At 54.1% G+C, this 57,671-nt stretch carries 47 protein-coding genes and 2 pseudogenes (1 of these 49 cut by a window edge); 10 read left to right on the top strand and 39 right to left on the bottom strand.

What is annotated here, in order from left to right:
• The 4 genes from BLO51_RS07220 to BLO51_RS07205 all read right to left on the bottom strand — a co-directional run.
• A protein-coding gene (locus BLO51_RS07220) for an ABC transporter ATP-binding protein (protein WP_090669022.1) crosses the window boundary here: on the bottom strand, nt 1-664 show its 5' end (the start). Its footprint begins 869 nt before the window's first position; the window shows 664 of its 1,533 coding nt (coding positions 1-664); it begins with the start codon at nt 662-664; its stop codon lies beyond the left edge, outside the window.
• 90 nt (nt 665-754) lie between these two features.
• On the bottom strand, nt 755-1,813 hold the full coding sequence (locus BLO51_RS07215; protein ID WP_090669019.1) for a BMP family lipoprotein: 1,059 nt from the start codon (nt 1,811-1,813) through the stop codon (nt 755-757).
• A 280-nt stretch (nt 1,814-2,093) separates the two neighbouring features.
• Entirely contained in the window at nt 2,094-3,113 is a 1,020-nt protein-coding gene (locus tag BLO51_RS07210; RefSeq protein WP_090669016.1) for a Gfo/Idh/MocA family protein, read from the bottom strand.
• A 29-nt stretch (nt 3,114-3,142) separates the two neighbouring features.
• Complete coding sequence (locus BLO51_RS07205) at nt 3,143-3,916, bottom strand: sugar phosphate isomerase/epimerase family protein (protein ID WP_090669013.1); 774 nt, start codon at nt 3,914-3,916, stop codon at nt 3,143-3,145.
• 137 nt (nt 3,917-4,053) lie between these two features.
• Between BLO51_RS07205 and BLO51_RS07200 the strand changes: the two genes are divergently transcribed.
• Complete coding sequence (locus tag BLO51_RS07200; protein ID WP_090669010.1) at nt 4,054-4,860, top strand: AraC family transcriptional regulator; 807 nt, start codon at nt 4,054-4,056, stop codon at nt 4,858-4,860.
• Nucleotides 4,861-4,900: 40 nt separating this feature from the next.
• On the opposite strand, the gene BLO51_RS07195 is transcribed toward BLO51_RS07200, so the two are convergent.
• Complete coding sequence (locus BLO51_RS07195) at nt 4,901-5,128, bottom strand: 3-dehydroquinate dehydratase (RefSeq protein ID WP_090669007.1); 228 nt, start codon at nt 5,126-5,128, stop codon at nt 4,901-4,903.
• 242 nt (nt 5,129-5,370) lie between these two features.
• Here BLO51_RS07195 and BLO51_RS07190 point away from each other — a divergent pair, with 242 nt between their 5' ends.
• Together BLO51_RS07190 and BLO51_RS07185 are read left to right on the top strand one after the other, a co-directional pair.
• Complete coding sequence (locus BLO51_RS07190) at nt 5,371-6,477, top strand: amidase domain-containing protein (RefSeq protein ID WP_245719562.1); 1,107 nt, start codon at nt 5,371-5,373, stop codon at nt 6,475-6,477.
• Between the two features lie 78 nt (nt 6,478-6,555).
• Complete coding sequence (locus tag BLO51_RS07185) at nt 6,556-8,055, top strand: oligosaccharide flippase family protein (protein WP_167670125.1); 1,500 nt, start codon at nt 6,556-6,558, stop codon at nt 8,053-8,055.
• Nucleotides 8,056-8,125: 70 nt separating this feature from the next.
• Here the strand turns inward: BLO51_RS07185 and BLO51_RS07180 are convergent, their stop codons facing one another.
• The 8 genes from BLO51_RS07180 to BLO51_RS07145 all read right to left on the bottom strand — a co-directional run bounded on the left by BLO51_RS07180 (nt 8,126) and on the right by BLO51_RS07145 (nt 22,598).
• Entirely contained in the window at nt 8,126-10,927 is a 2,802-nt protein-coding gene (locus tag BLO51_RS07180; RefSeq protein ID WP_090669001.1) for a GAP1-N2 domain-containing protein, read from the bottom strand.
• A complete protein-coding gene (locus BLO51_RS07175; RefSeq protein WP_090668998.1) occupies nt 10,924-12,189 on the bottom strand; it encodes a TRAFAC clade GTPase domain-containing protein in 1,266 nt (421 codons plus the stop codon). Before BLO51_RS07175 ends, BLO51_RS07180 begins: the two co-directional genes overlap by 4 nt.
• A 14-nt stretch (nt 12,190-12,203) precedes the next feature.
• Nucleotides 12,204-12,842, bottom strand: a complete 639-nt coding sequence (locus BLO51_RS07170) for a hypothetical protein (RefSeq protein ID WP_245719561.1) — start codon at nt 12,840-12,842, stop codon at nt 12,204-12,206.
• 18 nt (nt 12,843-12,860) lie between these two features.
• Nucleotides 12,861-14,159, bottom strand: a complete 1,299-nt coding sequence (locus tag BLO51_RS07165; protein WP_090668995.1) for a vWA domain-containing protein — start codon at nt 14,157-14,159, stop codon at nt 12,861-12,863.
• A 16-nt stretch (nt 14,160-14,175) separates the two neighbouring features.
• Nucleotides 14,176-14,724 (bottom strand): GNAT family N-acetyltransferase, encoded by a 549-nt coding sequence (locus BLO51_RS07160; protein WP_342672342.1) that lies wholly within the window; start codon nt 14,722-14,724, stop codon nt 14,176-14,178.
• A gap of 9 nt (nt 14,725-14,733) precedes the next feature.
• On the bottom strand, nt 14,734-17,127 hold the full coding sequence (locus BLO51_RS07155; protein ID WP_090668990.1) for a hypothetical protein: 2,394 nt from the start codon (nt 17,125-17,127) through the stop codon (nt 14,734-14,736).
• A 261-nt stretch (nt 17,128-17,388) separates the two neighbouring features.
• Nucleotides 17,389-20,778: a tubulin-like doman-containing protein gene (locus BLO51_RS07150; protein WP_090668987.1), complete on the bottom strand. Its 3,390-nt coding sequence runs from the start codon at nt 20,776-20,778 to the stop codon at nt 17,389-17,391.
• A 38-nt stretch (nt 20,779-20,816) separates the two neighbouring features.
• Nucleotides 20,817-22,598: a vWA domain-containing protein gene (locus tag BLO51_RS07145; protein ID WP_090668981.1), complete on the bottom strand. Its 1,782-nt coding sequence runs from the start codon at nt 22,596-22,598 to the stop codon at nt 20,817-20,819.
• Nucleotides 22,599-22,807: 209 nt separating this feature from the next.
• Here BLO51_RS07145 and BLO51_RS29140 point away from each other — a divergent pair, with 209 nt between their 5' ends.
• From BLO51_RS29140 to BLO51_RS07135, 3 genes are read left to right on the top strand one after another with little or no spacing between them, the layout of a single operon-like run.
• Nucleotides 22,808-22,960: a hypothetical protein gene (locus BLO51_RS29140; RefSeq protein WP_167670124.1), complete on the top strand. Its 153-nt coding sequence runs from the start codon at nt 22,808-22,810 to the stop codon at nt 22,958-22,960.
• The gene (locus BLO51_RS07140) at nt 22,950-23,888 is read left to right on the top strand and encodes a MerC domain-containing protein (RefSeq protein WP_090668978.1); all 939 of its coding nucleotides are present in this window, start codon (nt 22,950-22,952) and stop codon (nt 23,886-23,888) included. Before BLO51_RS29140 ends, BLO51_RS07140 begins: the two co-directional genes overlap by 11 nt.
• A 19-nt stretch (nt 23,889-23,907) precedes the next feature.
• Nucleotides 23,908-25,833, top strand: coding sequence for a hypothetical protein (locus BLO51_RS07135; protein ID WP_090668974.1), 1,926 nt, complete (start codon nt 23,908-23,910; stop codon nt 25,831-25,833).
• A 453-nt stretch (nt 25,834-26,286) separates the two neighbouring features.
• Here the strand turns inward: BLO51_RS07135 and BLO51_RS07130 are convergent, their stop codons facing one another.
• From BLO51_RS07130 to BLO51_RS07115, 5 genes are all read right to left on the bottom strand, one after another.
• A complete protein-coding gene (locus tag BLO51_RS07130; RefSeq protein ID WP_090668972.1) occupies nt 26,287-26,850 on the bottom strand; it encodes an HNH endonuclease in 564 nt (187 codons plus the stop codon).
• A gap of 413 nt (nt 26,851-27,263) precedes the next feature.
• A complete protein-coding gene (locus BLO51_RS07125) occupies nt 27,264-28,493 on the bottom strand; it encodes an MFS transporter (protein WP_167670123.1) in 1,230 nt (409 codons plus the stop codon).
• Nucleotides 28,494-28,518: 25 nt separating this feature from the next.
• Nucleotides 28,519-29,811, bottom strand: coding sequence for a radical SAM/SPASM domain-containing protein (locus BLO51_RS07120; protein ID WP_090668967.1), 1,293 nt, complete (start codon nt 29,809-29,811; stop codon nt 28,519-28,521).
• 168 nt (nt 29,812-29,979) lie between these two features.
• Nucleotides 29,980-30,108, bottom strand: a complete 129-nt coding sequence (locus BLO51_RS30740; protein WP_281180330.1) for a hypothetical protein — start codon at nt 30,106-30,108, stop codon at nt 29,980-29,982.
• Between the two features lie 38 nt (nt 30,109-30,146).
• Complete coding sequence (locus BLO51_RS07115; protein ID WP_090668964.1) at nt 30,147-30,707, bottom strand: flavoprotein; 561 nt, start codon at nt 30,705-30,707, stop codon at nt 30,147-30,149.
• A 487-nt stretch (nt 30,708-31,194) separates the two neighbouring features.
• Between BLO51_RS07115 and BLO51_RS07110 the strand changes: the two genes are divergently transcribed.
• Together BLO51_RS07110 and BLO51_RS07105 are read left to right on the top strand one after the other, a co-directional pair.
• Entirely contained in the window at nt 31,195-31,653 is a 459-nt protein-coding gene (locus BLO51_RS07110; RefSeq protein WP_090668961.1) for a MarR family winged helix-turn-helix transcriptional regulator, read from the top strand.
• 35 nt (nt 31,654-31,688) lie between these two features.
• Nucleotides 31,689-32,948, top strand: a complete 1,260-nt coding sequence (locus tag BLO51_RS07105) for an MFS transporter (protein ID WP_245719560.1) — start codon at nt 31,689-31,691, stop codon at nt 32,946-32,948.
• 28 nt (nt 32,949-32,976) lie between these two features.
• Here the strand turns inward: BLO51_RS07105 and BLO51_RS07100 are convergent, their stop codons facing one another.
• Both BLO51_RS07100 and BLO51_RS07095 read right to left on the bottom strand, forming a co-directional pair.
• Nucleotides 32,977-34,320, bottom strand: a complete 1,344-nt coding sequence (locus BLO51_RS07100) for an APC family permease (RefSeq protein ID WP_090668955.1) — start codon at nt 34,318-34,320, stop codon at nt 32,977-32,979.
• Between the two features lie 41 nt (nt 34,321-34,361).
• Nucleotides 34,362-35,729 carry an MATE family efflux transporter gene (locus tag BLO51_RS07095; protein ID WP_090668951.1) on the bottom strand — a complete coding sequence of 456 codons (1,368 nt, stop codon included), beginning with the start codon at nt 35,727-35,729 and terminating at the stop codon, nt 34,362-34,364.
• 200 nt (nt 35,730-35,929) lie between these two features.
• Between BLO51_RS07095 and BLO51_RS07090 the strand changes: the two genes are divergently transcribed.
• A complete protein-coding gene (locus tag BLO51_RS07090; RefSeq protein WP_090668948.1) occupies nt 35,930-36,862 on the top strand; it encodes a DMT family transporter in 933 nt (310 codons plus the stop codon).
• A gap of 94 nt (nt 36,863-36,956) precedes the next feature.
• On the opposite strand, the gene BLO51_RS07085 is transcribed toward BLO51_RS07090, so the two are convergent.
• The 19 genes and pseudogenes from BLO51_RS07085 to BLO51_RS06995 all read right to left on the bottom strand — a co-directional run bounded on the left by BLO51_RS07085 (nt 36,957) and on the right by BLO51_RS06995 (nt 55,745).
• Nucleotides 36,957-37,922 (bottom strand): ABC transporter ATP-binding protein, encoded by a 966-nt coding sequence (locus BLO51_RS07085; RefSeq protein ID WP_090668945.1) that lies wholly within the window; start codon nt 37,920-37,922, stop codon nt 36,957-36,959.
• The gene (locus BLO51_RS07080) at nt 37,919-38,896 is read right to left on the bottom strand and encodes an ABC transporter ATP-binding protein (protein WP_090669207.1); all 978 of its coding nucleotides are present in this window, start codon (nt 38,894-38,896) and stop codon (nt 37,919-37,921) included. Before BLO51_RS07080 ends, BLO51_RS07085 begins: the two co-directional genes overlap by 4 nt.
• A 6-nt stretch (nt 38,897-38,902) precedes the next feature.
• Nucleotides 38,903-39,847, bottom strand: a complete 945-nt coding sequence (gene opp4C / locus BLO51_RS07075; protein WP_425415800.1) for an oligopeptide ABC transporter permease — start codon at nt 39,845-39,847, stop codon at nt 38,903-38,905.
• A 9-nt stretch (nt 39,848-39,856) separates the two neighbouring features.
• A complete protein-coding gene (locus BLO51_RS07070) occupies nt 39,857-40,813 on the bottom strand; it encodes an ABC transporter permease (protein ID WP_090668939.1) in 957 nt (318 codons plus the stop codon).
• Between the two features lie 56 nt (nt 40,814-40,869).
• On the bottom strand, nt 40,870-42,633 hold the full coding sequence (locus BLO51_RS07065; protein WP_090668936.1) for an ABC transporter substrate-binding protein: 1,764 nt from the start codon (nt 42,631-42,633) through the stop codon (nt 40,870-40,872).
• Between the two features lie 657 nt (nt 42,634-43,290).
• A complete protein-coding gene (locus BLO51_RS07060) occupies nt 43,291-44,346 on the bottom strand; it encodes an RNA-guided endonuclease InsQ/TnpB family protein (RefSeq protein WP_090668933.1) in 1,056 nt (351 codons plus the stop codon).
• Between the two features lie 37 nt (nt 44,347-44,383).
• Nucleotides 44,384-44,509: pseudogene (locus BLO51_RS07055) on the bottom strand (transposase); the annotation flags it as partial.
• A gap of 172 nt (nt 44,510-44,681) precedes the next feature.
• Nucleotides 44,682-45,074, bottom strand: coding sequence for a winged helix-turn-helix domain-containing protein (locus BLO51_RS07050; protein ID WP_245719559.1), 393 nt, complete (start codon nt 45,072-45,074; stop codon nt 44,682-44,684).
• Between the two features lie 45 nt (nt 45,075-45,119).
• On the bottom strand, nt 45,120-47,165 hold the full coding sequence (locus BLO51_RS07045) for a methyl-accepting chemotaxis protein (protein WP_090668927.1): 2,046 nt from the start codon (nt 47,163-47,165) through the stop codon (nt 45,120-45,122).
• A gap of 195 nt (nt 47,166-47,360) precedes the next feature.
• A complete protein-coding gene (locus BLO51_RS30975; protein ID WP_217266698.1) occupies nt 47,361-50,264 on the bottom strand; it encodes an XkdQ/YqbQ family protein in 2,904 nt (967 codons plus the stop codon).
• A gap of 69 nt (nt 50,265-50,333) precedes the next feature.
• On the bottom strand, nt 50,334-51,035 hold the full coding sequence (locus tag BLO51_RS07035; RefSeq protein WP_090668924.1) for a peptidoglycan recognition protein family protein: 702 nt from the start codon (nt 51,033-51,035) through the stop codon (nt 50,334-50,336).
• A complete protein-coding gene (locus BLO51_RS07030) occupies nt 50,983-51,246 on the bottom strand; it encodes a hypothetical protein (RefSeq protein WP_167670120.1) in 264 nt (87 codons plus the stop codon). The genes BLO51_RS07035 and BLO51_RS07030 overlap by 53 nt, the downstream gene beginning before the upstream one ends.
• Before the next feature lie 28 nt (nt 51,247-51,274).
• The gene (locus BLO51_RS07025) at nt 51,275-51,592 is read right to left on the bottom strand and encodes a hypothetical protein (protein ID WP_090668921.1); all 318 of its coding nucleotides are present in this window, start codon (nt 51,590-51,592) and stop codon (nt 51,275-51,277) included.
• Nucleotides 51,593-51,663: 71 nt separating this feature from the next.
• Nucleotides 51,664-52,044, bottom strand: a complete 381-nt coding sequence (locus tag BLO51_RS07020) for a DUF4376 domain-containing protein (RefSeq protein WP_090668918.1) — start codon at nt 52,042-52,044, stop codon at nt 51,664-51,666.
• A gap of 30 nt (nt 52,045-52,074) precedes the next feature.
• Nucleotides 52,075-52,647 carry a putative phage tail protein gene (locus BLO51_RS07015; protein ID WP_090668915.1) on the bottom strand — a complete coding sequence of 191 codons (573 nt, stop codon included), beginning with the start codon at nt 52,645-52,647 and terminating at the stop codon, nt 52,075-52,077.
• A complete protein-coding gene (locus BLO51_RS07010) occupies nt 52,644-54,272 on the bottom strand; it encodes a baseplate J/gp47 family protein (protein WP_090668912.1) in 1,629 nt (542 codons plus the stop codon). Before BLO51_RS07010 ends, BLO51_RS07015 begins: the two co-directional genes overlap by 4 nt.
• Nucleotides 54,273-54,722 (bottom strand): DUF2634 domain-containing protein, encoded by a 450-nt coding sequence (locus tag BLO51_RS07005; protein WP_090668909.1) that lies wholly within the window; start codon nt 54,720-54,722, stop codon nt 54,273-54,275.
• On the bottom strand, nt 54,723-55,091 hold the full coding sequence (locus BLO51_RS07000) for a DUF2577 family protein (RefSeq protein ID WP_090668905.1): 369 nt from the start codon (nt 55,089-55,091) through the stop codon (nt 54,723-54,725).
• Nucleotides 55,092-55,124: 33 nt separating this feature from the next.
• Nucleotides 55,125-55,745 (bottom strand): LysM peptidoglycan-binding domain-containing protein, encoded by a 621-nt coding sequence (locus tag BLO51_RS06995; RefSeq protein ID WP_090668900.1) that lies wholly within the window; start codon nt 55,743-55,745, stop codon nt 55,125-55,127.
• A 1,535-nt stretch (nt 55,746-57,280) separates the two neighbouring features.
• On the opposite strand from BLO51_RS06995, the pseudogene BLO51_RS31140 reads away from it, so the two are divergent.
• Nucleotides 57,281-57,671: pseudogene (locus BLO51_RS31140) on the top strand (leucine-rich repeat protein); the annotation flags it as partial.

Below are 57,671 nucleotides of genomic sequence, written 5' to 3'. Positions count from 1 at the left end.
TAACCTTCCCGCGCCGGATAATCGTGCAGGTGTCGGCTATCGCCATAATTTCCTTCAGCTTATGCGTGATCAGAATGATCGATTTCCCTTCGGCGGCAAGCCGTCGCATAATATCCATCAATTCTTGAATTTCTTGCGGCGTCAGCACGGCGGTCGGCTCGTCAAAAATCAGGATGTCCGCCCCGCGATACAGCGTTTTCAAAATCTCGGCGCGCTGCTGCATGCCGACGGAAATATCTTCGATCTTCGCTTTCGGATCGACTTTGAGGCCGTACTGCTCCGAGATTCTTCTAACCTTCTCGTCCGCTTCTTTATAGTTGATGGAAGAGCCCTTACGGGGTTCGCTGCCGAGAATAATATTTTCCGTTACGGTGAACGGCTGTACGAGCTTGAAGTGCTGATGCACCATACCAATTCCCAGCTCGATCGCCTTCATCGGACTGTCGATCGCGGCTTTGCTGCCTTTAACCCAGATCTCGCCCTCATCCGGCTGGTATAGGCCGAACAAAATGTTCATCAACGTCGATTTACCTGCTCCGTTCTCGCCCAGCAGCGCATGGATCTCTCCCTTGCGCAGCTTCAAGCTGATGGAGTCGTTGGCCGTAATGCCGGGAAAACGCTTCGTAATCCCTCGCAGCTCGACCATCATGTCGGGTGAACTCATGAGCTTCCCTCCCCGCAAAATGTACACGTACGTTCCAGATGCAAATCAAACGACAAGGCCGGTGGGTCACCAGCCTTGTCGAATTGGAATTTATTTTTCCGGAATTTTGATTTCGCCTTTGACGATCTTTTCTTTATATTCGTCCACTTTCTTCAGCACGTCGGCCGGTACGTTCTTCTTGGACGTTTCCGGCAAGCCTACGCCGTCGTCTTTGAGACCGAGAACAATGTTTTTGCCGCCTTGGAATTTGCCGTCGATCACTTCCATGGACACGCGCTTCACCGCTTTGTCGACCCGTTTCACCATCGAGGTCAACGTTACATCGTCGCCGAATTCAAGCGACTGGTCCTTGTCCACGCCGATGACCCATACTTTTTTGCCTGCTTTGACACGGTCTTTTGCTTCGTTGAACACGCCGTTGCCCGTTGCGCCCGCCGCATGGAAAATGATGTCTGCACCGTCGTTGTAGATCGTTGCCGCCGCCGCTTTTCCAAGGTCCGGCTTGTCGAAAGATGCCGTATAGTTGATCGTAACCTTCGCATTCGGGTTAACCGCAGCGACGCCGGCCTTGAAGCCGACTTCGAAGCGCTCGATGACCGGAATCTTTAGACCGCCGACGAAGCCGATTTTATTCGTTTTCGTCATCAGACCGGCAACGACGCCTGTCAGGTACGCTCCTTCCTGTTCCGCAAACGTGACGGATTCGACGTTTGGCCCTTCCACAACATTATCGATAATCGCAAAGTTCGATTTCGGGTTTTGCGCCGCAACCGTCTTGATGGCGTCGCCCATCAGGAACCCGATCCCCCATACCAGATTGTATTTATCTTTAACGTATGAATTGAGATGAGGAATGAAGTCCGCGTCGCTTTTGCTTTGCAGGTACTTCACATTGGCGCCGGTTTCTTTCTTAAGCTCGTTCAAGCCTTCCCACGCGCTTTGGTTAAACGATTTGTCGTTTACGCCGCCGATGTCGGTAACCATGCCGATGTTAAATTTTTCCCCTTTTTTACTGGCTCCCGCTGTGCTCTCCGTAGGCTTGGAGCCGCCGTTAGCCGCTTCTTGCGGCGCCGGCTTCGTTCCGCATCCGCTCAGGACGAGCGTAGCCGCGAGCATGAGGCCTGCCGTCGATTTGAACCATGTTTTCATTTTTGTTTACCCCTTCCATGTATCTGTATGTAAGCGTTAAAATAAACTCTATAGCCATTTCCATTATAAAGGTTTTATTTAACCATCGTCCATATCTTTCTGAACAAAATTTCAAAAAAAACGCAGATTTTGTTACAATTCTGCGCCTTGTGTCTTATTTCCTCATTACCGCAGGCCTGCACCAGCTTACCAGATCTCTGCGCGGCGGCGAAGTGTATGTCAATCGATCCACGAGAAAAGGCAGTCCTTCGAAATGTGAAGAACTGCCTTGTTTCGTCATTTACAACCTGACGACCTGGCCTGTAGCCTGCGATTCGAACGCCGCCAAAATCACTTTCAGCGAGCGCATGCCTTCTTCCCCGGAAATGCTCGGTGGGGTTTTCGTCACGATCGATTCCACGAACGCGTCGATCACGCCGCTGACCGTCTGCTTCTCGTTGGTGGCGATGGAGCCCACCTTATGCCGTTCGACCGAACCGTTGCAGAGCTCCACGATAATTTGATCGTCCGGATGCGTATCGATTTTCATGACGCCGTTCTCGCACCACAGCATCGTGCTGTTGTCTCCGCCTTGGTAATAAGTCCAGCTTGCGGCAAGCGTGCCGATGACGCCGCTCTTCATGCGAAGCACGCAGGCCGCGTTATCGTCTACGTCCGTTCCCGCTTTGTCTAGCGTGCCGATAAAGCCGGCGACATCCGCCACTTCATCGTCGAGCAGCCAGCGGATCAAGTCGGATTTATGTACGCCCAGATCGCCCATGGCGCCCATAATCGCTTCATCCTTGCGGAAAAACCAGCTGTCCCGTCTGTCGACGCTCCAGCTTTCCGGTCCCGGATGTCCGAAAGAGGTACGGAACGTCAGCACTTTGCCGAGAGCGCCTGTGTTCAAAATCTGCTTGGCCTTCAGATGGTGAGGCATCAGCCGCTGGTTGTGACCGACCATCAAGTAAACGCCGTTTTCCTTGGCCGCTTCGATCATCGCCAGCGCTTCTTCTTCCGTCGCAGCCATCGGCTTTTCGACCAAGACATGCGCTCCGGCCTTCGCTGCGGCAATCGATACCGGAGCATGCAGGGCATTCGGAGTGCAGACGCTTACCGCATCGGGTTTAACCTCGCGCAGCAGCGCTTCATAATCGGTGTAAGCCTTTGCTCCGTGCTGTCCGGCGTAATGCTCGGCTCTTTCCTTAACCGAATCGCAAAAAGCGACCATCTCCACATGGGGATTTGCGGCGTACTCGGGAATATGACGGTGCTTGGAAATGGCGCCGCAGCCGATCACGGCCACTCTCAATTTGCTCATGGATTTCAATGCTCCTTCGGTTTGTTAAATTAAATATTTTGCAGATAGTTCGTTTTCACCCATTGCAAGCTGTTTGCCACGCTTTGCAGCGGAGGCTTCTGACATACGTCCTGCTCTACGACGAGCCACTCTACCCCTGCCTCGGATGCGGCGGCGATGACCTTAGGCAAGTCGACGACCCCTAAGCCGAGCTCCAGCGTTTTCATTTGCCCGCTATCGTCTTTGCCGAAATCTTTCAAGTGCAGCAGCGGCAGCCGGCTGGCGTATTTCGGAATATAGGCCAGCGGGTCCTGTCCGGCGAACTGCACCCAGCAGACGTCCATCTCCACTTGCACCGCTTCGGGAGAAGTCGTTTCGTACATCGCATCGAACACATAAGAGCTGCCGACGTTCATCTCGAATTCGAAAGCATGGTTGTGATAAGCGAAAATAAGCCCCTGCTTGCGCACTTCCGTTCCCTTTTGTTGCAGGAAAGCAAACAACGATTTCCAATCCTCTTCGGTACGGCGGTCTTCTTCGGCCACATAAGGACAAATCAAATATTGTCCGCCGATTGTTTTTAAATAATCGATTTGGCCCTGCAGATCGTCCCGCAGCTGCTGCAGTCCGACATGGCTGCCAATCGCTTTAAGTCCCAGCTCCTGAAGCAAATCTCTCAGCTCTTCCTTCGCCAAACCGCCGTATCCGGCAAATTCGACGCCCTCGTAGCCAAGCTCTGCCACTTTCCTCAACGTGCCGCGAAAATCGGCGACGGTTTCATCCCGCAATGTGTACAACTGAAGCCCGATGCCCATTCTTCTCATCGTGAACACTCCCTGATTTAGGAATAGCTTGCTTATTTGCTCTCATCATACACGAGAATAGCCTAAAATGAACATAAACGATATAATCGTAACATCAACAATTTTGCTATTACTTTTTGCGAATCGGAGAGACGGCCATGGAAGCGGAAGTGTTCACATGCGGTTATTCGTATCACGCGCAGCGGTTTCATACCCATTATAAAACCGGGCTGCCGCTCTATTTGTTCCGGCTGCAGACGGAAGGGGCCAGCGAAGCGGTGATCGACGGCAAAACGCACCGGCTCGGACAAGGGGACCTGCTGCTGCTGAATCCCGGAACAACGTACGAGCTGTTCATCGACGAATACGAAACGACGTCCAAGGGAAGAACGATTTCCAGCGGGGATTACTACTTGATCTGCGGCGGCCGTTGGATGGACCAATGGTGGAAACGCGGAGACAAGCCGACGCTCTCGCGAATCGATCCGGGAGAGCAGCTGCTGGCGCTTTGGCGGCACTTGATCATTGAAAAGCAGCGCCCGGCGGACAAACAGACCGGCGAGCTCATCGGCTGCTTGCTGCAGGCCCTTTGCCTGTCGTTGGAGCGCGCGGCCACGGAAAGCGCCCCCTCCTATGGCCGGTCCTTTACGGCGCTTCGGATGAAAAGGTTCGTGGAGGAGCATGCCACTTCGACGTTCAAGGTAGAGGATGCCGCGCGTCAGGCAGGGCTCAGCGTATCCCGGGCGGTTCATCTTTTCAAGGAATGCTATGGCAAGACGATGCTGGAATACGCGCTCGAAATCCGGCTGGCCGCCGCTCTGGAACGGATGAAATATACCGCCATGACGCTCGAACAAATTGCCGAGAGCTGCGGATTCGGAGGATATTCGTACTTTCACCGGGTATTCAAGGACAAGTTCGGCATTTCCCCAGGCGCCTACCGAAGCGGCGAACGCCGGGAATAACGAAGAACGAAGCCGGGCACAAAAAAGTCTCTACTAAATTTTAGTAGAGAGACAAAGCAAGCGAATCTTTTTCGTTAAACGAATGCAAAATGGCCTCGCAGCCGATCACTTCGATGCTGATTAATGTTTGAAGACATTTCTTCAGCGTCATTCTTCCGTCTTCCACCTTTTTATCCAGCGCCATCTTTAGGAGCTTCAATGTCTTTTTATTCAAGTTGTCGGCGAAAACGGGGATCTCTTTGTTTTGAATGGTTACAAAAACTTTCATCCTCACACCGTCCCTATGTCATAGTTTACTAGTTACTAATAGGATAAATTACGATCATTAAAATAAGCTTAAAATAATATTACAATTTGTCAACAAGTTTCTTAACCATTTCGTTAAAATCCCGATCGTTCGGAAGCGCGGGTTCCCGGAAATCGGCAAGCCAAGTCAAAGGAAGTATGTTTTCCCCGATTTGTCTCATACTAATGCGGGATTGAATGTGTGATGGGATGGAGGGAACCGGCATGCGCCGTATCGCTTGGATCATTGTCTTATCGCTAATGTTGGGCCCGTTTCAAGCCAACGCCGAGCCCTCGTCGGAAACCGAGGAAATCCGCAATTTTCTAACGGAATTATACCGGGCTCGGTCGGAATTTTTAATTCGGGACATGCCGATCGATACCTTTTATTTCGAAAAGGTGCCTACAAGCCAACAGGCCTTGTTTCTTGAAAAAAAGCGGAAAGCGTATTTTCAGGCCTGGGCCAACAAAAGAGGCATCATCGTCCATGGAACCGAAGGGACACTGAAGATCTTTCGTATAAGACCAACCGATTCGCTGGTCAAAGTATCGCTCGTGCACAGGATGAAAGTCACTTATTCGTATGCCCAAGGCAGCGAAACGCCTATCGCATTCGGGCTCGGAACACGGCACGTTCTTACCTTAAAAAAAGAAAACGGGAAGCTGCGGGTGCTTAAAGAATGGTATCTTGACCCGCTTGACATTGATTCGGACGATGCATGGCTTCACCAGCCTTCTTTCGCATCGGAGCCGGAAACCGATAACCTGAAGTCCGATACGATGTCTAAGTCGCCGCAAAAGAAGCGGTACAACCGCGAGAAAGCCGTGGCGTATGCCAATAAATACGCCGGCTCGGCTTGGGGAGCCGGAAACGATAACCGTTACAATCCGAAATACCGCGATTATACCGGCATCGGCGGGGACTGTACGAACTTCGTTTCTCAAGTCATCGGCGACCCGGCCGAAGGCGGAGGACTGCCGATGACGAACGCGTGGAGGTATAGCGCCGGCAACGGAAGCCGGGCTTGGGTAAGCACCGACGCTTTAAAGTCGTTTCTCCTTTATTCCGGTTACGGGAAAGTGATCGCCAGCGGCACCTTCGATCAGATCATGCGGAACCCTTCGGCGTCCGACATCAGGTCCAAGCTGCAGCCCGGCGACCTGATTGCTTATATGTACAATAACGACGTGGACCACTTTGCCGTCGTCGTGGGCAAGGATGAGCAGGGACTGCCCTTGATCAACTGCCATACGACAGACCGTTACCACGTTCCGTTTGATCTGGGCTGGGAAAATTACACCCACTTTGTATTGATTCATATCGCCAATTAGAGAAATCATACGGCCGCCGCCTCGGACATAAGATGAGAGTGGACAACACTTTTCCGTCCGGCCGAGGTGGTGATGCGGATGATTCTGCCCCCGATGTTCAAGCAGATGGCGCTTCGGACAAGCGCAATGTTCATTGTGAAATTGCTCGGGCTGCTCCTCCGCATTCCGTTATTTCGTTATTTGGGTCCGGAAGGAGTCGGCTTGTATCAGATTGCCTACTCGTTTTACGGCCTCGCCCTGACCTTGCTCACCGGCGGCATGCCTATGGCGCTGACTTTGTTCACCGCCAAAAACGCCGGAAACGGCTGGCGGATTTACCGCAACATGTCCGTGCTCTACATCGGGGTATGTACGCTGCTGTGCACAGGCTTTTTCCTGTTCACAAACGAAATTGCGCTTCGGCTCGGCAACGAGAAGCTCGAGCTGGCGATTCGCATGTTTTTGCCGGCACTCTGGCTCGTGCCGCTGCTAAGCCTGCTTCGCGGGTATCTTCAAGGCCTGGAAGCGTTCGGGGCTATCGCCGTCTCCGAACTCGTCGAGCAATCGGTCCGGGTCGGGACCATCCTGCTGCTCCTCTCGATCGGCGCGAGCATCAGCATGCCGCAAGCCTTGGGCACGGCTGCGCTGGGCGCATCGACGGGGGCCGGCTGCGCCTTGGCTTTCCTGCTTGTGATGTTGCTTCGCCATTCACCGTCTTCTTCCGCGAGCGCCACCTCAAGCGAAGCATTGCCGGAGCGCAATCTCCGCTTGTTCGCGCATACGGCGCTTGCCTTGACGGCCACCCGGCTTATCATTCCGTTGTCGGATTTCCTGGAAGCGTCTATCGTTCCTATGCAGCTCCAAGCCTCCGGACTCTCGTCAGGACAAGCACTTGCCATATTCGGCGAAATGACGGGCATGGCGATGACGATCGTCTATATCCCGACCCTGATCACGTTTTCGCTCACTCATACGCTGTCTCCCAAAATCGCCGCCGATTGGCAGGCCCGGCAGTTCGACCGCGCCTTTCGGAGAATCGGCAAGGCTCTAAACTTAAGTATGCTATGGGGAATCAGCGCGTCGCTCTTCCTGTTTACCTTCGCCGAAGAACTGGCGCGCCTGCTGTTCGATCAAGAGAAGCTTGCGACAGCCATTCGCTTGCTTTCGCTCTGTCCGCTGCTTGCGGGACTGCGAGAATTGACGACAAGCGTTCTGTGGGCCGTCGGCCGAAAAAAAGAACCGATGCGCGGCATTCTCGTCGGCATTGCCTGCTCGACGACGATGCTTTACATATTGACGGGGATTCCCGGATGGGGCTATACCGGGATCGCAGCGGGGGTGCTGCTGCTTGAAACGATTCCGGTACTGTGGAATCTTAACGTACTCCGCCGCGATCTGCAGCTTTCCTTCTCCGGGAGGACGCTTGCTATGAACGCCGTCGTCCTGCTGCTGCTAACCAGCGTTGTCACGCTTTGGGGAGGCCGGCTGCTGCCCGCCGCGGGCTTCACCGGAATGCCTCTGCAACTGACGCTCATGCTCCTGACGTTCGCTTGCTCCGCCGGTTATGTTGCGCTCGTCGCCCTAACGCGTCAAAAGTAACGAGCCGCAGCGTCGGAAACGACGACAGCCTGAACCCTTTCGGTCGTGAAAGGATTCAGGCTGCTTTGATTTAGCGTCCGCCGGAATTCGTTTGCTGATCCGGCTTTCCCTTGGCGTTTGGCGGCGTAAACTTCGGGCCGGCGACCGGTTCGGTGGATGTCTGAGCGCCGGAAGCCCCGCCTGGCGTTCCCCCGCTGGCTTTGGATGCGCCGCTTGCCGGAAGCGACGGGCCTTGCATCGGAAGGTCGAGCCGCACTTTTTTGACGACCGGCTCGCTGGCTTTGCCGTATTTGTTCTCCGCCTTAATCTCGATCGTATTATCGCCGATCATCAGGACGACAGGAGCAGATACTTGTCCGCTGCCGACGCGTTGCCCATTCACGAATATGTTCGGGCTCTGATCGTAGCCGCCGTCTGTCGCGCTTGCCTTCACGGTGATAACCGGCTGGGCCGTTTTTTCCGGCAGCGTCTCGACCGTGAGCGTAGGCGCCGGGCGAAGAATCGCTCCCATCATGGGCGTCCAGAACGTGGACAACAGCATAATGATGAGCACAAGCGGAAGCGCCAGAAGGCCTAGCCGAAACAGTTTTCTTTTACGTCGCTGCATAAACTGCACAACGCCCGGAGCCTGCTTCATCTTGATTTCTTTAAACACGTCGGCGAACGCTTCGTTCGGCACGCTAAGCAGCATTTCCTTGATCGGCTTATTCTTGAACGCTGTGGAATCGTGCCGGTCAAAATACCGCGTCACCGCTGCGCGGTAGTGAATATCGATCCCCGAGCCGCCGGAAAATCGCGAGTCTCCCGCGCTCCATAGCATAAATTCGTAGATCGTATCCGTCCCCCGGGTCCGGACGGCTACGTACTCAAGCATCCGGTCAAAGTCATACCCGGCTTCGTATCCGCCCCCGCCCCGGATTCCGGCATCCGGACGGCTGAAGGCGTAGGCGATTTTGCCGAACGTTTCCGGTCCTACCTTATCGCTGAGCGTCTTCTTCAGCAGCTCCTGCGCCCGCTCCAAGTCCAGCGGACCAAGCCGTTCGATGGCTGCTACGACATCGGACGGCTTGCGCTGCTCGAGCGTCAGCACCCGGTACACGGCGGTCAGCAGGTCCAGCGTCATGCGTTCGCCGCTGTTCAGGTTGTGCAAAAGCTCCGGCTGCGGCGGGTCCAGCATAAACTCAAGCTGCAGCAGGTCTTCGTAGCTCAATCCAGTCGGGGTCAGGTCCTCCAGCAATTCGAGCTGGATTTCCAGCTTGATCTGCATGCAGAAGTCTTCGAACTGCGGCTTTCCTTCGCGCTCCGGCAGACGGTCGAAGTAGATGTATGTATTTTTGGCCACTTCCATCCGTCTTGATTTCTCCGCCTTGAGCAGCCGCTTCGTTTTTTTCAATACTTCGTTGCGGAAGAAGTGCTGCAGCAGCAGATCATCCGTGGAGACCAGCCAGAACTTGATTTCTTCCAAAAACTCCTTCATCGATCCGCTCGCCGCGATGCGATAGGCCGCATACTGCTCCGCCGTCTGGGGATGCTGCTCGTGCAGCTGCTTCAGAACGGAGAGAAAGACCGCATTCTGCTTCCGCAGCGGATCGATCAGCGGAACCGCCGCGCGGATATCGCCCGAGGCCGCAGACGCCGCTCGCCGGATATAAAGCGCAAAGCTGGCAATCAGCAGCGTCTTCGTCCCCTCGTCAGCAAAAGCGAAATAATCCAGCAGCGGCGCAACGAATTCCGCCGTAGGCACGCTGTCCCCATCCATCAGTTCCTTGCGGATCAGCTTGCCGAGCAGATCGTTCAGCCGCTTTTTCCTTTCTGCGGTTTCTGCGGTTAGGTACTGAAGGATGCCCTTCACGGTGCCTGCCCGATTTTGCTCGTACAAGCCGTCCTGTCCCTGCTCGATCCGGAACAGCTCGCTCAGCTGGGAGTAGGTCGAAACAGCGAGCGCAGCGGGACCAGCGTCCTGCAACGCTTCCTCGCAAAAATCGTAGAACCGCTCCAGACCTGCCTTCCCCCGGTGCTCCCAAACGTAGTCCAGATACGAATGTTCGGCGCCGGATAACTCCACACCGTGAATCCGCTCATTCGGCAGATCGAACAAATAATCTTTTTCAAGCTGACGGTCGGGAAGACGAATGCTGCCTTTTTCCACAAACATGACATGGTAATGCTGCTTGCCTTCCGGCTCGTTCTGGTACGTGACGAATCCGAGCTGCCGGCGCATCGCATACGGCAGGCAGCGGTAAACGAGCTCCATCAGCCGTTTCGCATCGGCGCTCGCAGCAGACACGTCCGCGTCCAACGCGACGTACACTTTCTTCTTGTTGGTGAGCGACGACATCACGGCGCAAAGCAGCTGCAGAAACCGGGTATGGTCCAGCTTCAATCTACCGAGCAGCCGGTCCGGGTTCTCCGCTTTGCCCGCGGCGTCGCACTCCAGCTCGTCCAGTTCCGGAATCGTCTTCCCCTCTTGAATATCGTAGCCGCTTCGGAAGCCATGAAGGGCAAACAAACGCTGCGGCTCACGCACAAAGGCCTCTTGACGCTCCTTGGGCACAACGTAATGATGCGTGAAAAAAGCGCTCCGCTGTCCGGTAAAGTCGGCGCTGACGTAAACGGTGCGTCCGACCACAAGCTCCCCGTTGTCGGCATGGAAGACGCCGAACGCTTCCGGATAGCGGCTCTCGTCCGCTTCTCCGCGTCCGAGCAGCTCCTGCGGCGCCTTGTACACGCAGTACGGATGTAGCGCCGCTTTAATAAAACCGTTATCGAGCCCGGCGGATTTCGCTACCGTATCGAACCCTTCGTTCGTGCGGAAAATTCCTTCCCGGTCCCGGGTAAAATAGTGCTGCTGAATGTTTCGATCCCGGCTCACGGCGCATCTCTCCTATCGATGTAGTCGAGCTGGTGAAGCAGCCAGATGAACGGTTCGTCCACCCGGGTCGGGCTAATGACACCGGTCACCTGCCGGTTTACCGGATTCGAGCCGAGCGCGGATACGGCGAAGTAGGCGGTATTCTGGAAATACACGTCGACCGCATCCTTGAACGGCCGGTCCACCTTCTCGATAAAACGGCGGATTTCGCCGTTAATGTTCTCAAACTCGGTCTCGTCCAAATAGCCCTTGTGAATGACGTTGCGGAACACGTTGCTGTTGGACTGAATATATTCGCTGTCTTCCTCTTTCAAATATTGCAGCATATCGCTCTTGGTCAGAACGATGGCCGTTGGAATTTTCGTCTTGCTGCCCTGCTGATGGGCGATGAAGTTTTCGAACAAGCTGATGACGACCTCGCGCGGCTCGTCGTAGCGGCTCGCGAACTCGCCTTCCTCCTGGCCGACGTTCAGGCGGATTTTGTCGCGGATCGTGCGGATTTGCAGAGGGTCGACGAGAAATAAAATGCCAGACGAATTTTTAATATGCGACGCGTAAATTTCCAGATAATCGCGCTCCACCATGCCTTCGCCCGCAACATCGAAGAAGACGAGTGTGAGTGGCGCGCGCCGGTCGTCCTTGAACACGAACTGGAAAATAAATGGTTCCTGCTGCTCGTTCGGGTTCGTCGACTCCAGCATCATCCCGCGGTCGAAGATTGGCTCCAGGTAATTCTGGCGGAACTTCCGGCTGATTTCGGCGCTCAGCGGTATGCAGGCCGCGTCGAAATTCGAAGCCGTCGAGGATTGCAGCGTATGGATCAGCGACGTCATATAGACCGATTTGCCGACCTGCGACGCCCCGACGATGGAAATGATGTTGCTCGGCGTTTTGCCGGCCGAAATCGGCAGCTCGTTGTGGCAGCTCGGACACAGCCGCCGCCGCGTCGCCACTCCGTAACGGTCGCTGACCGCCACCAGCACGTTTTCCGAGTAGACGCGGCTCTCTTCCGGGATCGTATGCGGCTCGATCACCGCCTCCATGTCCTGCTGCGACAGGTTGAACTTGCGACGCCATTCGTTCAGCCGCTCGTCTTCCTGCAGCGTAAATTCGTCGTCGTTCTCCTTCGTATGCGCGGCGCGGAACACGACCTCGTCCGGCTCGAATTTATGGAAGCAGTACGGACAAACGATGCTGTAATAAGGCGGACGTTCTTTTTCTATAGGCTTTTTTTCGAAAAACTGCTTGAAAAACCCCAACATGCCAGATCCCTCCTTTATTCTGGAATGAGTTCAAACCGCTCGCCATAGACCGGTCCTTCGGTAAAAAACAACCGGATATAGTCATTTTTGCCGATCTCGATGGGCGGCAGCTCCGTGCGCCCCGGCAGAAAATCGTTCATGAACGGATAAAAGGTCCCGTCTTCCTTATTTCGCGGGGCCGCTCCTTCTTTTTTCACATAGCACAGGGTTTCCCGGGGGACCGAAATTTCGCAGAACAGCCGGATCTGCACGGTTTTGTATTTGCTGAACCAGCCGCCGCCGTATTTGATGCCGTAGCGGATTTTCGCCCGGCCTCCGCTGACGCGGGTCAGATTGTCTCCGTCCCGCTGCAGTAGCGGGGTCAGCCGTCCTTCCAGCATCACGCAAGGATAGATCCGGTAAAAATGCGGCCCCGTAAAGTCGACACGCGCTCGGTAGCCGGCTTTCGCCTTGTATTCCTCGCGGGTAAACAGCTTGAGCCGCTTCGGGTCCAACCCGTCCGGGGGCTGCTCGCCCCCGTCTTCGAAGCTGTCGATGTAGACGTAATTGATTTCCTTCGGCCAATGCCAGGTCAGAAGACATTCGCCTTCCCTGACCTCAGAGGCCGCCTTCGCAATCCGGTACCGCTCGTCAGGTTCACTCCATTGCATCATTTTGCCAGCCCCCCGTCGTTACCGGAACCGCTTGCCGGTCCGGCTGCCGTCTCTTCCGCCATAGCGGCTGCTCTCGCCATCCGGACCGGCATACAGCTCACGCGTTCTGCCGCGGCGAAGACCTGTGTTCGCGCCGGTGCTTTCATGAACGGCGAACAGCAAGGTGGACAGCGACAGCACGACCGCCAAAATCAAGTCCGCCATGGCGCGCACGGTGCCCGGATGCTCCGAGGGCAGGCCGTATTCCAGCGTCAGGCCTGCGAGCAGGCCGGCTACCGCGCCGCCGAGAACGAAGCTGCGCGCCAGGAAGCGATTATCGAACACGATGCCGAGCGACAGCCCGAGCAGCGCGCCGATGAACAGAATCAGCACGACCCGCAGCGCCGCGTGCCAACCGCTGACATGCATCTGTCCCTGCCGTTCGTTCATGAGATGGAAATGATGGTCTTTCACATAGATGTTGCGGAAAGCGTCCGTCACCAGTTCGGCCTGCTTCACTTCTTGGAACGTTCCGCCTGTCGCTTCGGCGATCCGCTGCAGCAGGCGGCTTCCTTCCTCGTTCGGCTGCTTCATCCCGATCGTGTGTATGGTTATGTTTTCCAGATTGTAAGGCTGCACCACCCGGTCGACGTCCACATCGCTGTAGCCGTCCGAGATGAGAATGACGGCTCCTTTGCGCTGCGATTCCTTCTGCATATGGTCGATCGCCTGAGTAAGCGCCAGCGCGATATTCGTTCCATCGATCGGGGCGGGAATCGCGTCGATTTGCGCCAGCACTTGGCTTTTGACGGCTTCGCTGCTGAGCTGCGTCAGCTTCTGCACCCACGTCACCGTATCGTTGAACGTCAGTACGCCGACCCGTTTGTTGCTGTCCATCTGCCCGATCAGCGACTTGACCGCCTGCAAGCTCTGCTTATTCGGGTCGTTCTGCTTCATACTTTCGGACGTATCCAAAATGAGTACGTAATCTTGCGGCCGGCCCGATTTCGCAGAATCGAAATACAGCCCATAGGCCCATTGAAACAGCGCCCCCGCCGCAAACAGAAGAAGAAGCGTGCCGGGAACGAGCAGCTTCCATCCGTCAGAGGCATAGCGGAGACGCCAGTTTCTTCCGTTCAATTGCGGCGACAGGATCTCCGCCAGCAGGCAGCACAGCCCGACGATCAGGGCAAACACCCCGAAATATAGCCCCATCAGCACCGTTTCGTGCAGCGTTCCTTCCCACCAGCTGAGCATCATTTCCCCTGCAATAAATCCAAGAAAGCCACCCACGATGCTGAGCCCGGTCAACAGCGGATTCCATTTCCGACGTTTCATCAGCCTTCCTCACTTTCTACTTCAAAACGTCCTCGTCCAAAAGCGAATACATTTGATGATCTTCCCAAATCCCATTGATTTTCACGTTTTTGCGCGCCAAGCCTTCCGAGCGAAAGCCCGCCTTCTCAAGAACGCGCAGCGAGCCTGCGTTGCGAGGACTCGCGCCCGCTTCGATCCGGTGCAAGCCGGCCTCTTTAAACGCAAACTCCACGACTAGCCGGACCGCCTCGGACATGTAGCCTTTTCCATTATGCCGCTGATCCAGGGAGTAGCCCAGCATACATTTTTGCAGCGGACCGCGCTTCACTTCAAACAACGAGATGTCCCCGATCAGCTCGCCCGTCTCCTTCAGGAAAATACCGAAAGGGTATCGTTTGTCCTGATTCCACTCGTCTTTTCCATTGCCGATATTCGCGAGCTGGGTTTCCAGCGTATAGAAGGCTTCGTCGCGAGCGGGGTTATACGTTTGAAAAAACTCCCGGTTATTCAGATGCAAAGCGAGCAGCGCCTCCGCATCCGAAGGTTCGTAAGCGCGAATATAAATAGTTGAGTTCTTATCGTTCATGCATTCCATTCATCCTTCCGCCGCCGGTTCTTCCGGCATCTCACGTCCGTGAAACTCGTATCCGCTGCGCACATATGTATCGTAGTACCGCCTGCCGTTACGGTAGTACATCAGGTCGGCCATGCGGAACCCGCCCATCAGATTCAGCTTCTCGACGCCGCTTTGCTTCTTCTCATGGATGCAGCCGAGCTTGTAGGTACGGCTTCCGTGATCGACGCTGTACGCATACTGTATCAATTCGCTTTGAAAATCGCCGAAAAAATATTTTTCCTCGTACCGATGCTTATGCGTATAGTTGTAGACGTCCAGCCGGATCGCCGCCTCGCTCTCTAGCGTCACGTACAGATCGCGGTACAGCTCTTCCTTCGTCAGCACCTCACGGTTGTCGTAGCTGACTGCCACGTTCGCCCGCGCCAGCAGCTCCTGCTCGAATGGCTGGTGGAACAGCGGATGGACGAACCATTCCCGCTTCGCCGCCGCAATCAACCTATCGACCAGCGCTTCGTCGCTTTGCGCAAGCAGCGCGGTCACGTTACCGACCCACCGTTCGTCAAAATAAAACTGCGGCCCCCGGCGGTTTTCCGTTTCGGCGGCGATCACTTCGACAACATGGCCGTAGTATTCGTTAATGTTGCGTCCCAGCTCGTCGTTCGTCTCCGAGATGCTGCGGCGGCTCGCGTCGAGCAGTGCCGCTTCGATGTCGTGAAGCTGCTGGACATACCGCTTCATTCGGTCGTGGATCTCTTCCAGCTTCCGCTCGTAGCTCCGAAGCTCGCGGATGGTCAGCTCCAGCAGCAGCAGCTCGTATTTCAAGCCGTAGATTTGCTCAAGCATTCCCCGGGCCAGCGGCTTGACCTGACTCTTGGGCGAAAGAAAACCGAGCAGAGAGCCTTTGGCATACCGCTGATCTTCCACCCGCTCCTCGTACAGCGCTTCGAGGTCCAGCTTGCCGTCTTCGAGCTGCCGCTCGGCCTCCTTGCGCCACTCCCGGACCATGGCGACAAGACTGGGCGTCTCCGCTCCGCGTTCCTGCTCCGAGGTCCACAAGTACATGCAATAGCACCCGTATGACGGATGATCGATCGCTTTGCGCTGCAGCGTTTGACCGAGCCTTCCGGCCCCGTCCCGAGCCTCAAGCGCCGCTTCCATGACCCGGACGGCATTCGTCTCGAAGAAGGTTCGGGCGTTCGCCCCGAACAAAGCCGCCTCCGCCTGCCGCAGAGACATCGACCGCAGCTCGTGGTGCGGCACGTTCTCATAAAGCAAGCCGTACATGGCGTCGACCGGATTCGCCCGCTCGCCTGCTACGGTCCGGACGCTCGCCTCCGCCTTCCTCGGGTCCAGCTCGGCCAGCTCCAGCAGCTCCGTCGGCTGGATAAGCGCGTTATCGCGCATCCGCTGCAGCATCCCCCGGTACAGATGATACAGCACCGTCAGGGCGATCGCCTGATTGGGCCGCGTCACCTTGGCGAATCCCGCGGAGGCGTAAATGCCGCCCGCTTCGCCTGGCGGCATCATGTTTTGCTTGAACTGCTGGTGGTTGTAAGCGCTGTGCCTCGGATCGACCTCGTCAGCGGCTTTGCGGTTCTTGAGCAGGTTTACATGGCACACGATCTCGTAGCACCGCTGCATGCCACCGGCTGCAAATAGTCCGCGTTCGTCCTTGTCTCCGATCATATACACCGTGTCGAACAATGCCGCGTCCCGGTGCTCGACCGGCAGCCGGATGCCGTCGCCCGTCACTTGCAGTTCCGCGGCCAAGCGGAACTCCCGCCGCTGGACCTCGTCCAGCTCGCGCATAAAGCTGACGCCGAGCGATGCCGCATACGCGAAATCGTCGCCCGGACGCTGCTCCTGCAGCAGTCCGTACAAGTCGACGACCACGGAGCGGAAGCTCTCGCCGAAGATCGATTTCATCAACACCGTCAGCTCGGGCACAAGCGCGTTGAGCGGATCGTCCACCCGCGTGACCACGGCGATATTGACCCGCTGCAGCGAGGCGTACAGCCGTCCGAACTCCGAGATGCGGCTGTTCATCTGCCGCAGGAGGACGTTCAATTCAAGCAGCTTCGCCTCGTCCCGGTAAAACTGCCTGTATGCTTCGGCGCGCTGCGTCTTCTTGTCTCCGCCGCCTCCGCCGAAACGGCAGCTGTAGACGTTGTCCCGCGCGGCGGCCTCCTGTGTGCCGGCCTCCGTGCCGATATGTAAATAAACGACGCCGGCGCTGTTGTTCCACTTCTTCCGGTTCAGGTCGTACACCTGTTCCAGCGCCTCTGCCGACCGGTCGCCGACGAACAGGAACACGAGGGGATGGTTGATGCTGCGAAGCTCATCCCCGCCTGTTCCCATGCTGTTTGTTTCCGCGGCGTATGCGCTCGCGAATTGCATCAATTTCTCCCGCATGATCCTGACCTCCAATCGGGGACGTGAAATTAAGCGGGGAGAACGGCAAGATATCCCCCCTCCAGCCGCTCTTGAAACCTGTGAAAGTTGAATTGAAGTTTAATGGTATTTTCACAGATTTCAAAGGCGGACAGCGCAAGCGCTTCTTCCAGGGCATATCTTGCCTAATCTCACTAAATTTCACGAAGTTAACTAAAAAACCGCCGCAGCCTTGGATTCGGCTGCGTATTTATATCGCTATCGCTATGACTTACGAAGCTGTTACTTTAAGCCGCGGAGGATATCGCTCACCTTGCTGGCGATTTGCTTGTAGAATTGGTACATGTCTTCGCCGTCAACGTATTCGCCGCGGTCGTAGTCGAGCGCGGACTTGGCGTCCTGGTAGGCGCCGGCCATGTCCTGCAGCTTCGTCAGCAGGCCGCTGATGTCTTCTTGAGCGGTAAGCTGCTGGCTGAGCTTCGACGATTTGCGCTGGAGCAAACCGAGGCGCTTTGCGTCAAGGGCGCGGATTTTGCGGTAAATTTCGTATTCCGGGAATTTACCCGCCTGCATCAAATTGACGAACGGCTCCCATGGGTCCTCTTCCGCGTCATGGTCGTACACGTACAGCGCGCCCTTTTTGACGATCGCGCCGGTATACATCGCCTCGATGAACTGCTGGATGAATTTCTCCTCGTCCTGATGAGCGGCGAGTACCTGCTCCAGCTCGGCAATTTTCGCCTCGATCCGGCGGTACTTGCCCAACTCATCGCGGACGCGTCGCAGCAGCTCTGGCGAGCGGATCAGGTTCTCCTTCGCCATCTCCTCGTTTACGCTGCCGAAGATGTCTTTCAGGCTGTCTTGCTCCAAGCCGCCTGCCACAAGCGCCTTCAAGTCGGCGACGCAGCGCTTGATCTCGCCGAGGTTCGGCTTCGCCGCGTCAAGCTGCATCGAGTACGACGCCAGCTTTTGCTCCAGATCGAACGGCTTCGTGAATACGCACTCGTAGCGGCCCGTCGTGCCTTGATCCACCGACTTCTCGCGGATGATGCGCAAGGACAGCGATTGGTCGAACACGCTGCGGACGTCGGCGTTGTAATGTTTTACGCGCGTGTTTTCGTACGTGTCGCCCCACGATTTTTCCGGAATCGGCGACGGCAGGTACGTCCAGTTCGTCTTCTCATTCTGGACAAGATGACGTCCGACGCCTTCCGGCTCCAGAATCGAGCGCTCGTAGCTTTCCTCGTATACTTTCAACGGCGTATACAGGAACAGCGGAATGCCGTTCTGGGTGTTTAGCCAGAAGACGCGGTTTTTTACTTCGCTCTCCTTGATCGTGAAGCGCGAGTTCGCGATGGCGTTGTCCTGGAAGTTGCGGATGCCCTTGAAAATATTTGGCGCCTTCACCGGCACGGAGACGAAGCCCCACGACGGGAAATTGAAATGGCCCGAGCTGTTGGTCAAATGGAACACCGGCTTCGCTTCCTCGTACAATCGCCCGGCGATCTTTTGCTCCACCAGCTTCTCCAGCGAATCCTCGTGGCCGTACTTGATGATCAGGAAATCCTCCATCGACTTCGTGATCAGGTCGCTGAACTGCTCGGTCAAAAACTCGGAAATCGAGGAGACGACGTCCACTTCCTGCTCCTTGATCCACTGGTTCGATTTCTCCAGCAGCTCCTGCGTAAAGTCGCGGATCAGCTCGGTGACGTTCTTCTCGTCGGTCACGTCGCCGATCAGCTTCGCCATATCCGGCACACTGACGATATTCCAATAGTACGTGCGGTTGCCCTTGTGATCGACTTCCTCCTGCCCTTTGGTCAGGATATCGCCGTTCTTTTGGAATATTTTGTTCAGCTCGTTCAAGATTTCCGTAAACACCTGATAAATACGCGAGTTGTCGTTGTTGATGAGCGTGTAGAGATCCTCATAGAACTCGATCATCTGCTCCATCCGCTCGCGATCGGAGTGCAGCAGATATTCCTGGATTTTCGCTTCAATATAGGCGTCCTTCTTCTTGTCCTTCGAGATGAACGCGCTCTTCGCTTCGGTCAGCTTCTGTATGGCGGTATCGCCCGCCGCCTCGATATCCCGCGGAATGCGGTACACGTTTTCCTTCAGTGATTCGATATACGACGAGATCAGCTTCAGCAGGCAGAAGCCTTTGTCCTGCAAAACGATCCGCGACACGTAAAATGGCCCCTGCTCGGGATGGCGGAACATTTTGCCCATCTGCTCGGCGAACACTTCCCGGATTTGACCCGGCAGCTGTTTGCGGCTCTTGATGTACTCCTCCCGGGCCCGGGACAGGTAGCTCTGCTCCAGCTCCGTGTCGATATGGACGATCTGCTGCTTGACGACGTTGTTGTAGCTGAGCCGCTCGCTGTTCTGGTAGCCGGGCAGCGGCTCCGGCACGCTTTTGTCGAATTCGCGGTGGATCGAATCCGGGTCAAGGCCCAGCTTGTGCGCCAGCTTCTCGACGTCCTCTTGACTCGGACCCGCCTCGAACATTGTCGACATACGCTGAAATACTTTATAAGCCAAAAACGTCGTCATTTCCTCGATCGGCAGGACCGCGGACGACGCGCCCAAAATATTGTATTGATAGTTCGCCGCATACGTCTTCGGCATCTGATTGATGTTCGTGCGGATGTTGCTGATATAGTCGTGAATGGCGAATTCCTCGCCGGACTGCTTTTGCTCGCTTGCCATAAAGTTCGTAATGTTCTCCGCCGTCACGTTCATGCAGTAGTCGTACGCATTTTCGAGCTGCTTGCCTTCGAGGTTCGTTGCCGAAATGAGGTGCGCGAGGTTAAAAGGCGGCATCGGCGAGTTGACCGTCAAAATGTTCGCGTACTGCTGCTTGAAACGGTCGCCTCGTTCGTCGACGTTCATCCAGTAGTCAAGCTCCTTGAGCGCCGCATAACCGTTCTTCTTGATATATTCGCGCGAATGCTCGGTCAATGCCTTGTTCGCTAAATTGACGTCCGGCGTGAACAGGTAGCCGAGAATGCCGACTTTGTCGACGCCAGCCGAGCCGTAATCCCGCTCCAAAATGCCGCGCACGATATACGCGATATCGAGGAAGCAGCCGCTTCCCGTGCCGCCGGAGATGCCCGTCAGCAAGAACACCATCAGCTTCTTGTTCGTGCCGACCGACAGTGTCTTGATTTTGCGCTCGATCGTCTGTACGACCTGCACGATCTTCGTGAACAGCAGCAGCCGACCGGCTTGCCGGACGCCCGAAGCGCCGTTGATGCCGTCCGTAATCGTCAGCTCCGGCGACAGCCATTCTTTCATATACGGCTCCAAAATGCTGCGGTTTTGCAGCACGCTGCCGATCTCGGCGTTCGACAGCAGCACGAATTCGGTCATCGGATCGAGGCCGATGCCCTTGTACCGCTTGTTGCGGTCGTACTCGTTCGTCTCGAACGCGAGAAACTCGATGTTGTCGGGCTTCTCGCGCTTTTTCTTCGTGAACGGGTCCTCCGGCAGCTTGAACCGCCGGTTCACCTGATACTTGAGCCGCAGCAGCGCATCGATACCCGTTCCGCCGAGACCGATGACCAGCATCGGGTTGTCGATCGTGTCGACGCGGATTTTCTCGCTGACAATGCCACCGCCCAAGGATACGTCCAACTGCTGTATATGCTCTCTGACTACTGCTTTCATGTCCGGACTCCTCCTGTTACCAAGGCCAAATGGGATATTTATTTCAAGTATTCGACGCTTATCGACTTATTGACGTTTTGAAGCGCGATTTTGATGCGGTCATTTGCACGAATTTCTTTTCCTTTGGCGGCATCGAACATCCGTCCGCCTTTTTCGACGACGCAGGGCGTCGCATTGTGCAGCAGTACCGTGTCGTTCGGGCCGGGCCGGAAGACGATGTCCTTCGTTTCCGCAAACTCCGGCGCGAGCTGGAGCAGCTGATGCAGCGTCACCTTGCCCTTGAACGCGTTCAGCTTGCGGTACTGCGGATTCGTCCGCTCGCCCGTGTCCTCGTCCTTGACCTCGATTACGAGCTGCCCGACGAAGCCCTTGTTCGCTTTGCGGTAAGCCGCCAGCGCGTACAGGACGGCTCCCGCAAGCACAAGCGCCCCGGCGATGATCGCCGCCCATATGGTCGGGCTGAGCGCAGCGGCCGCCGGCTCCTTCGCCTGCTCGGTCGCAGGCTTGGCCGCCGCTCCGCCGGATTTGGCTGTGAGCTTCGCGGACGTCGTCTCGCGCAGGAAGTTCGCGCCCTCCGCCTTGATCTTAAGCTCGTAATCGTGCGCGTCCGGTACCTTGAAGCTGCCCGCAATGCCTTGCGCGCCGATCGTGAGCGGCTTCTCCTCGGTCTTCTTCGTATCCAGGTCCGTCAAGACCGCCGACGCCTTCAAGCCCTTGTACAAATCCGCATCGGCCGTCTTTTGCCCGGCGGTCTGCAAATACGCTTTGACCTGCACTTCATCGCCCGGCTTTAACTTCGTCGATGCTAGGGGCTCCATGACGAGCTGGAGATCGTAATTGTACACGAGGTTGATGTTAATTTTCTCCTTCTGTACACCTTTGACCTGCAGCTTCCAATCGCCTTGCGCCGGGGTCAATATTTTCAATAAAGAGTAGGCGCTCGAAGCCGTATACACGACGCGGTCCGACGGAGTTTTCTGCTCTTTGCCGGACGGGTCGAACAGCTTGACTTCCACCGGCTTCGAGGACATGATCGAGATGTTCGCTTCCTGCACGCTGGCGTTCGGAATTGTCACCGTCACATCCTGAAACTGTCCATTCGCCACAAAGCCGTTCAGCGGCACGACCTTCAGCTTGAAGTGGCTCGCGTAAATTTCGCTCAAAATTTGCGGCAGGTTGTCCGCCGTGCTCGTGATGAACGATTTGCCCTTCGTTTCGTGGGAAATGCGCTCCAGCACCGCCTTGTTCAACTTTCCGTCGGCATTGAGCCCGATCGTATAAATCGGGATGCCTTTGTCCTGCGCTTTCTTGATCGCATCGGCGAGCTCTTGATCGGACTGCTGCTGCGTGCGGCCGGCGTTCAGCCAGTTGTTGCCGTCGGTCATCAGCACGATGAGCGGCACGTGCCCCTGTTTCGTACCGGATTCGAGCACCTTCACCGCTTCGCTCACGCCAACGGCGATGTCGGTGTAAGGCCCCTTCGCCAGCTTGTCGATGAACGATTTCAAGTCCTGCTTATCCGCGGCGGAATTGATGGTGAGCAGCGCCTTCTCGCGCATTACTTGATCGGTATAGGCGACGATGCCGATTTTGTCGCCCTGTACGGACGCCATGTCGACGAACATTTTCATCGCTTCGTTACTGACTTTGTTGACGTCGCTCTCGTTCATGGACGTGCTGACGTCCACCGACAGAACGGCGTCCATCTTCATATCGACTGCGCCTGCCGGAGCGGCCGCGGCCTGAAGCGGCATCAGGAAGGCGAGCAGCAGAGCGGCGGCCGGTCGGAGCAGCGCTTTGATGATTTTCACGGGGTTCATTCCTCCAAACCTATGGACGGCCCGATGTCGAACCATTCCGAACCAATATGGTATAGTGTAGTAAATTGCAGTAGAGGGTAGTACAATGGAACTGCATGTCGTCTACTAATCTACATATTAACTGGTCACAAAGTAAAATTCCACTAACGAAACCTTACAGAATTCTTAAGTTATTGCCTTTCAAATTCGAAAATACCGGGGAGAGAATCATGCTGACCGTAGCTGTGTTGGCTCTTGGAGCCCTGTTTCTTCTAGCATTTTTTATGTATTGCTCTCATAGACAGAAGCAAGATGTTCCGCTTGCGGACATTGATGCTGCATTCGCGGCAAGTTTAAATCAGGGTGAACGCCATGACGACTAAGACCGCCGTTCAATTCCGCAAAACGCAGGCAACCTCGCATTTGTTTGACCGTTTGAAGCAGTGCCGCCGCTGCAGCCGGTATTCTTGCCTGTGGGACGACCGCTGCCTCTCGTGCGAAGCCGAGCAAAGCCGCAGCGCTGTCCCCGAGCAGGCCGGAGCGGTTTTGAAGCACCACAGGCAGACCGGCATGCTGGCCGTCGGCGCGATCGGCGCCCTCGCCTTCCTGCTCGCCCGCAACGCAGAGCAAGTGATTTTATCCGTCGTCGGCGCCGCTCTGCTGCTCGCGCTGTACGTTTTTTTGCATAAGCGCTACGAGCCTATTTTATATAGACGTACGCTAAGCCGTTTACTCCTGCAAGATCAGCAAAAAATTCGCGAAGGCCTGCTGCTCGACATCGACGATGCGGAAACGGACCTCCGGGCGGAAGACTTTAAGACCGCCTATGAAAAGTTCCGCGAAATCGGGTATTTCATTCGCGACGACTCGATCAAAATCTTAAAGGTTTACTGCCTGAACAAATTTATTTTGCGCAGTGACATGGATCTGGAGCTCAGCTCTCTTCTGCCGAACCGTTTCGACAAAGACGTGATCGAATACATGCATGAAATCGGCAAAGTGCGTCCTCAGCTGATTACCCGCGAAGCGCTCGACTACGTCATGAAATACCGGGGCATGATCGAGAGACTTCCCGAGGGAAGAGATGTTCTGACGGCGGCGGCCGGAGCCGCGTTGCGCGTAAAATCCAATCTGCACGCGTACCGCAGCCTGCTGATGGACCATGCCCAGGAGCTGCCGAAGGACCGGCTGCTGCGGCTGTGCCGGCTGCTTGCCGAGCAGCCGGACGCCGACCCCGAGCTGACCCAGAAGGCGCGCGATGCCGTGAAGCTGAAATACGACTTCGACCCGGAATTCCAAGGCATCCTGTAGAAAGGAAAGGAGGCTGCCTATGTCAATCTCTACGTATAAACAGTCCGTCCGTTACAGAAACGCCGCGATTGCCGTCCTCGTCCTCCTGCTTTTGACGGCGGGCTTCAAAATGTACGCTTGGTGGAAAAAAGCGGAGCTTTACCAGCAGGCTGCGGCGCAGCTTGCCGCAGGCAACGCGGTCGAAGCCGAGGAGCTGTTCCTCAAGGCGCAAAACATCGGCTTCATCGATTATAAAGAAGCGGAAATGGAGCAGGCGCTCAGCGCTCTTCAGCCGGTTACGCAAGCAAAGCGGCTGTTCTCGTCTCTGACCGACCAGATCGCGTCGGCGGTTGCCGTAAACGATGCTGGCAGCTTGGTGAAAGCGTACGAATCGTACCAGGCCAGCAAGTCGCAGGTCACTAAGCTGGACGAAGGCTCGCAGAAGCGGTTCGCGGAAACCGCGGCGTCCTACAATATCGACGCACGCTTCGCGGAAGCGTTCGGCTCGGTCAAGACGGCGCTGATCCAAAACGTCGAGGGCGCCGTCGCCAAGAAAAAATTCGACACCGACACCGCGGTCGGCTTCCTGCTGCAAATTCCTGCAGTCTACTATAAGGACGAAGCGGCGAAGCGAAAAGCTCTGAACCCGCTGCTGCAAAAATACGACCAAGGCCGACTGGACGCAATTGTCAAATCCAAATCGCTGGATGAAATGTTGAAGGAAGGCGGAGAACTGCAAAAATTTTATAAGGATCGGGGCTGGGAAGCCCCCTGGGTCGCTGCAAGACTTGAGAAGGCGGCTCAGGACACACTGGTCAAGCTGGAGAAAAACGATCTGGGCGGCTTTCTGGCCGCTGCCAAAACCGTGCAGTCCAACAAGGAGCTCTTCAGTAACAGCAGCAAGCTGAACGGGTATATTCAAACGGTGGTAAACGGTCGGCTGGCCCGGGCGGAGCAGCTGATTGCCGCGAAAAAGTACGCGGAGGCCGACGAGCTGTACAAAACACTCGACGCGTTCCGCGACACGTCCAAAGAACTGCAGGCGCTCGATCAGCGCCGATTGGAAAGCGATCCGGCCGTGCTGTTTCAAAAGGCCGGCATCGAAGGCGCCCTTACCGCCGCCACAAGTCTGAAAGGGTCGAACGGCGCGCAAACGGCAGCTGCGGCGGTTACGGACAAGAAAAAGCTCGTGCTCGTCCGCTTGTTCCCGGACCAACGCATTGAGGTCGTGGAAGGAGCCGTCCCAGGCGACTTGGCCGCCGTCAAATCGCTTCGCCCGGCCGACGAGCTCAGCCCGGAAGGACAGCCCGTGCTGCTGCTCGAAGCGGCCTCCAAAAAGCGGAAAGCCCGCTATGTCGCGTTCGAAGCGCACGGGTCCGAGCTTAAGCCCATTCTTGATCTGGAGGCCGACAAGCTGGAGACGGTGCGTAAGGGCGTCGTAAGCGCCGATAATCCGGTGCCCGAGCGGACGGAAAAGACCAGCGCGGACAAGAACAGTATGGATAAGAACAGTCAGGACAAGAACGGTACGGAAGTTTCGGGACCTCAAGCCGGAGCGAAAGCGGTCTACGAATACCGCAGCGGGCGGTATGTCTTCGTCAAGTTCGACAAGGACTTCACGACGGACAACGCCGCAGACACGGACAAAAAAGAAACGAAGGACGGCGCGGCTAAGGATGCCAAAGAAGGCGCGAAGGAAGTCAAAAGCATCGTGGCCAACGAACTGCCAAAGCACAAAAACGCGAAGGTCGTGTTCCAATGCGACATCCAATCGGTCACGGACAATCGGGCCATCGTCAAGTTCGACGACCTGTACATTGTGCTGACCGGCAAATTCAAATTCAGCGCCGGTCCGGCGGTCGTAACGGGTACGTACACTTCCACCGAGGATCTGAAGCAAGGAAATAAGACGGTTAAAGCTTACATCGTGCAAGTATCATCGCTTGTTCAGGACGAAGAAGCGTAAGCAGAGCGTCCATGAAAGCAAAGAGGAAGACTTCTACCTGAGGGAACGGTAGTCTTCCTCTTTTTATGTCTACATTTCAACATACAGACGTTCTAACCTCCATTGCTGCACTTCCCTGAACATGGACCAGGAATTCGGCGTGAAGCGGTACAGCAGGACGAATACGACAGCAATAGTCACAGCGGAATGGCATATTGCGCAAGCTTCTACAACAAATCGAAATTTCCCGGGAAATGTACAATATTGTAAAGCGCTAACCCGATAATCCTGCCGAAGATTAGCAGCACGAAGATGAACAAGATGACAACGGCCAGGACTACGGTAAAGAGTCGAGCCATGCTGTCAATAACCACTGCTCGTAATATTCGACAGCACGCTTGGATAACTGTGTGCTTGCGTAGTTTCTTAACCGTAGAAGCCTATCAAGAGCAGACAGGCAGGCGCTGCTCCAGTTCAGACGGGAGAACGCTGCTTTTCTATAAATCCTGTGGCATCTTGATCGGCCTTGCTCTGGTTGCACACATAACAGGAACATACGCAATTCACCGGCGTCGTATGACCTCCCTTGGATTTCGGGACGATATGGTCGATCGTATCGCCGTATCCGCCGCAGTAGCGGCACGTATGACGGTCCCGGGTCATAATCATGCTGCGGAAATCGTCGTTGCTGTACAACCGGCGAATCATGTATGGCGTGACAACAACGGCCGCCCGTTCCTCTACCAACAGCACTGCGAGGCTCCATTCGATCTCTTGAATCCACGGCCTGCCGTTGTTGCTTTTCCCCTTCATGCGAATCATGCCCTTCCGGTCTTGTCTCAGCAGCTTCGCCCTACGCGGCACTGGGGGCGCTTGCGGAGCTGGCGCGGCCGGCTTTTTCCGCTCGCATTTGCGGCATACGTTTTTGCGGGAGGACCCGCTTGACTTTCGGTTGCCCCGGGTCGGGAACTGGCGGTAATATTTGCTTTGTCCGCAGCATTTGCACAATTTATACAAGCTGCAGTAGGTTCCGATCATGTTGTTCCTCTTCTTTTCGTTTGACATCGCTAAAGTTTAGTATAACAGGTTTGACACGATTTCCGCATGTTCCATTCTTTAACTCCCATCATAGTTAACCCTGTGGATCATTAACAATATCAGAACCGGCAAAAAGAAAAACCGGAGATTGTTCTCCGGGCAGTGGATTAAGCATATTCACGGATTTCCACTCATCACCGAATACAGTGACGAAAGCGCTATGTAAATGTTGTACATGTTTTAAGGCTGTACATAGCTATGGAAATTTATGGATGTAACAAGCTACGAACAAGGCGATATCCTGCCGACCGCAAAGCGTGCAGAGACATGCCCGGGACCACTCCGACAGTTTGCCGAGTGGTCGTAAATAGGAATTAGACAAGCTGTCGGACCGGGCAAGCCGCCGTCCAGTCTTACCCGCTAACCTCCGTTTGCGATTTCACGCCGGGCTGCGCCGTAATTTGCTTATAAAGCATGAAAAAAACAACGACGACCACGACTTCAAATGCGCCCGCCCAAAAGTACATCTGTCTTACCCCGAGACGGTCGCTTAGAAAGCCTGTAAAAAAACGGGACAACGGCGTCGAAGTCATGCTAATCGCGGCAAACAGACTGCCGACCCGCGCCATGTAGCGGTTGGGCACTTCTTTCTGCATCATCGTGCGGATAAAAATGTTGACCAACGCCGTACATACGCTCAACCAGGCGAAATTTAAACATAAAAAAACAAGGGTCGAAGAAAAGTTCACCGTTAAAATCGCCAATCCCTGACCCAAAAATCCAAGGAGCACATAAAGAAAGGTCGGCTGCTTCACGCTTTTCACTGACAATAGACTGCCGCAGACGATCCCCGCAGCGGCTTGCCACGTAAAGACGTACGACATGTGCTGCGCATCCCAGTTCATGCTTTTCATTAAAAACGGAAGCAGCAAGCCGTGGCTGTTCGCTCCGATATTTACGCAAAAAATAAGCGACAGGAGCGTGATCATGATCCGGCTGTTCCGAATAAAAATCCAGCCTTCCTTAAGGCTTTGCGTATAGTGCTTCCATTTGCCCGCCTCCGGTTTAGGCTCGGTTTGCACCTTTTGAATACGAACGAATAGAAGAAGCGCCGCCGATGCGATATAGCACCCGGCCATACAAAGAAAGGAGGCTTGAACGCCAAGCTGATTCATGCACAGCGCACTAATGGAAGGGGCGATTAAGGACAAGATGCGGGCCAGGGTGTACCATACGCTGTTCATTCGGCTTAAATGATCCTCGGACACAAGCTGAGGCTTGATCGTCTCTACCGCAGGATAAAAGCTGGCATCCGTAATGGCAAATACGATGGCGATCGGCAGAAGCACATACAGGGACGGAGCCTGGGTCATGCTCACCAGCATCAATCCAATCATCAGCAGCGCGCGTATGGCATTGGAGATGGCGATGATCGTTTTGGCTCCCCATACATCGACCCAAGCCCCGCAAAAAATGCTGGCCGCAAATTGGGTGATTCCGCTGACCAGCATGATCGTCCCCATATATTGAACGGATTGCGTCGCTGATGCGATATACCAGGAAAATACAAAAAAATAGAGCAAGTCCCCGATGCTGCTTACCATTCCGCTCGCGACAAATGTCAAGAAATTTTTGTTGAGCATGGGTTGCTTCCCCTTCTCGCGCATCCTACGCGTTTGCGGAAGTGGCCTGCCTTTGTATCGCCATTTTACGTTTTTCCTTGCCGACGATGCGGATGACTTCTTTAATTTTGGACTTTAACGGGGGACAGGGGGCTACCCCTTTCTCGATCCGGACAAGCGGACACGACGCGCCTTGACAGGATGGTCGCAGGAAGCAGGATTTACAGCCCGAATCCTCCGACTCGTCGTTCATAATCCATAGCGCGTGCTTATCGGCATCGAGTCGCATTTGTCCGTCCGGCGTGATGCGTCCGATTTGATTGTTTTCGTTGTACAGGGCTACGGTGCATTTGTAGACGATGCCGTCCGAACCAATCACGAAGGAGTTGGATTTGGCCGCATAGCAAACGTACCCTCCAGGCTTCAAAATGTCTTCGATGTCATTGCTAAGCCCTTCTTCCAGGCCCATCGTGCATAGATTTAATTGATGCTTGACCGATTCCCTGATCGAAATGACCTCCAGATTCTCGTCGTTCTCTCCCCCCCATTTGCCGATAGGGAAATAATCGATGCGGAACCGCGGGTCCTCTCCGAAATGCGCACGGAGCTTTTGGATAAAGCTTGGAATCTGATGCACGTTCGTCTGGTCAAAGTTAATGCGGATTTTACAGCGGAACGGTTCGGGGCGTTCCTTGAGGTGCAGCAGGTTTTGAAAAATCGTTTCGAACGTGGGAGCGCCGTTCTGCAAATATCGGTTAGCGTTATGCTGCTCGGCGTCGCCGTCCAACGTAATTTGGAAAGCGAATACGCGACAGGCAAACAGCCGCTCGATATTTTTTTTCGTTAACAGGTACGCATTCGTGGTTATGTTTGACCGGTATGTCACGCCGTACTCGTCGCACAAGGGGATAACATGCCGCGAGATCTCTTCTATAGCGTCAAGCGCAAGGAGGGGTTCGCCTCCAAACCAGCTCATTTGCAAATGGTTAAGAAAACGGACCTTGTGCTGGAGGAACGTTTTCACTCCTTGAATGACCTCCGGCTGCAGCTTGCCTTTTTCAAATTTTTCATAACAGTATTTGCATCGGAAGTTGCACTGCTCGGTCGTTAAAAAAATAAGTCTGAGCTTCTGCTCGCTTCTTCCGATCATTTCATGCAGCATACGGGCGCGGAAAAACTCGTTGATATCCTCACGAACGATAAAGCCTTGCTTCTTGAGGAGGGCGGCCAACTCGTCCAGCGGTTCGTCCGCTCCATGCTTAAGCAATTGATCGACAAAGGGAACCTGTTCCGACGTGATATGCATAAAGGCGCCCGACATCGTATTCGTGATGTACATGCTTCCATCCGGCTCTACTGCCTTAATATTGTAACGAGAGGCGCGATACCGTTTTTTTTCGTTTGAACTTTTGCTTTGTGGCAGTACTGTAAATGGCTCCACTTCATTCACCGCCTTATTTATGAGATTAGAAGAGCTGGAAACGAATGTTCCCAGCTCGGTCGTTGCCTAGCAACCATTACAGTTGTCATTCGCATCACTTTCATTGTCATCAATAATCGAAGACAATTCCGCCAAATCCACAGCTTCATCCAATACGTCTACGCCACGAAAAGTTACAGCGTTTTCCATTTTCATATGATATCACCTCCTTTCATGAAGAAAGAAATGGATGATCAGGTGGACATACAATATCGTTCGTACTTGTTCTGAATGTATTTGGCACACGTATAAGGATTGGGGGGATGGCCTCCCGACATTTTTTCTCCCGTAGCGGTAACGGTTACATTTCCATCCGGAATGGCGATATGGTGGCCCAAATCGAGCAGCTTTTGCACATTGGCTTGGACGACCGCCGTGTTGTACATATTCAGATTCATCGCGGGGAAGAACAAGACGGGTCTGGGAAAACAAAGGATGAGCATGGTAAGCAGGTTATCCGTAAATCCATTGGCGGCTTTGGCCAACGTGTTGGCGGTGCAGGGCAGTACGATGAACATGTCCGCCCAAGAGGCAAGGAAAGAGTGAGGCACGGCGACGTCATACGCTGGGTCGAGCATTTTTTGATACACTTTCCCTTCGATATGAGCGCCAAGGAACTGCGGGTTGATGAAGTTGGATACGTTGTCCGAAACAACAACCCTTACTTCAGCTTGCAGCTTTTCCTGAAAAATCCTTATATAATACGGCAACTCGATGATTGCCGAAGAGGCGCTTGCTCCGATCAGCAGCTTCATAGATTCCCCTCCTTGGTAAAATCCAAATCCATTCGGCGCGTCGTTGCGAACAAAAATGTAATCGCTTCCATTTAAGATTTAAAAAAAGAAGCGCCGAGGGGAGTTCAACGAAATTCATCTGAATATTGTCGAGTCTCTTCATTAACAAATTCGATTGTGGAGTTCTTGAAACATAATATACACCATAAAAATTTGGTTGTAAATTACTTTTTAATAATATTATTACTTTTTTAGTATTTTTGTAGATTGATTCAAATATATCCCTACGTCTCATGGCGCTTGGTCCACGGACCTGCCCCGGTCATTCCAGCAGCTTGTGGTGCCGAGCCAGACGGCCCTAAGGGAAACGGCAAAATTGTTCGATAATTCAGGGCCTGTTCGCTGAAAAGGGGTAAATTCGGCGAATGCCCGGTTTGTCAACGCAGCAAGTTATTTCTATACTGCAATTAGTGGCATATGCAACTATTTTGAGAGCGGAGGAAGCCGGATGATCGATCAGCGCAATTCGATTACCAGATGGGTATCGCTCCTGTACCGTTACGGACAAACGTACATCGGCGAGCGGCTCAAAGCGCATGGCATCGGCAAAGGCCAGCATATTTTCCTGAACGCGTTGTATAAAGAAGACGGCCTCAGTCAAGAGGAGCTGTCGAGCTATTTGAAAATCGATAAGGGAACGACGGCCAAGGCGCTGAAAAAGCTGGAGGCGCACGGCTATGTGCTGCGGCAGGTACGAGAGGAGGACAAGCGTTCTTACCGCGTCTTTTTGACGGAGAAGGCTTGGCGGATCAAGGACGAGGTGCGCGGGGTGCTCACCGACTGGAGACACATCCTGTCCGACGGCTTGACGGAGGAGGAGCAGCGGCTTGCCTTGGAGCTGTTGGAAAAGATGGGCGGCAATGCGGCCCGGTTTATCGAGGAAAGCGACAAGACGCCGAAAGCTTAAGCAGCGAACTTACATTGGGAGGCAGGTGAACGCTTGTGAATCTAAGGCATGCGGGGATGAGGGTCATCAACAACAACTTTCACGCCCTGACCCATAAAAACTACCGTTACTTTTGGCTTGGACAATGCGTTTCCCTGATCGGCACTTGGATGCAAAATATCGGCCAATCCTGGCTTGTGCTGACGCTGACGGGCTCACCCCTGCTGCTCGGACTGGTAGGGACGATCCAATTTTTGCCCATTACCTGCTTTTCGCTATTTGCGGGGGCACTCATCGACAAGTTTCCGAAACGGAACATTCTGATAGCGACCCAGACGGTGTCGATGCTGCTGGCGTTGATCCTGTCCGCTCTTGTTTTTACGGGTACGGTCAAGTTCGGCTACATTCTGGTCCTCGCCTTCCTACTCGGGCTGACGAACACGTTCGACATGCCGACGCGGCAGGCGTTCAATATCGAGATCGTCGGCAAGGAAGACTTAATGAATGCGATCGCGCTCAACTCGACGACCTTCAATCTCGCCCGCATCGTAGGACCGGCGATCGGCGCCGGCATGATGGCTTACCTCGGGGCCGGGTGGTGCTTTCTGCTGAACGGACTCAGCTTCGTGGCCGTCATCTACGGGCTGCTGCAAATCCGTACGACGCCTTACGTCCGCGAGAAGAAAAAAGACATCGGACTGCTCAAGGAGATCAAGGACGGCATTGTGTACATTTCCAAGGACCGGCTGCTGGCGCGCACGCTGCTGCTCGTTGCCGTCGTTGGGACGATGGCCTATAACTTCAGCGTGCTCATTCCCGTCTTCACGAAAGACGTGCTGCATATGCAGGAGAAGACGTACGGGCTGATGATGTCCTGCCTCGGCGTCGGGTCGCTGATCGGGGCGCTGACAATGTCGTTCCGCAGCAAAATGGGCCCCCGGCTGTCCATGATCATCGCTTGCTGCATTCTCATCTCGGTCTTCCTGCTGTTGAACGGGATGACCGGCTCGGTGTACATGTTCGGGCTGCTGCTCACGCTGCAGGGCTTCTGCAACATTCTGTTCGCAACCAACTGCAACTCGTCCCTGCAAATTCACTCCAAGGACGAGTACCGGGCCCGGGTCATGAGCGTCTATTCGCTCGTCTTCGCCGGCTCGACGCCGGTCGGCAACCTGTTCGCCGGCTACGCGGCCGATCATTACGGGGCCAACGGCGCGTTCTTCCTGTGCGGCTTGTTCTGCCTGATTCCGTGTCTGATCATTATCCTGGCGTATCGGAAAAAAGCGAACGAACCCGAAGAGTCCGCCGCGGCGTGAGCTTGACGAAAAGCCCCGCTACAAAGCATCAGCCGCTGCCCTCGGCCGCTTCATAACGAATTGTTCCCGGCTCCCTGCGGAAGCCGCGCGTCATCCAGAGCAGGTACAGCACGCCGAGCAGCGTCCAAGCGCCGCCGAGCAGCAGCGAATTACGCTCTAGATGCGTCCAGAAAAACAAGACGAAGCCGATCCCGGCCAGCGGAAACAGCAAGTAGCGCAGGAGCGCCTGCCAGGACCGCTGCTTTTCCCGAAAAATATAGTGTATGATGACGGATAAATTTACAAAAGTAAATGCCGTCAGCGCGCCGAAGTTGACGAACGACGTGGCGACGAGCAAATCCAGCGCGAGCGCCGTCAGCGAAATGAGGCCGATCAGCAGGATGTTGAACACCGGCGTGCCGAGCGACCGATGGATATAGCCGAACACCGGACGCGGCAGCGTCCGGTCCCGTCCCATAGCGAACAGAAGTCGTGATCCGCTGAGCTGCGACACGAGCCCCGAGGCCAGCGTGGAAGTGAGCGCGGCGGCCAAGAACACGGCCTGAAACAGGACGCCGCCGAGCGCCAGCGCGATTTCGGCGGATGCGCCCTGCGGGTTGCTCAATACGGATACGTCCGGGAACAGCCTTTGCGCGAAATACGATGCGGTGAAGAACAGTCCACCGCCCAGCATCGTAATCCAAAGAATGCCTCTTGGAATCGTCTTACGGGGCTCTACCGTTTCTTCGGACAAGGTCGTCACCGCATCGAATCCGAGGAAGGAAAAGCATAAGATCGACGCCCCGGTGAGCAGCGCTCCCCAGTTCGCATCCGCAGACAGCAGCGGCTGCGCCGATACGATTGCCTCTCCGCCTGCGCTGAGCCGGTACACGGCAAGCACGACAAACAGCACCACAACAACAAATTGAAACGCCACGAACAGCGCGTTCACCGAGACGGAGACATTGACGTTAAACAAGCACAGCGTCGTAATGAGCGCTACAAACCCGGCGACCCATACCCACTGCGGCACCCCTGGGAACGCCGACGACAAATAAATCCCGGTGAGCAGCGCGTTCATCATCGGCAGAAACAAATAGTCGAGCAGCGAAACCCAGCCGACCAGAAAGCCTGCGTGCGCGCCGATCGTCTGCCGGGTATACGTATAGGCGCTTCCTGCGGACGGGTACACCTTCACCATGTGGCCGTAGCTCATCGCGGTGAACAGCACCGCCGCAATCGTGAGCAGATACGCGGCCGGAACATGCCCCGACGTGACTTCGGATACGATGCCGAACGTATCGAATACGGCCATCGGGGCCATATAGCCGACCCCCATCGCCACAATATGCCAAAGCTTCAGTTGACGCTGCAATACCGGTTTCCGTTCCATGCGATCATCCACCTATTCTAAGATACACGTTCTTAATGATGCTACTTGGCGAAAGCCGCAAGGCCGAGCCGAGCCTTCCGCTGGACGCTCGCCAGTCGGGCAAACAAACCGACCGCGCCCAGAGCCAGGCCGGATATCAGACCGATCCAATAGCCATAGGCGCCCAAATCGGTATAATTCGCCAGCCCATAGCCGACCGGCAGACCGACAATCCAATATGAAACGAGGGCGACGATCAAGGTCACATTCACGTCCTTGTAGCCGCGCAGCGCTCCCTGAATCGGGGCGGCGATAGCATCCGACAGCTGGAAGAAAATTGCGTATACCAGAAAATGCTGGGTCAAAGCGAGCACGTCCGGCTCCCTTGTGTAAATCCCGGCCACCTGCTCGTTAAACAGCCATAATACGACCGCACAGAGCAGCGACATCCCGATGGCGAGGCCGATGCCGAGGTAGCCGTACTGCCTGGCGTCCTTGTACCGTCCCGCCCCGGCTTCGAAGCCGACCAGAATCGTGAGCGACAAGGCGATGCTCATCGGAATCATATACAAAAACGAGGCGAAGTTGATCGCCGCTTGATGTGCCGCGATCGTTACCGTGTTGAAGTTGCTCATCAGCAGCGTGACCGCAGCGAAAATACTCGTTTCGAACAAAATGGCGAAGCCGATCGGCACGCCCATCTTCAGCAGCTCCTTCCAGACGGACAGCGAGACGCGGTACAGCTTGCGGAAGATGCCGAAAGCGGCGAACGGCTGCATACGGGCGGCCACAGCCAAAGCCACGAGAAAAATGACCCAGTACGAAATCGCCGATGCGACGCCGGTTCCTGCGCCGCCCAACGCGGGCAGCCCCATTTTGCCGTAGATCAGCACATAGTTCAGCACCCCGTTGACCGGCAGCGACAGCAGCGAGATGAACATCGTCACCTTCGTATGGCCCAGTGCATCGATAAAGCAGCGCAGCACCGTATATAAGAACATCGGCAAAATGCCGAACGCAATCGAAATCAGGAACAAGCGGGCGATCCGGCGCACCGGCTCCTCCAAATTCATGTTCTCCAAAATCGGATTCAGCGCGAACGCTCCGGCCAACAGCACCACAGCCGCTACTCCGACGGCCAAATAGAGCGCCTGCACGACCTTAAAAGGAATCTCTTCCTTGCGGCCTGCCCCTGCGAGCTGGGCGACCATCGGCGTCACGGATAACAAGATGCCGCTGAGTCCGGTCTGTACCGGAATCCAGATGCTGGTGCCTATAGCCACTCCCGCCAAATCCTTGGCGCTCACATGCCCCGACATGAACGTATCGAAGAAGTTCATTGCAAACATCGCAAGCTGCGTCACCAGGATGGGAAGCAAAATAACGATTAATTGTCTTATTTTTTGAGATAGCTTGTGTGTCGATTTCATGAATAAAACTTCGAACCTCCTTTACCTTTCTTGCAGCCGCATCATTTCAGTTTATGCGATGAAAGAGATTACAGGCAAGAATTTTTTGAAAGGAGGCCGACATGGATTCGCTGTGACGAACGACTCTGCTTCTTTACAAGGCTCACTTCAAGATACATAATACAATAAAGCACTCATTTATGGAGGAGTATCGAGAACGTATGAAATCGGCTGTTCCTTATTTGCAAGTCACAGCGGCGATGCTGATCGTCGGAAGCTTCGTCATCGTCAATAAAATTCTCGTCCGCACGTTTCCTGTGTTTCTGGCTTCCGAGCTCCGGCTTCTCATCGGCGCCATCATTATGACGCTGCTTCTGCTCGCCCGCGAAGGACGTTTTCCGGCCCTGACGAAGAAGGATTGGGTCGTTTTATTTTTGCAATCGTTTATCGGCGTATTTTTGTTCAGCTTCTTTATGCTGTACGGCTTAACCTACACGACGGCGCTGGAGAGCGGCATCATTACAAGCGTGACCCCGGTGATGGTCGGTCTGATTTCGCTGTTGTTTTTCAGGGAACGGCTGCGGTGGAATCAAACCGCAGGTATCGTATGCGCCGTCCTCGGAGCGCTCGCCATCAATATTTTCGGCGGGTTGTTTAATGCGTCCTGGAGCTTGCATACATTGTGGGGAAACCTGCTTGTGCTGCTGGCCGTTGCCGGAGAAGGCGTGTTCTTGACGTTCGGTAAGCTTGTCTCCAAGCAGGTCAGCCCGATCGCCATCACAACGATGACGAGCTTGCTCGGCTCGGCGCTTTTTATGCCGTTTGCGGCATACAACGCGGCAAGCTTCGATTTTGCCGCGGTGAGCACGACGGAATGGCTGCTCGTGCTGTACACGGGAGTCGTCATTACGGTCATCGCTACGATTTTGCTGAATCAGGGGATGAAGAAAATTTCGGCGGGCTCGTCGGCCGCTTTTACCGCATTGATGCCCATCAGCACCATCATCATGTCGGCGTTGTTTTTGCATGAGCCGATTTACTGGTACCACTTCTTGGGGATCGCCTTCGTCTTTGTCGGCATTGCGTTTGCGACATTGCCCTCCTCCCGGACGAAGCGGGGAGCCTCCGTGGCGGCGCAGACTAAAGGCTCGTGATGGCTCTAGGTGTTCCTCTATTTCGGATTGCAGAGGCTTACCTGCAGCAACAACGCATCTGCAGTGCTTTATTCCCCCAGCTCCGCTCTCTCACTCACACAAGATGGCAGGCCACGTAATGGCCGCCCCCGACATCCCGGTAATCCGGCGCCTGCTCGCGGCAAACCGGCTGCGCCAGCGGGCAGCGCGTATGGAACTTGCAGCCCAAAGGCGGATTCGCCGGGCTCGGAATGTCGCCCTTCAGCACGATCCGCTCGCGCCGTATGGTCGGATCGGGCACCGGCACGGCCGACAGCAGCGCCTGCGTGTAAGGATGCAGCGGGCGGGCGAACAGCTCATCCCGCGGCGCCTGCTCTACCATCGTGCCGAGATACAGCACGCCGATCTGTGTGCACAGATGCTCGACGACGCTGAGGTCGTGCGAGATGAACAGATACGTCACTCCGCTGCGCTCTTGCAGGTCGCTGAACAGGTTGACGATCTGCGCCTGAATGGACACGTCCAGCGCGGACACCGGCTCGTCGGCTACGACGAAGTCCGGGTTCAGGATGATCGCCCGGGCGATCCCGATCCGCTGCCGCTGACCGCCGGAAAATTCGTGCGGGTACCGGTCGTAGTGATCGGGAAGCAAGCCGCAGACGGCCAGCACTTCCCGCACCCGCTCCCGGGCTTCGGCCTTCGTCGCCAGCCCATGGTCGATTAGCGCTTCGCCGATCGCCTCGCCGACGCGCATCCGCGGATTGAGCGAGCTGAACGGGTCTTGGAACACAAGCTGCATCGAGGGCCTAAGCTTGCGCAGCTCTTCGCGTGACAGGCCGTACAAGTCCATCCCTTTGAAATAAACGTCGCCCGCCGTCTTCTCCGTCAGCCGAAGCACGGTTCGGCCGATCGTGCTTTTTCCGCTGCCGGACTCGCCGACAAGCCCGAACGTCTCGCCGCGCCGGATCGTGAAGCTGACGCCGTCCACCGCTTTGACATCGCCGACACGGCCGCCGAAGACGCCGCCTTTGATCGGGTAATATGTTTTGAGTTGTTGAACCTTCAGCAGGGCGTCCGTCATCGCGATTCCTCCTCATAAAGCCAGCAGGCGACCCGGTGCTCCACGCCTTGCGCCCGCATCGGCGGCTGCTTCGTGCGGCAGATGTCCATGCAGTGCTCGCACCGGTCGCTGAAATAGCACGAGTCCCCTAAGCCGATCAAGTTCGGCACCTGACCGGGGATCGAGTACAGCCGGTCCTTCCGTTCGCCGATGACCGGCTTCGATTTCAGCAAGCCCTGTGTATACGGATGCTTCGCATGACGGAACAGCTCGACTACCGGCGCTTCCTCGATCACTTTGCCCGCGTACATCACGACGACGTAATCCGCCGTCTCGGCGACGACGCCCAGATCGTGCGTGATCAGCAGAATGGCCGTGTTGTACTGCTCCTTGACCTGACGGAGCAGATCGAGAATTTGCGCCTGAATCGTCACGTCGAGCGCCGTCGTCGGTTCGTCGGCGATGAGCAGCTTCGGACTGCACGCGAGCGCCGAAGCGATCATGACCCGCTGCAGCATCCCGCCGCTCAGCTCATGCGGATATGCAGCAAACACACGCGCCGCGTCAGGTATGCCCACTTTTCCAATCAGCGATAGGACTTCCGCCTTCGCTTCCTTGCGGCTGAGCAGCCGGTGCTCCATCAGCGGCTCCATCAGTTGCTCCCCGATCGTCAGCACCGGATTGAGGGACGACATCGGCTCCTGAAACACCATCGCGATCTCGCTGCCGCGAAGTCGCCGCATCTCCTCGGGCTTCAGGGAGAGCAGGTCGCGGCCGTCCATCTCGACGGCTCCGCTTTCGATCTTCCCGTTATCGGCGACCAGCCGCATGAGCGACAACGCCGTGACGCTTTTACCGCTGCCCGATTCGCCGACGATGCCGACCGTCTCCCCTTCCCGAATGCGGAAGCTGACATCGTTGACCGCCTTGACGACGCCGGACTCCGTATGAAAATACGTATGTACGTGTTTGAATTCGACGAGTGTTTTGTTCAACGCCACTTACCTTCCTTTCAATCGGGGATCGAGTGCGTCTCGAAGCGCATCGCCAAGCAGGTTGATGGCGATGACGGTGGTCAAAATCGCTACGCCCGGCGGAATCCACACCCATGGCCGCTTCTGGAAATCGATGAGCGAGTTCGCCGCATCGAGCATATTCCCCCAGGACGGCGTCGGCGGAACGACGCCCAGTCCGAGGAAGCTGAGTGTCGATTCGCTGATAATCGCGCCCGCGACGTGCAGCGTAGCGACCACGATCAGGGTCGGCACGGTGTTCGGCAGCAGATGCCGGAACATTTTGCGCTGGTCCCGCAGCCCCAGCGCTTCGGCTGCCTGCATATACGCCTGCTCCCGCAGCACCAGCAGCTCGCTGCGGACGAGCCGCGCCAAGCCCGGCCAACCCAAGAAGCTCAGCATCAGCATGACGATATAAATCCGGTAGTCTGACGGCACCTTCCACTCCGACATGACCGCTCCCATAATAATGAGCAGCGGAAGGCTCGGAATGGTCAGCAGCACGTCAGCGAAACGCATAATGACTTGATCGACGATCCCGCGGTAAAAGCCGGCGAGCGCGCCGAGCACCGAACCGACCGCAACCGACAACACGACCGAGGCCACGCCGACGGTCAGCGAGATGCGTCCGGCCTGCATCAGCCGGGTCAGCACGTCCCGGCCCAGATTGTCCGTCCCGAGCCAGTGCAGCGCACTAGGCGGCTTGTTGATCCGGGCCACGTCGACCTTGCCGTTCGCATAAGGCGACAAATAAGGCCCGAGAAAGCAAAACAAAATCATAAACACCAAAAACCCCAGGCCGATCACAGCCAGCTTGTTTTTGCGCAGCCGACGCGCGGCTTGCCTCCATGGCGAATCCGCGACGGTCTTCCGGGCAGGTACCGCAGCGCCGGGCCATCCGGGACCGGGCGTTCTTTTTGCATCGATCATCATGACGTCCCCCTACTTTAACCGAATCCGGGGGTCGGCCACCCCGTAGAGCAGATCCGCGAGCAAATTGCCGAGCACCGTCAGCAGCGCGAGAAACATGGTGAAGCCCATCAATACGGGATAATCCCGCACGCTAAGCGCCCCGAAATAAATGTACCCGGCGCCCGGCCAATGAAAGATTTTCTCCGTAATGATCGCGCCTGCAAACAGCCCCGGCAGCTCGAAGCCGAGCAGCGTTATTGCCGGAAGCAGCGCATTGCGCAGCGCGTGCTTGAACAGCACGACCCGCTCCTTCAAGCCTTTGGCCCGGGCGGTCCGGACGAAATCCCGGCGGATCACCTCCAGCATGTTCGTGCGGAAATACCGCGTAAGCGACCCGACGCTCAGCAGCGTCAGCACCGTCACGGGCAGGATCATATGGTGCGCCACTTCCCAGACGCGGGCCCAGCCTGCGGTTTGGCTGCCCGTATTCGTGATGCCCCCGACCGGAAACCAGGCAAGGTCCACCGCGAACACTTTGATCATCAGGAGCCCGAGGAAGAAGGACGGGAATGACATCGCCGCGAACACACCGAGCGTCACCAGCCCGTCGAACCAGGAATACTGCTTCACGGCCGATAACACGCCGACGACAAGCGCGATCGTCCACGTCAAAACCATCGACACCACCGCGATCAGAAACGAGTTCCAAATGAACTTGCCCAAAAGGTCCGACACCGGCTCCTGATACTGCATCGAGTAGCCGAGGTTGCCCGTTACCAAGTTGCCGAGCCAAATAAAATAGCGCTCCAGCACGGGCTTATCCAACCCGTAGAGGGTCCGAAGCTCCTGTGCCCGCTCAAGCGTCAGCTTCGGATTCGTATCCACGAAATCCCCCGGCGTCAGCGCGAACACGACAAAAATAAGCAGCGACGCCCCAATCAGCATCGGAATCATCAAAAGCAGCCTGCGAACGATATACGATTTCATGATCGTCCCCCCAAGAAAGTGAGCCCAGCCTTGACCGGCTGGGCGTAAAATCACGGTTACGGCTCGATGCGGACCGTCGGCAGGCTGGAATTCACGCTGTTGAAGCCGTTCAGCTCAAGCCCTGTGATCCGGCTGTTCGAAGCGCCGAGTATTTTGCGGTAGTTTAGCAGAAGGTACGGCGGATCGTCGCTGAGCTCTTTGTACAGCTCCTTGTAGGCCTGCTTCCGCTTCTCGATATCGAGCGTGCCGACCGCTTTGGCCACCAGCTCGTCGACCTTCGGATTATTGTAGCCGTTCGTATCCGTGAAACTGCCTTTATATTTCGAGTTAAACGATTGCACGCCGTCGTCCGGGTCGATCAGAATCGTGGTCGAGAACGAAACCAGATCGTGCTCGCCTTTTTTCGTTTTGGCCAGCAGGGCGTTGTAATCCATTAATTCGGTTTGGAAATCGATGCCGATCGCTTTGTAGTTTTCTTTGGCAATCGGGATCAAAATATCAGTTACTTTCCCTTTGGAGCCGAAGTAGCGAACCGACAGACGCTGTCCGTCTTTCTCGCGAATGCCGTCCTTGCCCGGCTTCCAGCCGGCTTCGTCCAGCAGCTTCTTCGCCTTCTCCGGGTCGAACGGATACGGATTGACGCCCTCTTCCGTATATGCCCACGAGATCGGAGACACCGGTACGTCCGCCACCTGCCCGTAGCCTTGGTAAATGGTGTCGACGATTTTGGGGCGGTCCAGCCCGTAGATGAACGCCTGCCTTACCCGCTTGTCTTTGAAGTACGGCCTGGAGTGGTTGAACTTGATGTAGGAGTACGAGCTGGCCGTATAGACATCGATATTGGCAAAGCCGAGCGACTGGAGCAGCTCCATATTATCCTGGTTGCCCGTAAAGCCGGAGTAATCCGTCTCGCCGGTTTGGAAAAACTGGGTAGCGTCGCCTTCCGTCGTTTTGTAGATGAAGTGCTCAACGGCCGGTTTGCCTTTATAAAAATTCGGGTTGGCCACGAACCGGACTTCCTGTCCCGGCACGAACTTCTCCAGCTTGTACGGGCCCGATTCGAGCGGCTTGCTATGCAACTGCTTGATCGAGTCGAGCTTGCCGGGCTTGTAATCTTTGCCGTAATACGCTTTGGACAGCACCTGTCCGCCGAGGAGGTACAAGGCTTGTGCGTTGACCTTGTCCGTCGTAATCTTGATCGTCTGTGGATCGACGACCTGGATGCCTTCGACTGCTGCAGCTTTGCCCTCTTTGTAGTCTTTGCCCCCTTTGACGGCAGCTTGGGCAATGTCGGTTTGCCCGTCGTAGGCAGGGTCGTGCAGCAGCGTCAGCGTGAAGGCGACATCGTCGGCCGTGAGCGGCGAGCCGTCGCTGAATGCAAGCCCGGCGCGCAGCTTGAACGTATACGTCAGCTGGTCGTCCGACAGCTCCCACTTCTCTGCCATCCCGGGAATCGGCTTGCCGTTCTTGTCGATGTCCACGAGTTGGGCGAACAGGACGGAGTTAACGTTGCCGTCGTAGCCGTTCTGATAAAAGTACGGGTTGAAAATGCCGCCCGGCTCGGTGAGCGAGACGACGAACGTATCGGTGCGCTTCTTCACGGCCTCCGGCACTTTCGATTTGTCGGTGGCCGGTATCAGGCCGTCCTTGATGCCGGCCACCCCGTTCTGACCCGCGCCAGGCGTTCCTGCGGCTTCCGTGCCTTTGGCATTGCCGCCTCCGCTTGGCGCTGCCGCATCTTGTCCGCTGCAGGCGGACAGAAGCAGCGAGCAGGCGACAAGCGCCGATACGGACAGCGTCAAAGCTTTTCTTTTCTTCATGGATGATCCCCTCCGGCATGATCGGGAAGCAGGAAATAGTTCCAGTTCCCTTTTAAATTTATAATTCCGATATGCATAGTATGATTTACTGTGAATAAGCATCATTATAGACAGTTTGGTTAGTTCTGTAAATGGAGAACAATAAAAATTTTCTTTATACAAAGAATTTATGACGATGAGCGAATAAAAAGAAGGCCTTGGCCCACGAAAAAGTTCATAAGTAAAGCTGTCGGAAATCGAGCTGGTATAATGTCGGAGGGGGTTTGCGTAACAGAGGGCATTTTTTTGTGGGGGAGTTGGCTTCAAATTCGGGAACGCCAAAGAACCTTCCGATGCGTCATCGCAAGGTTCGCGCCCAAGGCACCCACCGGGTGTGGGTTGCCGTCAATCGGCGAGCAGATAGCCCAACAGAGATTCTTGCAGCCCGCCGATCGCCTCCTTCCGCAGGCTGTAAGCTACGGCTGTTTCTCCAGACATGTGAGCGCGCAGCAGACCGGCGGAACGGAGATTGAAAATATGGTCGTGCTTGAGCCTCCGACACGGCTAAAGCCGTGGGATTCTTAGCTAGTTAACGCACGCAGGCCATTTCTGTTTTGTGCAGACTGCTAAGTTAAGAGCTAGCTCATTAGCTCATCCTAGATCAGAGCGTATAGCTATCTAGGCTGATAGACTGTTACCATCTATCACAGGTTGGCGCAGGATGTTGATCGCTCCAACCCTGTCGCGGTGTGTGCGATACCCGCATGAACACTCATACGTTCGGTCCTTTGCCTTGTTCCGTTTCTCGCAGTTTGGACATGTTTGGGAGGTGTAGGCAGGATTGACTTCGATGATGTTAATCCCGGCCAATGCCGCTTTGTATGCGATAAACGTTTGCAATTGATGGAACGTCCAGTTATGCAGGTTTTTGGCGTTTTTACGACTTGTTCTTGTCGTTTGGCGAAGGTTTGTCAGCTTTTCCAGCTTGATGACCGATACTTGTTCTTCAATCGCCATGTTCACGATCTTACGGCTGATTTTGTGGTTTTGGTCTTTGATGTAGCGATGTTCTTTATTTTCCTGCTTTCGGATCGCAGACAGCTTCTTTAACTTGCCCAGCTTTCTTCTGCGCTCTTTATATTTGCGGCGTATGTACTTGTTCTGTCTGCCGTTGCCAACAAATTTCGTCTTCCCTGTTGAGGTGACAACAACGGCAGGGACTTTTAAGCCCAAGTCAATGCCCATTATGACATCGCCGGTTGATTGTTCTGTCTTTCTTTCAACAGAAATTTGTACGTACCACTTGCCCGACTTCTCAACCACTTTTAAGAGACCAAGCTTGCCGCTGGATAGCAACCGTTGTTCGCGTTCCATTACATGAGCCGAAATCTTGAGCCGCTGTACGTTTCCGTCCAACATCACAGGAAATGCAACGCTATGGTCCCCGAGTGAATAGTTCTGGTTATTTACGTAGTAGGCTCTGCGTTTTAGAATCGGACGTTTTCCTTGCTTTTTCGTCTTGTTATGAATGCTTCGCGCATCTCGAATGGCTTGGTTCTTTACTGCGGATGGAAGTTTGGCATCGATATCCTTGGAGGTGAGCTTTGGAAATGCGCCCGATGCTTCCGCTTGTTCGGTGAGGAGATTGACCGTTTTGATGTATTCGCTCCCCATCTCCTTCAGCAGGGAAACATCGTTTGGGCATATTCGAATTTGAACGGTTACAGTTTGCATGGCTTCACCCCCTTGTCTTTTGTTCTTCAACTTAACGTTAGATGGTTTCACTCGAAACATTCCCTGCCGTGCTGACAAAATACGAACGTGTCCAAAGGCTTGGTAGATGCACCAAATGCTTAAATTCTTGACGCAAACATCGCGAGGTCGTACCTTTCAATTTTACCACACAAAATGATAGTTGATGAGTGATACAGTTGTTGTCGTTCTTCTATATTGTTATCCCATACACCGATTGCGTCAGTTTAAACATAAAAACTGCAACAACATGAAACAATGTAGGACAATTAAGCTGTCTAAAGATAGCCCTTGTCCTAAGCCGATTCATCCCATGCCTAAAGGCAAGGGCTTTCTCGGCTAAGATCTGTAATGCCTTTGGAAATGCCGATATAGCGCACGATTTCGGTAAAGCTGCGCGGTCCGGCGTTCAAATAGCGCAGGATGCGCAGGCGGCTTTTTTCGCTGAGGCTGCGAAGCTGGCGGTACAGGCGGCGGGACGGCTCGTCGGCCGGGTCGTCGTAAGAGCCGTCGACGGCATACTGGCAAACGGTCGAGCCGCCGAACGTATAAATGATGTTGGCCGGTTGAAAATGATACTGCGGCGACAATACCAGTTTTTCGCACCCGGCACCCGGCTCGAAATACAGCCCGTTCGTGATCTGCTCGGCCAGCGTGTCCGACGGCAGCGTACCGATCCGCGCGCGTCTGCTTGCGGCGTCCTCGCTCACGCGTCTAAATCACATCAACCCTTTAGCGGCGTCTCACCCGCAGAATCACACCTTAAACCGGGACATCAATTCCCGAAGCTCCTCGACCATGAGGGTCAGCGATTCGGATGATGCGGCAATCTCCTCCATCGACGCGAGCTGCTCTTCGCTGGAGGCGGCTACATGCTGCGCATTGGCCGCGGCCTCCCTTGCAATCCGGGACAGCTCCTGCGTCGTTGCATTCACCTGCTCGGAACTGGCGGACATTTGCTGGGAAGCGGCGGAAACCTCTTGGATCTGATCGTCCATCGCATGAATATGATGCAAAATGGCTTGGAACGCCTCGCCCGCTTCCCCGACCAAGCGGGTCCCCCGCTCCATCTCCACGGCGCCCGTGTCCACCGAGGCAGCGGCCTCCGCGGCATAGCTCCGGATTTGGTCGATCAAGTGCCCGACCTGCTCGGCGGATTGCTTCGTTTGCTCGGACAGCTTGCGGATCTCATGGGCCACCACAGCAAACCCTTTGCCGTGTTCCCCGGCCCTCGCCGCTTCAATCCCCGCGTTCAGCGAAAGAAGATTCGTTTGGTTGCTGATCCCCGTGATCACTTCCATGATTTTGCCGATTTCCTGGGAGCGTGCGTTGAGCTGCCGGATGACGTCGGCCAACTGCTTGGCGTTCTCGTTCGCCTGATTCATGCCGACTACCGCTTCCTGAATTTTCTCGTTGCCCTCCGAAGCTTTCGCCGTCGTTTCTTCGGAGGAATCACGGACTAAGGAAGACGACTCGGCAATACGCTGAATCCCAAGCGTCAGCTCATCCATCGCCCGGACGGTTTCCTCCGCTCCCCGAAGCTGCACATCGGCGCCCGTCGCCACCTCTTGAATCGTTGTGGCAATGTTTTCCGTCACTTTGCTGGTCTGCTCGGCGCTGGCGGACAACTGCTCGGAGGTGGACGCGGCGTGCAGCGTATGCTCGGACACCTTATTCAGCATCTGTCTGAGCTCGCCGGTCGCCCGGTTGAAATGCTCCGACATTTGCCCGAATTCATCTTGGCTCGTGACGGCAATGTGATGCGTGAAATCCCCAGCGGCCAGCTTCTCGGACAGCTTGTTCAGCTTGGCGATTTGGGTGGTAATCCCGCGGCTGTACACCAGAATGACCGCCGCAATCAACAGAATCCCCGCCAATCCGATCAGGCAGAGCTTAAACAGCAGCTGCGTAAGCGGCTCCGTCAATTCCTTGTCCGGCTTGATGACTGCGAGAATCCAGTTCGTCCTCGGAATTTCTTTATAGAAAACGTGGTTCACGCCATTGGCGCTTGTATACGTCGTGTTTCCGTTTTTGTTTTGCAGCAGCTCTTGACCCAGAGCGGCCAATGCGGAATCGGGGTCCTGCTGCAGCTTGGTCTTCATCACCTTATCTTGCTCCGGACCGGCCAAATAAGTGCCGTCCTTATGTATAAGTAACGCCCAGCCCGTGGCTCCGACCTTCATGTCCGCCATGGTCTTTTGCAGTGTGGACAGGTCGATATCGCCCGTCGCCACGGCGATAAACTGTTTCCCGGCATTATAGATGGGAGCCGACGCGGTCACCATAGGCACCTTAGTAACTTCGTCGTAGTACGGATCGGTATAAACGACTTCCTTTTGATTAACGGCGGCCTTGTACCAATTTTGGCTCATATAATTGTTACCGGCATTGTTGTAGTCTTCCGTCGATTTCAGGTTGTCCTTATCCCGAAAAGCATACGTGGAAAAGTATTTTGTTTTTGGGTTATACGCACCCTCTGCGAAAAAAACCCCGACGCCGAACGTCTCCCCGTTCACGCTCAACTCGCCCTTCGTCATGGACTGGTAATCCTGAAGCGTAAGCTTCGTATACGTATCCTCGATCGTATGGGCGATCATCTCCGGCAGCCTCGTATGCGCAACGAGCCGGGTATCGATATCGTTCGAGATGCTCTTCAATTGCTCGTTCATGCCATATCTGCTCTGATCGAGAATAATTCCCTTGGCATAAACATAAGCGGCGACCAGGACGGCAGCAAACAAAACAAGCACGGCCGGCATAAACAAGAGAAACGTTTTGGCTTTGACGCTTCGAAGTCTCATGAAGGCAGCTCCCTTTTGGCGGATGATAGACGAATGTGCAAGTAAATTTCGACATAACTCACCAAAATCCTCTTTAATCTGGAAATTTATATGTTTTTCCTGTAACGCTCGGGCGATGAATCACAAAAAGCCCCAGTCCGATTTTGAGACTAGGGCGTAGAGCAGTCATGGGCGCTTAATTTATCACGCATCAAATTAATCCGTCATAAAATACTTTCTTCGAACCGCATCGATATGCATCAACTCCAACGTCATGTTTCCCGGCATGCCCAATTCATGTCTGACACTGGTCACAATGAAAGCCAAATCTTTCATCTGAACCTTATCTCCTGCCCGAATCGTGTTGATATCGATGGCAGTCACCGTAACCGTTTCCTGCATTCCGCTCAGAAGCCTTTTAGCCGCTTTTTTGGCCTGACTGGCGGTTTCAATACTGCTATTTTGAATAATGCGCTGCAGGGTTCCGTACTTGTCCGTTTCCCCTTTCTCTACGGCCAATACCGGCACCGGCTTGTTTTCCTCCTTTGCTTTGCCCAACACTTTGACTTGGGTGACGGCGCCCTCCAGCGTCCGCTTTTGCGTAATTTCCTCGACATTCTGATCCATGTCCAGCATCCAAACCGGCGAATTGCTCCCGATCTCGAAAAGCTCCAGCCCGTTAGGGGTCATTCGGGCCCGGTACATCAACCCGTCGCGAGATACCGTATCTTTCAAATCATTCAAAATCATAGAAAAAATTGTCTGAGACCGGTAGACGCCTTTGGCAAGACTTTTTCCCGTTTCAGCGATATGGCCTATCGGAATTCCCCAATCCGCCGCATACCGCTTCAGCCTTTGTGTCGCCGTTTGGCCCGCCGGAAGCAGGTACTCGTCCTCGCATTTGTTTAAGTAAATGGTCTTGTCATAGGCCGTTACTGTCAAATGCTTCTGCCCGCTGTTGCGGCTGTTGCATTCCCAGATCACCCCGGGGTGAAAAAGGTAGACCAGACTCGTGCCTTGGGGAGCAATCCCCGATACGCGGATTTCCTGACCGGGGCCTATGGCGGGAAAATTATCCGTGATGACCAAATCAATGGTCGCCCGATAAGCGATTTCGTCCAGCGACTCTTCCAGTGTGATTTTTTCAACCATGTCCGTGATGATGTATTGATTGGCCAAGATGACCTCGTATTGATTGGAGTGTATGATTGGAGGCTCTTTTTTTTCGAAAATCGGCTCTTCTTGGCGTTTCATGATTTGCTTAAACTGTTCGGGATCGATTCGGTTCGTCTCCGTCTCGAACAAATACTCTCCCATGATCCCGGAGGAGCCATCCTGCTTGGTATAACTGCTTTCCCTCACCAAAATATTACTGTTCGATTCGTTGCCGGAGCCGATATCGTAATATTTTGTATGAATGGCTGTAATGCCCAAATCCGGTAGCGTAAACAATTCGTTTGGTGCGGATTTCCCATCGCTGTTGGAATCTTTCCAAACCTTAAGCTGGGCAAATCCGGCATCGTTCTTGTCGATCGTACCGTCGCCGTTGTCGTCCAATTCCGATAAGGCGTCATATCCGCTCTGAGAACGCGAACCGTCTTTCAATAAAGCATACTCGCCGAACAGTTCGGTTCCGTTATTAATGACTCCATCGCCGTTCAAATCGCGTACAAGCAAACCGTCGTCCGGACCTACCCAGCCCGTCAAACTGCTCTTCCCGTCGCCGTCATGGTCAAAAAATACCCTTTTTTCGATTCCGACGGTCTCCAGGCCGTCTCCGTCCAGATCCATCACGATCGGATCTTTTGCTTCAAAAGTCCGCCCGTACTTGCTCCCTAACTCAAGCAGATAGGTGAGTGAAAACTGATCGTCATTCTTGGCCCAGTCGTTTTCCATCGTAATAAAGTCTGCCAATTTCTTGAAATTTAATATTCTAATAACACGTTCATATTCGTCGCAAATTTGAATGAATTCGATATTATTCCATTCTCCGTCGGAATGCAGGAACGTTAACGTGTCGGATGAACTAGTAAAACTGAGTGTTACTTTAATGCTATTTGACTTCTCATAACCAGCTCGATCAAAATTGACTTTAATTTCATCCAAGCCAAAGCCGATGAGTTTAATCTTATCAGTTTTATCCTTACCGTATTCTGCAATTTCATCATGGCCGTCTCCCTTTTTGAAAAAGTAGAGATCGTTGCCGAGGCCGCCTTCCAGATAGTCATCTCCTGGACCGCCATGTAATTGATCATTTCCTCCCTTGCCATAAAGCTTATCGTTTCCTGCGCCTCCATATATGTAATCCGTATAATTTCTTCCGTATAAAATATCGTCTCGTTTACTATCGATTTGATTGATAAAATGATCCTGAAAATTCCCATTCAAGTCTAAGTAATATTCCATATGGTAAATATCCGTAATAATATAGTTGTGAAGAGTGATGGCATCTTCAGGTATTTTATTATTATTATTATCCCGATAAGGATGGGATTTGGGTATTACGATCTGTTCTCCAAGATGCGTGCCAGGAAGTTTTAAACTATTAAGAAATTCGTTTTCAGTAATATAATGCTTCACAGGATACTTATCGAATGGAATAGAGCTTTCCGGCCTATAATAAGCCAAATTTTGAGTCGGGGCAGCATTAAATATAACGGCAATTTTTACATGATCCCGTGAAACGTGTGTACCTTTACTGTTTTCGTAACATTCGTATAATAATTGCTGCGCTAACCTCCCTCCCAAAGAATGCCCGGTAAAGCTCATTTCGTAATCAAAAATCTTTTTCTTCATTAAGATATCATGGACTTCCCTAAGCAGGAATATCGCTGAAGCCATTTGTAAGGTGTACCATGTTAAATTGGGGTTTTCCACCACGAAGTCTGTAGGACTATTGGAACCACGGCAAGCAAAGACGATTTGGTTGGTTTCTTTGTCGGCTTCCATTTTTATATACACGGCTGCATAAAAACCATTATCATCGTTTCTCCCGACTTTCAATACTTTCCACTTGCTTTTCCCTCCCTTCAAATTGCAATCAATTGAAAACTCACGGTTTTCTATATCATCCGCATATGATCTTTTGATTAAATTAACAAATTCTAAAGTAGAATGCATGAGCACACACCCCATTTAAGTTATTTCGTACTCAAATACAAAAAAAGACATACCCATTCAGGTATGTCCTCATAACAAGCCCAGCTCTTTCATTTTCGGCTCCAACTGAATCATTTTGTTTAGCGCCCACTCTGCGTTTCCATCGTTGCCTTGCGCCAAGTTGTACATGTACAATATTTGATTGGCGATGGTGTAGGCGCTCTTTCTTCTACTATCACTGCTGCCCATATATTTGAGCTTCATATCCAAATCTTTCAAGTCTGCCCGTACCTGATTCATGCTGATGCACGGACAAGCTGTGTTGTTGTTCGGATACTCATTATGCCCCATCACGTTCTCGACCGGAATGTTGAATATGGAGCGCACCGTCATAATCGCGGCATATAGACACTCGCGTTCTTGCGAGGTCAAATTGCGCTTGGACATGTCTCCCGAGACGGAAATGCCTACCGTGTAACCATTATTCGACGAAGTATGATAGCTGAACGTGAGCAAATCGTTCGTTTGGTAAATTTGATCGCCTTTGATCACGATATGGTAGCCGATTCCACCCCAGCCGTTCGTATTCACATGGGATCTCGCATAGCCTTGGGGCGTTCCGCCTTCCACCGCGGAATGGTGGACACTGATATGCGTAATATTCTCAAACTGGCGCATTTTGTACGGATTGGCCGAATGGGTCAACAGGGAATCCGTAATGTCCAGAATGGGCTTGATGCTATACGGCAGTTGAACCAGTTGAATCGCTCTTAGAGTAGTCGGGCTCCCCATTCTCGGCACCTCCTGTCTGTTCTTTGACGATCCTTTTGCCATCGATGTAGCCCTCGACCAAAATGTACGTCGCAATCGCTCCTACATTCGTCACCAAAGCGACGATTTTCGCAATCGTATGATCATCGACATTGAATATGACCAGAGTGCTCGTGATCACCGCCGCCAATAAGGCCCAAAACTTGCGGCTGCCTAATTTTTGCTTCAGCATGACCATCTTCCCTTTCCTAAGTTTCGTTTTAGCTGCTTTTCATCTTCATATGAATTTCGCGAATTTTTCCTTCCACGTATTGTCGGGTCACTGCGGACTCTTTCTCCAGACTATTGACCTGAAAATGCAGCTCTTTAATGATTTCACTTTGCGTTTTGAGCAGCTCAACCATATTGTCTTCATCTTTGAAGTATTTGGGGGCCACCTGAGTCAGGTATTTCTTCACCTGCTTGATTCCTACGCGTTTGGTCCAAATGACCGCCAGAGAGGTCAGCGCAGCTTGCAGACTAATTTCTTTCCAATGCGTCACTAACCACACAATGAATTCTTCAACGACCTTCATCATCCATATCACAACCAATTCGTATCAAAATTTCCCGGCTCTTCGTTCCATTCGAGCTTTACCGACGTCAACCGCTACTCCCACTGGATATGTTCAAGCTCCTCCACGTTCCGCGCAACGTTCAGTTGCTCTTTTAATTGCTGATACCGGGTCAAGCAGCTTTTCTTATGGATGTCGGCCTCGGATACGACAGAAATGAACTCTTCCCGGGTATGCGTGACGAACCCTTGATCCTCCGTTTTCCAGACGACATCCGTAATGCTGTCATCGGCCAACAGCATTACGATCTGCCCAGTCGTATTAATCTGATCATAAACGCTATAAGAATACTTATGCTTCGTCCTGACTGAAGAAAAACCGGATAAAATCCGATTCTCGCACTGCAGCCGCAGCTGTGTCAGCTTCTTTTCCTTCAAGAACTCCAAGCTAATAGGGTGATGCAAAATATTTGCCATATCCCAATTGATCCCATCCACAATGTTTGATTACAAATATTCCTGAAATTGATCCCATGTCAGCTGAAGCTTTTCGATCGTGTCCCACGTTACACGTTTGGACTCCAGATTATCCCAAGTTAAATGATTGAACTCATACTGAATATCCAAATGAGCGGGAACCACTTCTCGTAAAGCCGTTTGCAGGTCCTGGATATTCGATGGAATACCTGTTTTTTCGGCAAATCTTACGATAATCCGGTACGCCTGAAAATCTTCGATAATATCCATGCTTCCGTTCCCGAACGATTCGGCCACTTGTTCCACGGTAGAACGGGTCGCTGTGCCAATGCCGCGGATTCGTGAAAGAATGAAGCCCCTTCTCTCATTGTCCGGCAGCTGATACCGGACCGGAAGACCCAGCTCCATCTCCCACAAATCAAGTCCCCACGTCGCCGTTTGCACAAAATACTGCTTCAATACTTCGTCCAAAGTCTGGTATAACTTATCAAGCTCAGCGGACTGTTGATCGATAATGGCGCCCATAATGGCGGAGGTGCCATAATACTCAGGCAAATAGTCCATCATCGTTTGCGCCCTGGGACTCGTCAGCTGATCCTTCATCGGAACGTCACATCTCCCAGCACGGCCACTTCATTGGCAGACACAATGACATTTTTCTGGCTGTTATTAATAAAGAAGCTCGTTTGATCGTAATCCACGACGCCCTGTGTATCCAAGATGATTTGTCCCAGACGGGTATAGAGCACATCGTTATTTTCTTTGAAGGAAAGCGATGTGAAATATTTCTCAAACTTTTGCTTGATTTCGTTCTGGATGGTTGTCACATTGCTGCCCGGCATCACATTGAGCGTAACCTTGATGTCGATCGCTCTCTCAATTGCAGGGCGTACCGAGACTCGAACGCCGATCGGCGCCTTGCCTTCTCCTGTATTCTTGGAAAATGCCGACGTATACACAACGTTATCCAACCAAAGCGTCGTTGTAGTATCGCTCTGCAAACGAGTGATTCGCAATTCAAGATGGTCTTCCCCGTTCCAATAAAAATCCACCCATGCCGACCAATCCCGCGAAGCAATGACCGGGTCAACGGAACCGGAATATTTGAAGAAGCTGAGCAAATCCTTAGCGGATTTCACTTGTACGGCGTCCGCACTGCTGCTCGGCCCCGTTTTCGCCCATCCGTTGCGGGAGCTGTTCCAGATTCCGAATTCAACCAAATTCGCAGTCTCCGCCGTACTGTTCACTTTAAAATGCGGCCTTGCTCTCCATATGCCCGCTTGCTTCGGCAGCGCCGTATCCAATTCCGTACGCTTGGCCGTACCTATGCCATCCGAGCTGTACGCAAACTGAAGGGCAGACTTGTTTCTGGCATCCTGCTGGGACGTATCCGTGGATACGCCTTTTCCCCCTTGCACCAGCACGGAATCCTCTTCCACTAAGGTATACGGGGGCGCAATGTAATGCTGCACCGCTTCGGCAATAGCCAGAGACGCCGGCTTCATGGAGGTATCCACCACATAGATGCCTACGGTGCCGGGACCTTCATCGACAGGCATGATGGCAGCGCCGCCGACTCCCGATACCTCGGTGACCCAATTCATATAGTCCGCCTTATTTCCTCCGGCCGATGTGGAGCGTACCCTCTGCAAATAGCGAAGCTGCAAAGCTGCGTCATCTTCCATATCGAGACCGCCGGAAGTTTCCTTCAGATTGGTTATACTGGAAACTCCCGAGAGCGGCGAAACCAGCAGTTGAATCGCCCGGGCGGAGACGTTGCCGCTTTTGCCGCCAACGATCGCTTCAATGTTGACAGTCCCCGCGCCGCTTGAGTCTAACACGACTTTGGACAGTGTCTTGAATTCAATCGACGGCTCGCCAATGGCGGAATCGGCCAGCGTAGCCACAATCGTTCCAGCCAAAATTTCCGCCCCCGCCGCTCCTTTAAATTGAATTTCGCCCCGCGCTTTTACCGCTGCCTTGCGTGAAATGCCGTGCTCTGCGCAGCGCAAATCCAAATATTCGCCAAAGGTGGAGCCGACAAACCCCCTGCGCAAAATTTCTCTCGCCCAAATGGCTCCTTGTGCCAACTGAATGGCAGCCGGGGCCAGAGAGTCCCAAATATAACTGCCTTCAGCCTTGTCCAGATCGGAGGGCAGGGCGTCCAGCATTCTTTGCATAATCACTTCTTCCGTTTGATCCTTTAAATAATAGGGCAACACTGTCATCTACTTGGTCACCACACTTCCCGTTAAAGTGCCTGTCGTTCCGTGAATATTTCTTACCTCGCATGTAAACATGCAGGTTTCGCCTTGCCAGTCAAATTGAAAGTTGCTCACGCTTGCCGTACGGGGGTCGACGGTCAAGCATTCGGTTGCAATCCGTTTAATCTCGCTTTCGTTTCCGGAACGATTCAGTCCCTTGGCGATTAAGTCATCGAATTCCTGACCGTAGTTACGGGTGTAGGCCAGATATCGGTAACGGGCTGTGGAAAGCGCCTTGTTGCACCATTCCAGCCACGCCTCGACCCCTCTGGACTCCGCCACTTTCCCTGTCGGTGTCGTGACAAACTCGCCCACCGCATAATCGAACTTCCAGCTGCGTCCGAAGCCGATGGTACGCACAGCGAATTCCGAAGCCTCCGGCAATATGGGCGAGCTTGGAAATAAACTTGCCATCTATACCACCACCTTGCATAAAACAACAAAATCGCTGCCGTTGTTCACGGGCTGCACCAGAACCCGATCTCCCGGCTGCAGGCCCTCTTTGAAATGAATCTTTACATCAGGGATACGAGCAGCTTCAAAATCGATCTTGGCGGAACCGCCTCCATTGATCGTTCCCATTAAACTGAACGCCGGCAGTTCAAGCTCAATTCGCCAGTCTGCCGTCATGTAATCCTGAATTTCATACTTGTAGCTGTCCAGTTTTAACCCGCTTGTTGTCATCGTTCCCATCTCGGCCTGCAATCCGGCCACCGCTTGCGATGTGTGGCCGGAGATTCTCGTATCGAGCAGAGAAGCAAGTTGTTTAAACGGACTATCCAAGAATTAAACCTCCCTAATTGTGGTGCGAGCTTGCTAAGGCATCACTAATTGTTGCCCGGGAAAAATTTTATTTGGATCTGGACCGATGAGGGCTTTATTTAACGCATAAATTTCATCCATTCTGCTCCCCGATCCAAGATTCAATTTGGCAATTTTCCATAAACTATCGTCGGATTTTACCACATAGGTTTTGGGTACGGGCTTTAAATCCGTTCTCTGGGAAGACGAAGTGTCGCTAGCTGTCCGAATCTTCACTTCCCTCCAAGTCCGGCAAGTCAGGTCAAAATACACATCTCCCGGTTCCCCTCCGCGAAACGTGCTGACATGCGAAGATACGAGCACGAACACATTGACGGCCGTATCGGTAATAATCAACTGCACGGGTTTCTTGTCCACCATCCACGTATTCAGCTGATTCATCGCAATCTGCGGGTCCGGGACAGGCTCGTACCGGCAGTAGCTCATATCATACTCTTTAGGAAAAAAAGAAGAGAAGGTAATTTCCTTTACCTTCTCCCCTTGCGGAAAATCGATCTCACCCAAACTCAGAATATTGACCGTTTCAAATTTCTTCTCGCGACGAATACTGACCTCTTGAGGGTTAACCGGAAATTGGAGCTTGGTTCCCGTAGGATCCATGAGTATAAAGTCCATCGCTTGATCACCACTTTGTCTTAAACTCTGTTTTCCATAGCAAGTCTGACATCCTTGACAATTTTTTGGCCGATCCGCAGAGCCAAGTCGTCTTCGTTTAATTTATCTTGTTGAACTTGAACATTGATACCGGTAACGGCGACGTTAAGTGGACGCGGTCCGCTCGGTTTCTCTGCATTGGCGGGCGTCCCATTCCCTGTCGGATAAAGCGCACTGCCGGATGCCGCCACCCGGCTATTCGCCGGATAGATGGCCGGCTGTGCAGGCGGTTCCGTTTTTACAGCAGGCTTGTCCTCTTTCTTGAACAATTTGCTAGCGAAGCCGGACACCTTTTCCGCCAGGAAGCCTCCCGCCATCGAGCCCACCATATTGCCTACGAAGCCCCCTGCTACCGTTCCGATACCAGGCAGCAGCGCCGTTCCAATGGCTGCGCCAATCGTACCGCCAATAGCGCCGCCGGCCAGCTCGCCGGTCGCTTTCGTCGCCGCCGCAGCTTTGTTGTCTGCAGTTGCAACATCCATCACTCCGGACAAAACGTTCAAGCCGGGAATCTTCTTGGCAATCGATTTGACTCCCGGAAGACTGGTTATCTTTCCGATACCCTCGGATAGCAGTCCGCCAGCCGTACTCTTCACGGCCTCCATCGGACTACCTTCGCCGGCTGCGCCGAAGGCTCCTAAGGCAAGAGCGCCTAAAAGGCCGCCTTTCCCGCCCCGCTTCGGACCTCTGCTATTCGTCGCTCTAGCAGAGCTTTTCACTCCGTCGGCCGCCGAATTCACGTTTGCGGCCGCCGCGCCTTTGGGTTTCTTGCTTTCGTTCTTATTAGCCGCTCCGGAGGAGCCTTTCATCTTGTCAGCCGCCGAGCTGAGGCTTGCTGAGGCCGAGCCATTCGCCTTATTTTTGCGTCTCTTTCTCCCACTCGCCGATCCGCTTTTCCCGCCACTGCCTGCTGCGGAGGCTGCGGTCCCCTTGAGTTCTTTCAGGGCCCCGGCAAATATTTTAATGACGTCAACAATGCCTCGCGCCAAATCAACGAGACCTTTGCTTAGGTTAGTCAACGATTTACCGACCGAGCTAATACCGGTACCGAGTCCGCCAATAGCGCTGTTAAACTCTTTAATGCCTTTGCTGATACCGCCCAAAGCTGTCTTACCGATACCTCCGATGGCCTCGCTCATTTCTTTGATGCCTTTGCCGATGCCGCCTAAGCCGGTCGTACCTATGCTTCCGATGGCCCCGCTGATTTCTTTGATACCTTTGCCGACGCCGCTTAAGCCCGTCGTACCTATGCTTCCGATGGCCCCGCTGATTTCTTTGATGCCTTTACCGATGCCGCTTAAGCCCGTCGTACCTACACTTCCGATAGCCCCGCTGATTTCTTTGATGCCTTTGCCGATGCCGCTTAAGCCGGTTGTACCTACACTTCCGATGGCCCCGCTGATTTCTTTGATGCCTTTGCTGATGCCGCCTAAAGCGTCCGCACCGAAGCCTTTCAACGATGCGCCGAGCTCTTTCACGCCCTTGCTCACGCCTCCGAAAGCATCTGTTCCGAAGCTTTTCAACGATGCGCCGAGCTCCTTCACGCCCTTGCTCACGCCTCCGAAAGCATCTGTTCCGAAGCTTTTCAACGATGTGCCGAGCTCCTTCACGCCCTTGCTCACGCCTCCGAAAGCATCTGCTCCGAAGCTTTTCAACGATGCGCCGAGCTCTTTTACTCCCTTGCTCACGCCTCCAAAAGCATCGGTTCCGAAGCTTTTCAACGATGCGCCGAGCTCTTTTACTCCCTTGCTCACGCCTCCAAAAGCATCTGTTCCGAAGCTTTTCAACGATGCGCCGAGCTCTTTTACTCCCTTGCTCACGCCTCCGAAAGCATCTGTTCCGAAGCTTTTCAACGATACGCCGAGCTCTTTTACTCCCTTGCTCACG

Source organism: Paenibacillus tianmuensis (assembly GCF_900100345.1).
Taxonomy (GTDB): Bacteria; Bacillota; Bacilli; order Paenibacillales; family NBRC-103111; genus Paenibacillus_G; species Paenibacillus_G tianmuensis.
Note: the sequence above shows the minus strand (reverse complement) of the source record. Positions and strands in the feature narration are given on the sequence as shown.

Excerpts from the sequence above, each read along its gene's own strand:
- BLO51_RS07215 (WP_090669019.1), bottom strand. The coding sequence starts at position 1,813 with ATGAAAACATGGTTCAAATCGACGGCAGGCCTCATGCTCGCGGCTACG.
- BLO51_RS07210 (WP_090669016.1), bottom strand. The coding sequence starts at position 3,113 with ATGAGCAAATTGAGAGTGGCCGTGATCGGCTGCGGCGCCATTTCCAAG.
- BLO51_RS07205 (WP_090669013.1), bottom strand. The coding sequence starts at position 3,916 with ATGAGAAGAATGGGCATCGGGCTTCAGTTGTACACATTGCGGGATGAA.
- BLO51_RS07200 (WP_090669010.1), top strand. The coding sequence starts at position 4,054 with ATGGAAGCGGAAGTGTTCACATGCGGTTATTCGTATCACGCGCAGCGG.
- BLO51_RS07195 (WP_090669007.1), bottom strand. The coding sequence starts at position 5,128 with ATGAAAGTTTTTGTAACCATTCAAAACAAAGAGATCCCCGTTTTCGCC.
- BLO51_RS07190 (WP_245719562.1), top strand. The coding sequence starts at position 5,371 with ATGCGCCGTATCGCTTGGATCATTGTCTTATCGCTAATGTTGGGCCCG.
- BLO51_RS07185 (WP_167670125.1), top strand. The coding sequence starts at position 6,556 with ATGATTCTGCCCCCGATGTTCAAGCAGATGGCGCTTCGGACAAGCGCA.
- BLO51_RS07175 (WP_090668998.1), bottom strand. The coding sequence starts at position 12,189 with ATGTTGGGGTTTTTCAAGCAGTTTTTCGAAAAAAAGCCTATAGAAAAA.
- BLO51_RS07170 (WP_245719561.1), bottom strand. The coding sequence starts at position 12,842 with ATGATGCAATGGAGTGAACCTGACGAGCGGTACCGGATTGCGAAGGCG.
- BLO51_RS07165 (WP_090668995.1), bottom strand. The coding sequence starts at position 14,159 with ATGAAACGTCGGAAATGGAATCCGCTGTTGACCGGGCTCAGCATCGTG.
- BLO51_RS07160 (WP_342672342.1), bottom strand. The coding sequence starts at position 14,724 with ATGAACGATAAGAACTCAACTATTTATATTCGCGCTTACGAACCTTCG.
- BLO51_RS07155 (WP_090668990.1), bottom strand. The coding sequence starts at position 17,127 with ATGCGGGAGAAATTGATGCAATTCGCGAGCGCATACGCCGCGGAAACA.
- BLO51_RS07150 (WP_090668987.1), bottom strand. The coding sequence starts at position 20,778 with ATGAAAGCAGTAGTCAGAGAGCATATACAGCAGTTGGACGTATCCTTG.
- BLO51_RS07145 (WP_090668981.1), bottom strand. The coding sequence starts at position 22,598 with ATGAACCCCGTGAAAATCATCAAAGCGCTGCTCCGACCGGCCGCCGCT.
- BLO51_RS29140 (WP_167670124.1), top strand. The coding sequence starts at position 22,808 with ATGCTGACCGTAGCTGTGTTGGCTCTTGGAGCCCTGTTTCTTCTAGCA.
- BLO51_RS07140 (WP_090668978.1), top strand. The coding sequence starts at position 22,950 with ATGACGACTAAGACCGCCGTTCAATTCCGCAAAACGCAGGCAACCTCG.
- BLO51_RS07135 (WP_090668974.1), top strand. The coding sequence starts at position 23,908 with ATGTCAATCTCTACGTATAAACAGTCCGTCCGTTACAGAAACGCCGCG.
- BLO51_RS07130 (WP_090668972.1), bottom strand. The coding sequence starts at position 26,850 with ATGATCGGAACCTACTGCAGCTTGTATAAATTGTGCAAATGCTGCGGA.
- BLO51_RS07125 (WP_167670123.1), bottom strand. The coding sequence starts at position 28,493 with ATGCTCAACAAAAATTTCTTGACATTTGTCGCGAGCGGAATGGTAAGC.
- BLO51_RS07120 (WP_090668967.1), bottom strand. The coding sequence starts at position 29,811 with ATGTACATCACGAATACGATGTCGGGCGCCTTTATGCATATCACGTCG.
- BLO51_RS30740 (WP_281180330.1), bottom strand. The coding sequence starts at position 30,108 with ATGAAAATGGAAAACGCTGTAACTTTTCGTGGCGTAGACGTATTGGAT.
- BLO51_RS07115 (WP_090668964.1), bottom strand. The coding sequence starts at position 30,707 with ATGAAGCTGCTGATCGGAGCAAGCGCCTCTTCGGCAATCATCGAGTTG.
- BLO51_RS07110 (WP_090668961.1), top strand. The coding sequence starts at position 31,195 with ATGATCGATCAGCGCAATTCGATTACCAGATGGGTATCGCTCCTGTAC.
- BLO51_RS07100 (WP_090668955.1), bottom strand. The coding sequence starts at position 34,320 with ATGGAACGGAAACCGGTATTGCAGCGTCAACTGAAGCTTTGGCATATT.
- BLO51_RS07095 (WP_090668951.1), bottom strand. The coding sequence starts at position 35,729 with ATGAAATCGACACACAAGCTATCTCAAAAAATAAGACAATTAATCGTT.
- BLO51_RS07090 (WP_090668948.1), top strand. The coding sequence starts at position 35,930 with ATGAAATCGGCTGTTCCTTATTTGCAAGTCACAGCGGCGATGCTGATC.
- BLO51_RS07085 (WP_090668945.1), bottom strand. The coding sequence starts at position 37,922 with ATGACGGACGCCCTGCTGAAGGTTCAACAACTCAAAACATATTACCCG.
- opp4C (WP_425415800.1), bottom strand. The coding sequence starts at position 39,847 with ATGATGATCGATGCAAAAAGAACGCCCGGTCCCGGATGGCCCGGCGCT.
- BLO51_RS07070 (WP_090668939.1), bottom strand. The coding sequence starts at position 40,813 with ATGAAATCGTATATCGTTCGCAGGCTGCTTTTGATGATTCCGATGCTG.
- BLO51_RS07065 (WP_090668936.1), bottom strand. The coding sequence starts at position 42,633 with ATGAAGAAAAGAAAAGCTTTGACGCTGTCCGTATCGGCGCTTGTCGCC.
- BLO51_RS07060 (WP_090668933.1), bottom strand. The coding sequence starts at position 44,346 with ATGCAAACTGTAACCGTTCAAATTCGAATATGCCCAAACGATGTTTCC.
- BLO51_RS07045 (WP_090668927.1), bottom strand. The coding sequence starts at position 47,165 with ATGAGACTTCGAAGCGTCAAAGCCAAAACGTTTCTCTTGTTTATGCCG.
- BLO51_RS30975 (WP_217266698.1), bottom strand. The coding sequence starts at position 50,264 with ATGCATTCTACTTTAGAATTTGTTAATTTAATCAAAAGATCATATGCG.
- BLO51_RS07035 (WP_090668924.1), bottom strand. The coding sequence starts at position 51,035 with ATGGGGAGCCCGACTACTCTAAGAGCGATTCAACTGGTTCAACTGCCG.
- BLO51_RS07030 (WP_167670120.1), bottom strand. The coding sequence starts at position 51,246 with ATGCTGAAGCAAAAATTAGGCAGCCGCAAGTTTTGGGCCTTATTGGCG.
- BLO51_RS07025 (WP_090668921.1), bottom strand. The coding sequence starts at position 51,592 with ATGATGAAGGTCGTTGAAGAATTCATTGTGTGGTTAGTGACGCATTGG.
- BLO51_RS07020 (WP_090668918.1), bottom strand. The coding sequence starts at position 52,044 with ATGGCAAATATTTTGCATCACCCTATTAGCTTGGAGTTCTTGAAGGAA.
- BLO51_RS07015 (WP_090668915.1), bottom strand. The coding sequence starts at position 52,647 with ATGAAGGATCAGCTGACGAGTCCCAGGGCGCAAACGATGATGGACTAT.
- BLO51_RS07010 (WP_090668912.1), bottom strand. The coding sequence starts at position 54,272 with ATGACAGTGTTGCCCTATTATTTAAAGGATCAAACGGAAGAAGTGATT.
- BLO51_RS07005 (WP_090668909.1), bottom strand. The coding sequence starts at position 54,722 with ATGGCAAGTTTATTTCCAAGCTCGCCCATATTGCCGGAGGCTTCGGAA.
- BLO51_RS06995 (WP_090668900.1), bottom strand. The coding sequence starts at position 55,745 with ATGGACTTTATACTCATGGATCCTACGGGAACCAAGCTCCAATTTCCG.